Origin of the sequence: Massilia norwichensis (assembly GCF_024753245.1) — a bacterium.
GTDB classification, from domain to species: domain Bacteria; phylum Pseudomonadota; class Gammaproteobacteria; order Burkholderiales; family Burkholderiaceae_D; genus Telluria; species Telluria norwichensis.
This window is the reverse complement of record NZ_JANUGX010000015.1, coordinates 55572-111100: the sequence shown is the minus strand read 5'-3', so window position 1 is coordinate 111100 and position 55529 is coordinate 55572. Positions and strand designations below refer to the sequence as shown.

General features: G+C 68.0%; 52 protein-coding genes (2 of these 52 cut by a window edge). 24 read left to right on the top strand and 28 right to left on the bottom strand.

Translation table 11 applies throughout. From position 1 onward, the window contains the following. Positions 1 to 713: the 3' portion of an RNA helicase RhlE1 gene (gene rhlE1 / locus NX782_RS14105; RefSeq protein WP_258846105.1), read on the top strand. It extends 553 nt beyond the left edge of the window; only the last 713 of its 1266 coding nucleotides appear in the window; its start codon lies off the left edge, out of view; its stop codon occupies positions 711 to 713. Here rhlE1 and NX782_RS14100 read toward each other — a convergent pair whose 3' ends face one another. Next, a complete protein-coding gene (locus NX782_RS14100) occupies positions 714 to 2051 on the bottom strand; it encodes an MFS transporter (RefSeq protein WP_258846104.1) in 1338 nt (445 codons plus the stop codon). Between the two features lie 135 nt (positions 2052 to 2186). Here NX782_RS14100 and NX782_RS14095 point away from each other — a divergent pair, with 135 nt between their 5' ends. Both NX782_RS14095 and NX782_RS14090 read left to right on the top strand, forming a co-directional pair. Continuing rightward, positions 2187 to 4304: a sensor histidine kinase gene (locus NX782_RS14095; protein WP_258846103.1), complete on the top strand. Its 2118-nt coding sequence runs from the start codon at positions 2187 to 2189 to the stop codon at positions 4302 to 4304. A 5-nt stretch (positions 4305 to 4309) separates the two neighbouring features. Then, a complete protein-coding gene (locus tag NX782_RS14090; RefSeq protein ID WP_258846118.1) occupies positions 4310 to 4909 on the top strand; it encodes a response regulator transcription factor in 600 nt (199 codons plus the stop codon). A gap of 10 nt (positions 4910 to 4919) precedes the next feature. Here NX782_RS14090 and NX782_RS14085 read toward each other — a convergent pair whose 3' ends face one another. Beyond that, positions 4920 to 5720, bottom strand: a complete 801-nt coding sequence (locus NX782_RS14085) for an alpha/beta fold hydrolase (RefSeq protein WP_258846102.1) — start codon at positions 5718 to 5720, stop codon at positions 4920 to 4922. Positions 5721 to 5811: 91 nt separating this feature from the next. Between NX782_RS14085 and NX782_RS14080 the strand changes: the two genes are divergently transcribed. Both NX782_RS14080 and NX782_RS14075 read left to right on the top strand, forming a co-directional pair. Then, positions 5812 to 6663, top strand: a complete 852-nt coding sequence (locus NX782_RS14080) for a LysR family transcriptional regulator (protein WP_258846101.1) — start codon at positions 5812 to 5814, stop codon at positions 6661 to 6663. A 42-nt stretch (positions 6664 to 6705) separates the two neighbouring features. Further along, complete coding sequence (locus tag NX782_RS14075; protein ID WP_258846100.1) at positions 6706 to 7455, top strand: tetratricopeptide repeat protein; 750 nt, start codon at positions 6706 to 6708, stop codon at positions 7453 to 7455. Positions 7456 to 7474: 19 nt separating this feature from the next. Here the strand turns inward: NX782_RS14075 and NX782_RS14070 are convergent, their stop codons facing one another. After that, the gene (locus tag NX782_RS14070) at positions 7475 to 10153 is read right to left on the bottom strand and encodes a bifunctional acetate--CoA ligase family protein/GNAT family N-acetyltransferase (protein WP_258846099.1); all 2679 of its coding nucleotides are present in this window, start codon (positions 10151 to 10153) and stop codon (positions 7475 to 7477) included. Positions 10154 to 10248: 95 nt separating this feature from the next. Between NX782_RS14070 and NX782_RS14065 the strand changes: the two genes are divergently transcribed. The 5 genes from NX782_RS14065 (at position 10249) to NX782_RS14045 (ending at position 15156) form a co-directional block, all read left to right on the top strand. After that, complete coding sequence (locus tag NX782_RS14065) at positions 10249 to 11223, top strand: cation diffusion facilitator family transporter (protein ID WP_258846098.1); 975 nt, start codon at positions 10249 to 10251, stop codon at positions 11221 to 11223. Between the two features lie 141 nt (positions 11224 to 11364). Beyond that, complete coding sequence (locus NX782_RS14060) at positions 11365 to 11784, top strand: hypothetical protein (RefSeq protein ID WP_258846097.1); 420 nt, start codon at positions 11365 to 11367, stop codon at positions 11782 to 11784. Positions 11785 to 11849: 65 nt separating this feature from the next. Continuing rightward, positions 11850 to 12389, top strand: coding sequence for a hypothetical protein (locus tag NX782_RS14055; RefSeq protein WP_258846096.1), 540 nt, complete (start codon positions 11850 to 11852; stop codon positions 12387 to 12389). Further along, positions 12386 to 13786: a TolC family protein gene (locus NX782_RS14050; RefSeq protein WP_258846095.1), complete on the top strand. Its 1401-nt coding sequence runs from the start codon at positions 12386 to 12388 to the stop codon at positions 13784 to 13786. The genes NX782_RS14055 and NX782_RS14050 overlap by 4 nt, the downstream gene beginning before the upstream one ends. After that, positions 13783 to 15156 (top strand): multicopper oxidase family protein, encoded by a 1374-nt coding sequence (locus NX782_RS14045; protein WP_258846094.1) that lies wholly within the window; start codon positions 13783 to 13785, stop codon positions 15154 to 15156. Before NX782_RS14050 ends, NX782_RS14045 begins: the two co-directional genes overlap by 4 nt. A 169-nt stretch (positions 15157 to 15325) precedes the next feature. Here NX782_RS14045 and NX782_RS14040 read toward each other — a convergent pair whose 3' ends face one another. Together NX782_RS14040 and NX782_RS14035 are read right to left on the bottom strand one after the other, a co-directional pair. Continuing rightward, complete coding sequence (locus NX782_RS14040) at positions 15326 to 16009, bottom strand: DNA-binding protein (RefSeq protein ID WP_258846093.1); 684 nt, start codon at positions 16007 to 16009, stop codon at positions 15326 to 15328. Between the two features lie 65 nt (positions 16010 to 16074). Then, complete coding sequence (locus tag NX782_RS14035; RefSeq protein ID WP_258846092.1) at positions 16075 to 16425, bottom strand: H-NS histone family protein; 351 nt, start codon at positions 16423 to 16425, stop codon at positions 16075 to 16077. Between the two features lie 140 nt (positions 16426 to 16565). Here NX782_RS14035 and NX782_RS14030 point away from each other — a divergent pair, with 140 nt between their 5' ends. Next, a complete protein-coding gene (locus NX782_RS14030; RefSeq protein WP_258846091.1) occupies positions 16566 to 17333 on the top strand; it encodes an NYN domain-containing protein in 768 nt (255 codons plus the stop codon). Between the two features lie 89 nt (positions 17334 to 17422). On the opposite strand, the gene NX782_RS14025 is transcribed toward NX782_RS14030, so the two are convergent. The 4 genes from NX782_RS14025 to NX782_RS14010 all read right to left on the bottom strand — a co-directional run bounded on the left by NX782_RS14025 (position 17423) and on the right by NX782_RS14010 (position 23617). Continuing rightward, a complete protein-coding gene (locus tag NX782_RS14025) occupies positions 17423 to 19849 on the bottom strand; it encodes a heavy metal translocating P-type ATPase (RefSeq protein ID WP_258846090.1) in 2427 nt (808 codons plus the stop codon). Positions 19850 to 19900: 51 nt separating this feature from the next. Continuing rightward, positions 19901 to 20989, bottom strand: coding sequence for a type VI secretion system baseplate subunit TssG (tssG, locus tag NX782_RS14020; RefSeq protein ID WP_258846089.1), 1089 nt, complete (start codon positions 20987 to 20989; stop codon positions 19901 to 19903). Beyond that, positions 20953 to 22809 (bottom strand): type VI secretion system baseplate subunit TssF, encoded by a 1857-nt coding sequence (gene tssF / locus NX782_RS14015; protein ID WP_258846088.1) that lies wholly within the window; start codon positions 22807 to 22809, stop codon positions 20953 to 20955. The genes tssG and tssF overlap by 37 nt, the downstream gene beginning before the upstream one ends. A 76-nt stretch (positions 22810 to 22885) precedes the next feature. Continuing rightward, entirely contained in the window at positions 22886 to 23617 is a 732-nt protein-coding gene (locus NX782_RS14010) for an SDR family oxidoreductase (protein ID WP_258846087.1), read from the bottom strand. A 164-nt stretch (positions 23618 to 23781) separates the two neighbouring features. Here NX782_RS14010 and NX782_RS14005 point away from each other — a divergent pair, with 164 nt between their 5' ends. Then, positions 23782 to 25659 (top strand): putative bifunctional diguanylate cyclase/phosphodiesterase, encoded by a 1878-nt coding sequence (locus tag NX782_RS14005; RefSeq protein ID WP_258846086.1) that lies wholly within the window; start codon positions 23782 to 23784, stop codon positions 25657 to 25659. A 78-nt stretch (positions 25660 to 25737) separates the two neighbouring features. Then, on the top strand, positions 25738 to 26295 hold the full coding sequence (locus tag NX782_RS14000) for a TetR/AcrR family transcriptional regulator (RefSeq protein WP_258846085.1): 558 nt from the start codon (positions 25738 to 25740) through the stop codon (positions 26293 to 26295). 1 nt (position 26296) lies between these two features. Here the strand turns inward: NX782_RS14000 and NX782_RS13995 are convergent, their stop codons facing one another. From NX782_RS13995 to NX782_RS13975, 5 genes are all read right to left on the bottom strand, one after another. After that, a complete protein-coding gene (locus NX782_RS13995) occupies positions 26297 to 27244 on the bottom strand; it encodes a pirin family protein (protein ID WP_258846084.1) in 948 nt (315 codons plus the stop codon). Position 27245: 1 nt separating this feature from the next. Next, entirely contained in the window at positions 27246 to 27629 is a 384-nt protein-coding gene (locus tag NX782_RS13990) for an OsmC family protein (RefSeq protein WP_258846083.1), read from the bottom strand. 114 nt (positions 27630 to 27743) lie between these two features. Then, positions 27744 to 28262: a DUF6644 family protein gene (locus NX782_RS13985; protein WP_258846082.1), complete on the bottom strand. Its 519-nt coding sequence runs from the start codon at positions 28260 to 28262 to the stop codon at positions 27744 to 27746. Then, the gene (locus NX782_RS13980; protein ID WP_258846081.1) at positions 28262 to 28630 is read right to left on the bottom strand and encodes a DUF6152 family protein; all 369 of its coding nucleotides are present in this window, start codon (positions 28628 to 28630) and stop codon (positions 28262 to 28264) included. The genes NX782_RS13985 and NX782_RS13980 overlap by 1 nt, the downstream gene beginning before the upstream one ends. A 97-nt stretch (positions 28631 to 28727) precedes the next feature. Further along, complete coding sequence (locus tag NX782_RS13975; RefSeq protein ID WP_258846080.1) at positions 28728 to 29339, bottom strand: histidine phosphatase family protein; 612 nt, start codon at positions 29337 to 29339, stop codon at positions 28728 to 28730. Positions 29340 to 29457: 118 nt separating this feature from the next. Here NX782_RS13975 and NX782_RS13970 point away from each other — a divergent pair, with 118 nt between their 5' ends. Continuing rightward, positions 29458 to 30606, top strand: coding sequence for an acyltransferase family protein (locus NX782_RS13970; protein WP_258846079.1), 1149 nt, complete (start codon positions 29458 to 29460; stop codon positions 30604 to 30606). A gap of 131 nt (positions 30607 to 30737) precedes the next feature. Here NX782_RS13970 and NX782_RS13965 read toward each other — a convergent pair whose 3' ends face one another. Together NX782_RS13965 and NX782_RS13960 are read right to left on the bottom strand one after the other, a co-directional pair. Then, the gene (locus NX782_RS13965) at positions 30738 to 32570 is read right to left on the bottom strand and encodes a DUF885 domain-containing protein (RefSeq protein ID WP_258846078.1); all 1833 of its coding nucleotides are present in this window, start codon (positions 32568 to 32570) and stop codon (positions 30738 to 30740) included. Between the two features lie 21 nt (positions 32571 to 32591). Next, positions 32592 to 33272, bottom strand: a complete 681-nt coding sequence (locus tag NX782_RS13960; protein ID WP_258846077.1) for a DUF4336 domain-containing protein — start codon at positions 33270 to 33272, stop codon at positions 32592 to 32594. A gap of 22 nt (positions 33273 to 33294) precedes the next feature. Between NX782_RS13960 and NX782_RS13955 the strand changes: the two genes are divergently transcribed. The 3 genes from NX782_RS13955 to NX782_RS13945 are packed head-to-tail and all read left to right on the top strand — an operon-like array spanning position 33295 to position 36930. Next, a complete protein-coding gene (locus NX782_RS13955) occupies positions 33295 to 34284 on the top strand; it encodes a LysR substrate-binding domain-containing protein (RefSeq protein ID WP_258846076.1) in 990 nt (329 codons plus the stop codon). A gap of 44 nt (positions 34285 to 34328) precedes the next feature. Next, positions 34329 to 36491, top strand: a complete 2163-nt coding sequence (ppk1, locus tag NX782_RS13950) for a polyphosphate kinase 1 (protein ID WP_258846075.1) — start codon at positions 34329 to 34331, stop codon at positions 36489 to 36491. Then, on the top strand, positions 36457 to 36930 hold the full coding sequence (locus tag NX782_RS13945; protein ID WP_258846074.1) for a SixA phosphatase family protein: 474 nt from the start codon (positions 36457 to 36459) through the stop codon (positions 36928 to 36930). The genes ppk1 and NX782_RS13945 overlap by 35 nt, the downstream gene beginning before the upstream one ends. Before the next feature lie 116 nt (positions 36931 to 37046). Here NX782_RS13945 and NX782_RS13940 read toward each other — a convergent pair whose 3' ends face one another. From NX782_RS13940 to NX782_RS13930, 3 genes are all read right to left on the bottom strand, one after another. Further along, positions 37047 to 38522, bottom strand: coding sequence for a TIGR01777 family oxidoreductase (locus NX782_RS13940; protein WP_258846073.1), 1476 nt, complete (start codon positions 38520 to 38522; stop codon positions 37047 to 37049). Next, positions 38519 to 38965 carry a cell division protein gene (locus NX782_RS13935; protein WP_258846072.1) on the bottom strand — a complete coding sequence of 149 codons (447 nt, stop codon included), beginning with the start codon at positions 38963 to 38965 and terminating at the stop codon, positions 38519 to 38521. The genes NX782_RS13940 and NX782_RS13935 overlap by 4 nt, the downstream gene beginning before the upstream one ends. Before the next feature lie 63 nt (positions 38966 to 39028). Continuing rightward, positions 39029 to 39571, bottom strand: coding sequence for a GbsR/MarR family transcriptional regulator (locus NX782_RS13930; RefSeq protein ID WP_258846071.1), 543 nt, complete (start codon positions 39569 to 39571; stop codon positions 39029 to 39031). 300 nt (positions 39572 to 39871) lie between these two features. On the opposite strand from NX782_RS13930, the gene NX782_RS13925 reads away from it, so the two are divergent. The 3 genes from NX782_RS13925 (at position 39872) to NX782_RS13915 (ending at position 42043) form a co-directional block, all read left to right on the top strand. Beyond that, a complete protein-coding gene (locus NX782_RS13925; protein ID WP_258846070.1) occupies positions 39872 to 40636 on the top strand; it encodes a hypothetical protein in 765 nt (254 codons plus the stop codon). Then, the gene (locus NX782_RS13920) at positions 40617 to 40883 is read left to right on the top strand and encodes a hypothetical protein (protein ID WP_258846069.1); all 267 of its coding nucleotides are present in this window, start codon (positions 40617 to 40619) and stop codon (positions 40881 to 40883) included. Before NX782_RS13925 ends, NX782_RS13920 begins: the two co-directional genes overlap by 20 nt. A gap of 155 nt (positions 40884 to 41038) precedes the next feature. Continuing rightward, positions 41039 to 42043 (top strand): D-alanine--D-alanine ligase family protein, encoded by a 1005-nt coding sequence (locus NX782_RS13915; RefSeq protein ID WP_258846068.1) that lies wholly within the window; start codon positions 41039 to 41041, stop codon positions 42041 to 42043. 24 nt (positions 42044 to 42067) lie between these two features. Here NX782_RS13915 and NX782_RS13910 read toward each other — a convergent pair whose 3' ends face one another. The 3 genes from NX782_RS13910 to NX782_RS13900 form a co-directional block, all read right to left on the bottom strand. Beyond that, positions 42068 to 43522 (bottom strand): Ppx/GppA phosphatase family protein, encoded by a 1455-nt coding sequence (locus NX782_RS13910; RefSeq protein WP_258846067.1) that lies wholly within the window; start codon positions 43520 to 43522, stop codon positions 42068 to 42070. Between the two features lie 93 nt (positions 43523 to 43615). Continuing rightward, positions 43616 to 44641: a LacI family DNA-binding transcriptional regulator gene (locus NX782_RS13905; RefSeq protein ID WP_258846066.1), complete on the bottom strand. Its 1026-nt coding sequence runs from the start codon at positions 44639 to 44641 to the stop codon at positions 43616 to 43618. Between the two features lie 65 nt (positions 44642 to 44706). Beyond that, positions 44707 to 46296: a tryptophan halogenase family protein gene (locus NX782_RS13900; protein ID WP_258846065.1), complete on the bottom strand. Its 1590-nt coding sequence runs from the start codon at positions 46294 to 46296 to the stop codon at positions 44707 to 44709. 177 nt (positions 46297 to 46473) lie between these two features. On the opposite strand from NX782_RS13900, the gene NX782_RS13895 reads away from it, so the two are divergent. Together NX782_RS13895 and NX782_RS13890 are read left to right on the top strand one after the other, a co-directional pair. After that, positions 46474 to 48909, top strand: coding sequence for a TonB-dependent receptor (locus tag NX782_RS13895; protein ID WP_258846064.1), 2436 nt, complete (start codon positions 46474 to 46476; stop codon positions 48907 to 48909). Between the two features lie 32 nt (positions 48910 to 48941). Then, complete coding sequence (locus tag NX782_RS13890; RefSeq protein WP_258846063.1) at positions 48942 to 50015, top strand: glucokinase; 1074 nt, start codon at positions 48942 to 48944, stop codon at positions 50013 to 50015. On the opposite strand, the gene NX782_RS13885 is transcribed toward NX782_RS13890, so the two are convergent. Both NX782_RS13885 and NX782_RS13880 read right to left on the bottom strand, forming a co-directional pair. Further along, complete coding sequence (locus tag NX782_RS13885) at positions 49961 to 50638, bottom strand: hypothetical protein (RefSeq protein WP_258846062.1); 678 nt, start codon at positions 50636 to 50638, stop codon at positions 49961 to 49963. The genes NX782_RS13890 and NX782_RS13885 overlap by 55 nt on opposite strands. 91 nt (positions 50639 to 50729) lie before the next feature. Further along, the gene (locus tag NX782_RS13880) at positions 50730 to 51287 is read right to left on the bottom strand and encodes a M23 family metallopeptidase (RefSeq protein ID WP_258846061.1); all 558 of its coding nucleotides are present in this window, start codon (positions 51285 to 51287) and stop codon (positions 50730 to 50732) included. Between the two features lie 37 nt (positions 51288 to 51324). On the opposite strand from NX782_RS13880, the gene NX782_RS13875 reads away from it, so the two are divergent. After that, positions 51325 to 51882, top strand: coding sequence for a DUF488 domain-containing protein (locus tag NX782_RS13875; RefSeq protein WP_258846060.1), 558 nt, complete (start codon positions 51325 to 51327; stop codon positions 51880 to 51882). A gap of 3 nt (positions 51883 to 51885) precedes the next feature. Here NX782_RS13875 and NX782_RS13870 read toward each other — a convergent pair whose 3' ends face one another. After that, positions 51886 to 52281, bottom strand: coding sequence for a MarR family winged helix-turn-helix transcriptional regulator (locus NX782_RS13870; protein ID WP_258846059.1), 396 nt, complete (start codon positions 52279 to 52281; stop codon positions 51886 to 51888). 103 nt (positions 52282 to 52384) lie between these two features. Between NX782_RS13870 and NX782_RS13865 the strand changes: the two genes are divergently transcribed. Then, the gene (locus NX782_RS13865; RefSeq protein ID WP_258846058.1) at positions 52385 to 53134 is read left to right on the top strand and encodes a siderophore-interacting protein; all 750 of its coding nucleotides are present in this window, start codon (positions 52385 to 52387) and stop codon (positions 53132 to 53134) included. Positions 53135 to 53164: 30 nt separating this feature from the next. On the opposite strand, the gene NX782_RS13860 is transcribed toward NX782_RS13865, so the two are convergent. From NX782_RS13860 to NX782_RS13850, 3 genes are all read right to left on the bottom strand, one after another. Next, entirely contained in the window at positions 53165 to 53305 is a 141-nt protein-coding gene (locus tag NX782_RS13860) for a hypothetical protein (RefSeq protein WP_258846057.1), read from the bottom strand. 36 nt (positions 53306 to 53341) lie between these two features. Further along, the gene (locus NX782_RS13855) at positions 53342 to 55024 is read right to left on the bottom strand and encodes a Hint domain-containing protein (protein WP_258846056.1); all 1683 of its coding nucleotides are present in this window, start codon (positions 55022 to 55024) and stop codon (positions 53342 to 53344) included. A 107-nt stretch (positions 55025 to 55131) separates the two neighbouring features. After that, positions 55132 to 55529: the 3' portion of an nSTAND1 domain-containing NTPase gene (locus tag NX782_RS13850; protein ID WP_258846055.1), read on the bottom strand. Its footprint extends 2899 nt past the window's final position; 398 of the gene's 3297 nt are visible here — the last part of the coding sequence; its start codon lies beyond the right edge, outside the window; it ends in the stop codon at positions 55132 to 55134.

Genomic DNA, 55529 nt, shown 5'->3' with positions numbered 1-55529 from the left:
TCTCGGCCACCTTCTCGGACCCGATCCGCACCTTGGCCACCAAGCTGCTGCGCGACCCGGTCAGCATCGAAGCCACGCCGCGCAACACGACGGTCAAGGCGATCCGCCAGTGGATCGTCCCGGTCGACAAGAAGCGCAAGCCCGAACTGTTCCTGCACCTGCTGAAGCGCCACGCCTGGCCGCAGGCGCTGGCCTTCGTCAAGACCCGCAAGGGCGTCGACCAGCTGGTCGAGCTGCTCGAAGCGAAAGGTATCTCAGCCGACTCGATCCACGGCGATAAACCGCAGCCGGCACGCCTGCGTGCGCTGGAGCGTTTCAAGGCCGGCGAAGTGAAAATCCTGGTCGCCACCGACGTCGCCGCGCGCGGCCTCGACATCGACGAGCTGCCGGTGGTGGTCAACGTCGACCTGCCGATCGTCGCCGAGGACTATGTGCACCGCAGCGGCCGCACCGGCCGCGCCGGCGCCTCGGGCGAAGCCGTGTCGCTGGTCTGCGCCGACGAAGTGCAGCAACTGGCGGCGATCGAGATGCTGACGAAGCAGACGCTGGAGCGCCGCGAGGAACCCGGCTTCGCGCCCGATCACCGGGTGCCGGAGACGAATGCCAGCGGCCAGATCGTCAAAAAGCCCAAGAAGCCGAAGAAAGGCAAACCAGGCGCGCCGACGAAGGGCGACGCGCCGGTGGTGCAGGAGGATGTGCGCTTCCGGCGTTGATCAAGCCTTCATCTCGGCATCGATCTGCGACTGCTTGCTGGTGTCGCGCATGAACCAGCAGACGATCAGGGTGCAGGCGATCACCGCGGTCGCGTACCAGTAGAAACCGCTCTCCATCTGCTCCGACTTGAACCACAGCGCCAGGTACTCGGCGGTGCCGCCGAACACCGACACCGCGAAGGCGTAGGGCACGCCGACGCCGGTGGCGCGGATCGAGGCCGGGAACAGCTCGGCCTTCACCAGCGCATTGATCGAGGTGTAGCCGCTGACGATGATCCAGGCGCAGGCGATCAGGAGGAAGGCTTCCCACGGGCCGGTGGCATTGCGGATCGCGGTCAACAGCGGCACCGTGAACAGGGTGCCGAGCAGCGCGAAGCCCACCAGCAGCGGACGGCGGCCGATGCGGTCGGACAGCGCGCCGTACAGCGGCTGCAGACACATCGCGAACAGCAGCGAGGCGGCCGAGACGGCGGTGGTCTGGGCATCGGTCAGGCCGACCGACAGGCGCAGGAACTTCTGCATGTAGGTGGTGTAGACGTAGAAGGCCAGCGTGCCGCCCATGGTCAGGCCGACCACCAGCAGGACTTCCTTCGGGTGCTGGGCCAGCTGCTTCAGGCCGCCCATCGGCTTGGCCTTCTTGCGCGCGGCTTCGAAGGACTGGGTCTCCGGCATGTCGTGGCGCATGCGCAGGGCCAGCAATGCCAGGCAGGCGCCGACCACGAAGGGAATGCGCCAGCCCCAGGCCTTCAGCTGTTCGGCATCGAGCAGGTAGCGCTGCAGGACCAGCAGCAGGAGCAGCGCCATCAGCTGGCCGCCGATCAGGGTCACGTACTGGAAGCTGGTGTAGAAGCCGCGGTGCTTCGAATCCGCCATCTCCGACAGGTAGGTCGCGCTGGCGCCGTACTCGCCGCCCAGGCTCAGGCCCTGCAGCAGGCGCGCCAGCAGCAGGATGCAGGGCGAGAGGATGCCGGCCGTCGCATAGGTCGGCGCGCAGGCGATCAGCAGGGAGCCGAAGCACATCAGCAGCACGGAGGTCATCAGCGCCTTCTTGCGGCCCAGGCGGTCGCCGATGTGGCCGAACAGGATGCCGCCGATCGGGCGCACGAAGAAGCCGAGGGCGAAGATGCCGGCCGTGGACATCATCTGCGCGGTCGGGTCCTGCTTCGGGAAGAAGGAACTGGCGAAGTACAGCGCGAAGGCCGAATAGCAGTAGAAGTCGAACCACTCGACCAGGTTGCCGGCGGAGCCGACGAAGATCGCGCGCAGGCGCTTGCCGGAAATGCGTTCGCCGGCCTCGACACGGTCGTCGAGGGCCGTTTTTGTCGTGACAGTGTTCATTGTTGTCTCCTCTTTTTGAAGGCCTCCACTATCGCGGCAGGCAGGCCGGCGCGCATCCGCAATCTCGTCGCCGCGGCCTCCGTAAAACTACGGAGGGGTGTTTTCAAGCGCCGGTGCAGCTGTTATCGTCTGCCGATGTTCATCACTCACCATTGGCGCAAGCTGCTGGCCGCCGTCGCCGCGCTGGTCCTGATCGCGGCCTCGGGAAGCTGGGCCGAGCAGCGCGAACTGCAATCCCGGACCGAAGCCCTGCGCCAGGCCGCCGCCGCCAACGCGCTGGGCCTGCGCGGTATCGTCGAGAAGCACAATTTCCTGCCGCACGCCGCCGCCCGCCACCCGGACGTGCAGCAGCTGCTGCGCACGCCAAGCGACGCGGCCCTGCAGGCGCGCGTCAACGCCTACTTCGCCGACCTGCAGTCGACCACCGGCGCCGCCGCGCTGTATCTGGTCGACCGCGCCGGACTCACCCTCGCCGCCAGCAACTGGAACCTGCCGTCCAGCTTCGTCGGCCAGTCCTACCGCCAGCGCCCGTATTTCGAAGACGCGCTGCAGGGCCGGCGCGGCCTGTTCTATGGCCTCGGCCTCACCACTGGCCAGTCCGGCCTGTTCATCGCGGAACCCGTGCGAGCACAGGGCGCGATCGTCGGCGTCATGGTGGTCAAGATCAGCCTGGAGCCGCTGCAGGCGGCCTGGATGCGCGGCCCCGAGCCGGTGCTGCTGCGGGATAGCCGCGGCATCGTGTTTCTGAGCGCCGTGCCGGCCTGGCTGTTCCACGCGATCCGTCCGGTCCCGCCGGCGGAGGCGCGCTGGGTGGCCGAGCACGGCCAGTACGGCAGCCGCGGGCGCTTCGAGATCCTGCCCTGGCAGATCCAGCCGCGCAGCGACACGCCCGGCTACGTCCTGCGCACCGACGTCGACGGCCGCCGCATGAAGCTGCTGGCCCTGGACACGCCGCTGCCGGAGCTGGGCTGGACCCTGACCGTCACCACCGACATGAAGGAAGTGCTGCAGGCGCGCCAGGCCGCGCTCGCGCTCGGCGCACTGGCGGCGGCGCTGCTGCTGCTCGGCGTGCTGTACTTGCGCCTGCGCGAAAAACGCTTCGTCGAGCAGCGCGCCGCGCGGCTCGAGCTGGAACGCCGGGTCGAAGAGCGCACCCGCGACCTCGAGGAAGCCCACGCCTTCCGCAAGGCGATGGAAGACTCGCTGCTGGTGGGCATGCGGGCGCGCGACCCGGACGGCAAGATCATCTACGTCAATCCGGCCCTGTGCGCGATGGTCGGCTACAGCGCGGAAGAACTGCTCGGGCGCCGCCCGCCCTACCCCTACTGGCACCCGGACGACCTGGAGAAGCAGGCGCGCGAAAGCGACGACGCCCTGCAGGGACGGGCCGCGCCGCACGGCTTCGAATCGCGTATCCGCCACAAGGACGGGCACGACGTGATCACCATGGTCTACGCGGCGCCGCTGGTCGACGCCCAGGGCGTGCACCGCGGCTGGATGAGCTCCGTGGTCGACATCACCGCCCAGAAGCAGGCCGAGGCCCGGCAGCGCGACCAGGAATTGCGCCTGCAGCGCAGCGCGCGCCTGGCGAGCGTCGGCGAGATGGCTTCCACGCTGGCACACGAACTGAACCAGCCGCTGATGGCGCTGTCGAATTTCGCGGTCGCGGCGCGCGCCCTTGCCGCGCGCGGGGCCGCCGACATGCTGCCCGGGGCGCTGGACGAGATCGTGGAGCAGTCGAAGCGCGCCAGCGAAATCGTCAAGCGGGTGCGCGCCTTCATCAACCCGCAGCGGGCGCATTATGAAAACCTGACCATGGCGAGCGTCGTCACCCACGTCGAGACGCTGCTCAAGCCCGAGCTGCAAGGCCAGGACATCGCCTTGCGCCTGACGCTGGACGGCGCCGACGCCCCGCTGCGCGGCGACCGGGTGCTGCTCGAACAGGTGCTGGTCAACCTGATCCACAATGCGATGCACGCGATACAGGACCGGCCCAAGCCCCGCATCATCGAGCTCGGGACCCGCCGCGTCGATGAAGGACTGCGGGTCAGCGTCGCCGACCGCGGGCCCGGCATTCCGCCCGAGCAGATGGAACAGGTGTTCGCCCCCTTCTTCACCACCCGGGCCGACGGCCTGGGCCTGGGATTGAACATCTGCCGCACCATCGTCGAAGCCCACGGCGGTTTCATGACCGTCGAAAACCGCCCGGACGGCGGCGCCGCCTTTTCCTTCACGCTGCCTGCGCTATCATGAGCACCATGAAAGACCTGCCGCTGACCCTGTACGTCGTCGACGACGACGAAGCCTTGCGCCGTTCACTGCTGCTGCTGCTGTTTTCCCAGGGCCTGGCGGTGCAGGCCTTCGAGTCCGGCGAAGCCTTCCTCGAGGCCGTCGACATGCGCCAGCCGGGCTGCGTGATCCTCGACCTGCGCATGGGCGGCATGAGCGGCCTGGCCGTGTTCGAACGCCTGCTGGCCGAGCACAGCCCGCTGGTGACCCTGTTCCTGTCCGCGCACGGCGACATCCCGACCGCGCTGGAGGCAGTGCGGCGCGGCGCCTACGACTGGGTCGAAAAACCGGACACCCAGCAGCTGCTGGACAAGCTGCCGGCTGCCATCGCCCAGGCGCGCGCGCGTGCGCAGGCGCTGCGCCTATGGGCCGAGCTGACGCCGCGCGAACGCGAAGTGGCGCGCCTGGTGGGCCTGGGCCAGCCGAACAAGGAGATCGCCCGCATCCTGGTGCCGCCCTGCGGCCCGCGCTCGGTGGAAACCCACCGCGCCAACATCTTCAGCAAGCTGCAGTGCGCCAACGACAATGAGCTGGGCCGCTGGCTGACGGCCCATCCGTGGCTGGACTAGGCAGATAAGGTTATGCGCTGGCGAAGGCGCCGATCAGGCGGTTGAACGAGGCCGGATGCGTGACGTTCATGCCGTGCGAGGCGCCGCTGATGGTCTGCCGCTCCGCCTGCGGGATCCATTCGGCCAGCTTGTCGACGTTGTTGCGGTACATGCGCGGGCTGCGTTCGCCGGCGATCAACAGCGTCCGGCACCGCACCCCGGCCGCATCGGCGCGGGTGTAGGCCGGCAAGGGATCGCGAAACTGCTTCGGCAGCGTGGCCGCGTTGTCGGCCGCCATCGCGCGGAACTGGGAAGAGCTGCGTTTCCAGATGCCGGGCATGCTGACCGAGTCGACGAACATCTCCAGGCCAGCCTCGACCGCCCCTTGGGCGATCAGGTCCGCGACCTCCGCGCGCAGGCGTTCGGTGGCGGACGGCAGCGCCGCCGGCGGCGTGCCCTCGATCTGCAGCGGGCCGCCCGGATCGGCCAGGGTCAGGCTCCTGACCAGCTGCGGATACTGGCGCGCCAGGTGGAAGGCGACGCAGCCGCCGCGCGAATGCCCCACCAGGTGCACCGGGCCGAGCCCCATCGCCGCGATGAAGCCGGCCAGTTCGTCGACGTGCGCCTGCCAGCCGAACTCGCCCTGCGCGGACGCATCGGCCACCGGCCAGTAGTGGCTGAGGCTCACCGAAACGCACTGGAACTGCTGCGACAGGACGGCGGTCTGGCTGTTCCAGTAGCGGTAGTCGCACAGCGAACCGTGCACGAACAGCAGCGGCTCGCCGGCGCCGGTCGTCACGTAAGGCATGTGGATATTTACTCGTGCGTTCATGGTAGTGCTCCTTTGACGCCACTATGCCCGACACACGGGATCAAGAAAATCGCATAATATTGATCGCATCCATTAGATTATCTGATAGCAAATGAAAGCCCTGGACCTGGACGTGCTGGCCATGATCGTGGCGGTGGCCGACACCGGCAATATCAGCCGCGCGGCGGAAGTCGTGCATCGCTCGCAATCGGCGGTGAGCATGCAGATCAAGACGCTCGAGAACGCGCTCGGCAAGCCGCTGTTCGTGCGCAATCCGCGCAGCGTCACCCCGACCCAGGACGGCGAAGTCCTGCTGAGCTTCGCGCGGCGCATGCTGGCCCTGCGTGAGGAAGCCTGGGCCGCGGTGGTGCGCCCCGACATCACCGGCCGTGTGGTGATCGGCGTGCCCGACGACTATGCCTCGTCCCTGCTGCCGGGCATCCTGAAGAAGTTTTCGGCGTCCTACCCGAAGGTGGAGATCCAGGTGGTGGGCCTGCCGAGCGTGGCGCTGGCGCCGATGGTGAAGGACGGCTCGGTGGACCTGGTCTGCGCCACGCGCGTGAAAGGACTGAGCGGCGAATTCGTGCGCTTCGAGCCGATGGTGTGGGCATCGAACCCCAGCGCCCAGGCCCTGTGGAAAGAGCGGCCGCTGCCGATCGCGGTCTTCCTGCCGGGCAGCGTGGCGCGCGAAAACGCGATCCGCAGCCTGGAGCGCGCGAAGATCCCCTACCGGACCTCCTACGAGAGCCCCAGCCTGATGGGGCTGCTCAGCATGGTCGAGGCGGGACTGGCGGTGGCGCCGCTGGCGCGCTGCGCGGTGCCGGGCCATCTGAGCCTGCTGGGTCAGGCCCAGGGCTTGCCGGACATCGATCCGCTGGAAGTGGTCCTGGCGCGCAGCAGCAAGTCCAAGCGCCCGCCGTGCGATTTTCTGGCCGAGAAAATCATGTCGGAACTCCGGCGCTGAATCGGCTATCCTATCGGCCTTGTCATCCAGCAAGTAATCGTCATGCAAATCTTTGGAATCGGCCTCCACGTCATCATCGCCCTGTTCTTCGCGATCCACGCGATACGTACGCACCAGGGCATGTACTGGCTGTTCGTGCTGTTCTTTTTCCCGCTGCTGGGCAGCATTGTGTATTTCGTCGCCGTGTTCCTTCCCTCTTCGCGGCTGGAGCATTCGGCGGCCAGGGCCGGCCGCGCGCTCCAGGCCAGCCTGGACCCGGGCCGCGACGTGCGCGACCCCCAGCGCGCCTTCGAGCTGACCCCGACCGCGCACAATCAGATGCGCCTGGCGAACGCCCTGCTGGAAAGCGGCCAGCCCGCCAAGGCCGCCGAGCAGTACGAAGCCTGCCTGCAGGGCCCGTTCGCGCGCGACGCCGAACTGCGCCTGGGCGCGGCCCGTGCCCGCCTGGCCAGCGGCAATGCCGCCGGCACCATCGCCCTGCTCGAGACGCTGGCGGGCGAACAGCCGAACTTCCGTCCCGAGCAGGTCGGCATCCTGCTCGGCCAGGCCTATGCCGCGGCCGGCCGCCAGGACGAAGCAGGCTCGCAGTTCGCTGCCGCCGCACACCGCTTCGGCAGCCTGGAAGCACGCGCCGAACTGGCGATCTGGGCGCTCGCCAACGGCAAGCCGCAGGTCGCCGAGCCGGAGCTGCAGGAGATCGAACGCACCCGCAAGCACATGCCCGGCCATTCGCGCAAGCTGAACGCGGAGCTGTTCCGACGCGTGGATGCGGCGCGGGCGCAGGCGCGCTGAGACGCGTCAAGCGCTTCGTTCAGCGCAGCGTCAGCCAGAACTTGCGCACGCCCTCGTCCTCGTCCACCGGCCCTACCGTGAAGCCGAGCTTTTTCACCAACCCGATCACGGGCGCATTCTGCGGCAGCGCCTCGCCGACGATTTCGCGGGTGCCGCGCGCGCGGCAGTAGGCGATCAGTTTGTCCATCAGCATGCGGCCCAGGCCCTTGCCCTTCAGGTCGGAGCGCACCGTCACCGCGAACTCGGCGCTGATGTTGTCCGGATCGGCCACCACCCTGCCCACGCCCAGCGTTTCGTCATGCCCGTCGGGCCCGGGCCGGGTGGCGATGAAGGCCATCTCGCGGTCGTAGTCGATCTGGGTAAAGCGCGCCAGCTGCGCCGGCTGCAGCTCGCGCACGCGCACGAACATGCGGTAACGGACGTCGTCCGGCGTCAGGCGGTTGAAGAACTCGACGTGGGCGGCGCCGTCCTCCGGGCGGATCGGGCGCAGCAGCAGGGTGCCGCCTTCCCACGGCACGCTCTCTTCCAGCTCGGCGGGATAAGGGCGGATCGCCAGGCGGTCGAGCGTGGAGCCGGAACGGTCGGCCATGCCGATGCGCATGCGCGCGTCCAGCACCAGCGCGCCGCGGCTGTCGGCCAACAGCGGATTGATGTCGAGTTCGACGATCTCGGGCACATCGGCCACCAGGCGCGAGACCTGCACCAGCACCGCCAGGATCGCGTCCATGTCGGCCTTCGGGTGGTTGCGGTAGCCCTCCAGCAGGCGCGCCACGCGCGTGCGCGACACCAGCTCATGGGCCAGCACCGTGTTCAGCGGCGGCAGCGCCACCGCGTGGTCGTCCGCCTGCTCCACCGCCAGGCCACCCTGGCCGAACAGGATCACCGGGCCGAACACGGGATCGGTGGCGGCGCCCGCGATCAGCTCGTGGGCTTCGGGATTGCGCGCCATCGCCTGCACGATATAGCCCTCCAGGCGCGCGCCCGGCTGCAGCTCGGTCAGGCGGCGCCGCATGCGCTCGGCCGCGGCCAGCACCGCCGCGTCGCTGTCGAGGTCGAGGGTGACGCCGCCGACGTCGCTCTTTTGCGCCACGTCCGGCGACAGGATCTTCACCGCCACCGGGTAGCCGATCTCGCGCGCGGCGCGCACCGCGTCTTCGGGCGTGGCGGCGGCGCGGGTCGGCACCACCGGAATGCCGTAGGCGGCGAGGATGGCCTTGGTGTCGGGGTCGGCCAGCAGGTAGCGGCCCTTGTCGATCGATTCGCGCACCAGGCGCCGCGCCAGCTCGCGGTCCGGTTCGCCGTCGCCGACCGAGGCCGGCACCTGCATCAGGAGGTTCTGGTTTTCGCGGTAGTGCACGATCTGCATGAAGCCGTTGACCGCATCCTCGGGCGTGCGGTAGGCCGGCATGCCGGCTTCGGCGGCGATGGTACGCGCTTCCAGCACCGACTGCACGCCCAGCCAGCAGCCCAGCACATTGCGCGAGGAGCCCCTGGCCAGCGGCGCCACCGCGCGCGCCACGTCGCTGGGCGCGACCACCGCGTTCGGCGCGTGGATCATCAGCACCGCATTCGCGCCGGGGTCGTGCAGCAGCACCTCGACCACGTCGTGGTAGCGCTCGGGCGGGGCGTCGCCGCGGATGTTGAGCGGGCCGTCGCCGCGCCATTCCGGCACCATGTGGCGCAGCTTGCGCACGGTGTCTTCCTGCAGGATGGCCGGCGCGCCGCCGGCATACTGCAGCGCGTCCAGCGCCAGCACCACCGGGCCGGCGCCGTTGCCGAGAATGGCCAGGCGTTCGCCGTACAGCGGCTTGGCGCGCGCCAGCGTCTCGACCGCCGCGAACAGCTGCTCGGTGGTGTACACGCGCAGCATGCCGGCACGCCGGATCGCGGCATCGTAGACGTCGTCCGGCGTGGCCAGCACGCCCGACAGGCAGGCGCCGGCCGTCGCCGCTTCCAGCGAGCGGCCGGCCTTCAGCACCACGGTCGGCTTGCTGCGCGCCGCCGCCCGCGCCGCCGACATGAACTTGCGCGCATAGCGCAGGCTTTCGACGTGCAGCAGGATGGCGCTGGTGCCGCCGTCGCTGGCCAGGTAGTCGAGCACGTCGCCGAAGTCGACGTCGGCGGACTCGCCCAGCGAGACGAAGCTGGAAAAGCCGATCCCGCGCGAACGCGCCCAGTCCAGCACCCCGGTCATCAAGGCCCCCGACTCGGACACGAAGGCGATCCGGCCCGCCGCCGCGCCGCCGGCGGCGATGCTGGCGTTCAGGCCGATGCCCGGCGCCAGCAGGCCCGCGCTGTTGGCGCCGAGGATGCGCAGCAGGTAGGGATTGGCCGCATCCAGCATCGCCTGCTTCAGGCTGCGTCCGCGCGCATCGCGCCCAAGGGCGACGCCGGCGCTCATCACGATCGCGGCGCGCGTGCCCAGTTCGCCGAGCGCGCGCACGATGCCGGGCACGGTCTGCGGCGGGGTGCAGACGATGGCGAGGTCGGGCACCGCCGGCAGGCTGGCGACGTCGGGCCAGGCCTGCTGGCCGCCGATGCTGTCGTACTTCGGATTGACCGGGTAGACCGGGCCCTTGAAGCCGCCTTCGCGCAAATTGCGCAGCATGGTGGCGCCGACGCTGCCCGGACGGTCGGTGGCGCCGATCACGGCCACCGACTTCGGCGCGAACAGCTGGCGCAGGTTGCGTACGCTCATGCCGCCGTCCCGGCCGCGCGCTCCCAGCCGTGCAGGGCAGTCGTGACGGATTGGCTACACTGGAGCCGGGCCAGCACGGCATGGGAGAGCAGAACGTGAGCAGCAATCAATCCGGACAGACGGGCGGCAAGGCGCCGGCAAAGGCGGGCGGCGCCGATGCCGGGCGCAAGGTGATCTATGCGGCAATCGGCGCGAACGTCGGCATCGCCGTGTGCAAATTCATCGTGGCCGCCATCACCGGCAGCGCCGCCATGATGGCGGAGGGCATCCACTCGACGGTCGACAGCGGCAACGAACTCTTGTTGCTGCTCGGCGAACACAACAGCGCCAAGCCGGCCGACGCCCGGCATCCGTTCGGCTACGGCAAGGAGCTGTACTTCTGGGCGCTGATCGTGGCCATGTCCGTGTTCTCGCTGGGTGGCGGGTTGTCGATCTACCATGGCTACGAGGCGATGCGCCATCCCGAGCCCCTGCAGGACCCGTTCTGGAATTACGTCGTGCTGGGCGTTTCCGCGCTGTTCGAAGGCTATAGCTGGAACGTCTCGCGCAAGGAGCTCAACCAGCGGCGAAAGCCGGGCGATTCGCTGTGGAAGACCATGCGCGCAAGCAAGGACGCCACCGTGTTCACGGTGTTCATCGAAGACTCGGCGGCTCTTGCGGGCCTGCTCATCGCCGCTGTCGGCATCGCGCTCGGGCAGGCGTTCGCCAATCCCTACATCGACCCCGCCGCATCGATCCTGATCGGACTGTTGCTGGTAGGTGCCGCAGTGACCCTGGCGCGCGAGACCGGCGCCCTGCTGGTCGGCGAAAGCATCGGCGCCGAAGCCACCCGCAAAGTCCGCGAGGTGTTCGAAACCGACCCGGCGATCCTGAGCGTGACGGGGGTGCAGAGCATGCAGCTGGGACCGGACGAGGTGCTGCTGACGGCCTCGGTGCAGTTCCGCCGCGGCATGCGCATCGACGAGGTGGAGCGCGCGATCGAGCGCCTGGAAAAGGCGGTCGCGGCGCTCTACCCCTCGATCAAGCATATCTATTTCGAATCGGGTGCGCTGCGTTCGGCAATGGCCTGACCGGGCCGCTGGAATCATGGTAAATGCCTCCGTCGTCGATGGCGATGTTGGCACGATGCTACCACTTATCCGGCCTCGCCACGGCCGCGTCATGCCAGCCGTGCATGGCCGGGGCGAGCCGGGCCATGCTAGAATGAAGCCGTGAAATCCATCGTCCGATCGCTGCTGTTGTGCTTCCTGATGCTGGCGTTGCCCTTCCAGGCATTCGCCGCGGCAGGCATGCTGCCGCGCGTCGGGCACGCTGCGGCAGCCGTCGCAAGCGTGACCGTCCAGGCCGCGCCGCTTGCCGGGCAGCCGCCCTGCCACCAGCAGATGGCGGAGGACCACAAGGTGTCCCCGCCCCAGGCGCCCCCCGCCGACGATGTACCTGCTGGCCAGCATGACAAGGCCAAATGCGGCACCTGCGGCGCCTGCTGTGTGGGCGCGGCGATGGCCCTGGGCCTGCCCGCCGTCCCGGCGCTGGCGCCGCCTTCCACCGTGTCGATTCCTTTCCGCGCCGGCCACCTGCCCAGCGTCGACCCCGTCCTTCTCGAACGACCTCCCAGCAGCTTCCTCGCCTGACCCGATCACGCGCCGTCGCCCATCGGGCCGACGGCTGTCATCACGCATCGTCAACGAGGAACACCATGCAACACCGATTCCCCTTCGTGCGCGCCGGCGCCTGCCTGCTGCTGGCCGCATCCGCGTTTCACGCCCAGGCGCAAACCCGGCACGCCGCCGACCCGCAGGCCGCGGTGCCGGCCACCCGCTACCAGTCCGCGCTCGGTGCGCGCCTTGCTGCCGCACCCTCGACCACGCCGGACCAGAACTGGGTCGCGGGTAACCAGACCGTGGCCGCCATCAATTCGATGGCGCTGACCATGAAACCGATGGCCGGGCATGGCGGGCACATGGCTGCCCAGGCACCGGCGCCGCAGGCGGCCGATCCGCATGCGGGTCACGCCATGGCGGCGGCGCAGTCCGCCGATCCGCATGCAGGCCACGCTGGCCACGCCGGCATGCACGGCATGGCCATGGGCAAGCAGGACAGCCCGGACATGTGCACGCCCGGCGCCAGCGACGGCGCGGCCGGCGGCGGCAAGATGTCCTGCTGCCAGCCCGGCTGCTGCTGCAAGGACAAGATGGATAAGATGGACCATACCCACAAGCCCAAGGAGACTCCATGAACCTGAAGATGCTCGGCGCCCCGCTGGCGCTGGCCGTGCTGGCCGGCTGCAGCACGGTGGCACCTGGCGGCGGCTTCGACTCGGTGGCCGCCGGCGCCCGCGACCGCATCGGCGTCGAACCGCGCCTGGCGCGCGACGATGCGGCCGCGCGCGAACTGGCGCAGGTGGTCGAAACCACATTGGCCAAGCCGCTCGGCATGGACGATGCGGTCAAGGTGGCGGTGCTGGCCCATCCCGGCCTGCAGGCGAGTTACTGGAAAGTCGGCATCGCCCAGGCCGACCTGGTGCAGGCCGGGCGGCTGCCGAATCCGGTGCTCGACTACAAGCATGTGGGGAACGGCGGCGGTGTCGCGATCGAGCGCACCTTCACCGTCAACCTGGTCCGGCTGCTGACGCTGCCGCTGGCTTCACGCCTGGAGGCGCAGCGCTTCGAGCAGGCCAGGCTGGAAGTCGCGCGCGAGATCGAGCAGCATGCGCGCGACACCCGCATCGCCTGGGTCGAGGCGGTGGCCGCCAACCAGGCGCTCGAGTACGCGCGCCAGGTCGATGCCGCCGCCGAAGCGAGCGCCGAGCTGGCCGGGCGCATGGCGAAGGTCGGCAACATGAGCCAGCTCGACCTCTCGCGCGAACAGCTCTACCACGCCGAAACCCAGGCGGCGCTGGCCCTCGCCGGCAAAGAGGCGGTGGCCAGCCGCGAGAAACTCACCCGCCTGCTGGGCCTGTGGGGCAAGGACGCCCAATACAGCCTGCCCGAGCACCTGCCGGAACTGCCGGCGGCGCCGGCGCAGCTGCGCGACATCGAGCGCATCGCCATCGAACAGCGCCTCGACGTGCAGGCGGCCAAGCTCGATGCGCAGGCCACCGCCGCCAACCTGGGCCTGACCAAAGCGACCCGCTTCGTCAACGTGCTCGACCTGGGTTACGTGAACGAGAGCGACAGCCACGCGCCCACCGCGCGCGGCTACGAGCTGAGCCTGGAACTGCCGCTGTTCGACTGGGGAGGAGCCCGCACCGCGCGGGCCGAGGGCGTCTACATGCAGGCGCTGCAGCGCGTGGCCCAGGCCGCGGTCACGGCGCGCAGCGAGGCGCGCGAGAGCTATCTCGGCTACCGCACCGCCTTCGACGTCGCCGCGCACTACCGCGACACCATCATCCCGCTGCGCAAGAAGATTTCGAAGGAAGTCCTGCTGCGCTACAACGGCATGCTGCTGTCGACCCAGGACCTGCTCGCCGATTCGCGCGACCAGGCCGACGCGGTCTCGAACTACATCGACGCATTGAAAGAATTCTGGACGGCGCATGCCAGCCTGGAGGCGGCGCTCGGCGTGCGCCTCGGAGGTGACGGAAAGGCGCAGCACGTCCAGCATGAGCAGAATCACGAGGAACACGCAGAATGACATCGCGCAGAAATTTTCTCATCAACGGCGCCGGCGCCGGTGCCGCCATGGTCGGCGCATCGCTGGTCAGCAAGGCGGCAGCCGCCGCCATCCCCGAGGCCCCGGTCCAGAGCTCGAGCGGTACCGCGCCGCCGCTGGTCCCGCCCAACGGCCGGCCCTACAATCCGGTCGTCACCCTGAACGGCTGGACCCTGCCCTGGCGCATGAAGGACGGCGTCAAGGAATTCCACCTGGTGGCCGAACCGGTGGTGCGCGAGATCGCGCCCGGCATGAAGGCCAACCTGTGGGGCTACAACGGCCAGAGCCCGGGCCCGACCATCGAGGTGGTCGAGGGCGACCGCGTGCGCATCTTCGTGACCAATAAACTGCCGGAGGCGACCAGCATCCACTGGCACGGCCAGTTCCTGCCGAACGGCATGGATGGCGTGGCGGGCCTGAACCAGCCGGCGATTGCACCGGGCAAGACCTTCGTCTACGAATTCGTGGCGCGCTATGCCGGCACCTTCATGTACCATCCGCACGCCGACGAGATGGCGCAGATCGGCATGGGCATGATGGGTTCCTGGGTGACCCACCCGAAGGATCCGCGCCAGCATGCGGTCGACCGCGACTTCGTGTTCCTGCTGAACGCCTACGACATCGAGCCGGGCAGCTACACGCCCAACATCAACGAGATGCTCGACTTTAATATCTGGACCATCAACAGCCGCGCCTTCCCCGGCACCGACCCGATGGTGGTACGCAAGGACGACCGCGTGCGCATCCGCATGGGCAACCTGTCGATGACCAACCACCCCTTCCACATCCACGGCCACCGCTTCGAGATCACCGGCACCGACGGCGGCTGGGTGCCCCCGGCGGCGCGCTGGCCGGAAGTCACGGTCGATATCGGCGTGGGCCAGATGCGCGCGATCGAATTCATCGCCGATGCGCCCGGCGACTGGGCCTTCCACTGCCATAAATCGCACCACACGATGAACGCGATGGGCCACCAGGTGCCGAACCTGATCGGCGTCGACCACAGCGGCGTGGCGCGCAAGATCAACGACCTGGTGCCGGGCTACATGGTCATGGGCGACAAGGGCGGCTCGATGGGCAGCATGCGCATGCCGCTGCCGGAAAACACCCTGCCGATGATGGATGGCAAAGGCCCCTTCGGCGAGATCGAGATGGGCGGCATGTTCACGATGATCAAGGTGCGCGAAGGCCTGGCGCGCGGCGACTTCCGCGATCCGGGCTGGTACCGCCAGCCGCCGGGAACGGTGGCGCGGGAGTGGAGCGGGCCGGCGCCCGAGCCTGTGCGGGCGCCTGGGGCGGTGGCTTCAGCTGGGGAGCCGGTGGCGAAGGTGAGGAAGGGGCGCGGGCACTAGAGCGTCGTTCGCGCGGATTCTCGTCGTTCCCGCGCTTCCGCGTCGTTCCCGCGTCTCCTCGTCGTTCCCGCGAAGGCGGGAACCCAAGTTCTGCGTGCGTCAAGTTAGTGCGCGCAAAGCTTGGATCCCCGCCTTCGCGGGGATGACGACGTCAAGGCGAGCTATGACGTCAAGCCGGTTTCTTGCGCAGCGCCGCGATCTGCTTGCGCAGCTCCGCATTTTCCGCTTCGAGGCTGTCGCGGGCGGTCTTGGCGCCCACCAGTTCCATCTCGGCTGCCAGGCGGGCGTCGGACAGGCTGGCGTTCTGGGTCACGCCCTTTTCGAGCTGGCTGCGCAGGTCGGCCAGTTGGGCGTCCTTGCCTTCGATCGCCAGCTGGTCCTTGGCCTTGCCGACCAGCGCGTCCATCGCCACCTGCTTGGCGTTGCGCAGCTCGGCGTTCAGGCGCTCGATTTCCTCGTCGCGCTCGGCCAGGGCGGCCAGCGCTTCGTCGCGCGCCGCGCTGGTCTCGTCGAGGCGGGCCTGCACGGCATCGCGCTCGCTTTCCAGCGTGTCGCCGGCTTCGCGCAGGGCTTCGAGTTCTTCTTCATGGCGCGCCAGCGCGGCACGCGTGCCGCTGCCCGCGTCTTCGGCGAATTGCTGGGCCCAGCGCGCCAGGCCGTCCAGCAGCTCGGGCGGCAGTTCGGCGCGGGGCGGTTCGGGCGCCGGCTCGGCGGCCGCGCGCCAGTCCGCCAGATGGCGCGAGATGGCGCTGGCCGAGCCGCCGCCAAGCGCATCGCGCACGGTGTCGATGGTGACCGGTGTGCCGCCTTCCTGCAGCCGGCTGGCCGCCGCTGCTACGTCTTCAAAATTCATAAATCGGATTCAGGTGTGTCGAAGGCCGTATGATACGCCACACCTCTTATCGGTGACGAACGCGACTAGATCCGGAAATCGTCGAGCGACTTGCCGCCGGCCAGGGCCTCGGCGATCCACTTCGGCTGGCGCCCGCGTCCGGTCCAGGTCTGCGCTTCGTCGGCCGGGTTGCGGTAGCGCGCCTGGCCCTGCGGCGCGGCGCCGTTCTTGGCGCCCGTCTTGGCGCCATTTGCCTTGGCGCCGTTCACCTTGATCAGGGCCGCCACCGGCACGCCGACATCCTGGGCAATCGCCAGGATCTGCTCGCGCGCCTTCTTGACCTCGTCCTGCTGGCGGGACTTGATCTCCTTTTCGATATCGAATTGCAGGCCCTTGAGTTCGGCGAGGTTGTAATTCGACAGGTCGGTCTTTGCCATGAAATGCCTTTCGTATGGAAGCGCTTGTTCATCTTGCATGCTTGCCGATTCTACATGAGTGACCGGTTTGCACGCCGCACTGGTAAAAACCAGTTTCTTGGATTACATTTATTTCTATCGAACAACTTCTATCGCCCATCATGACGAGCCTCCCTCCCCCGCGCGAAGCCCGCGTCGCTGTTCTGGTCGATTGCGACAACGTGTCGCCCGATGTGCTCGAACATGCACTGCGCATGGCCGCGCAGTTCGGACGCGTGGTCATGCGCCGCGGCTATGGCAACCGGGAGACGCTGGTGCAGAGGTGGCAGGAAGCGCTGGTGAAGTTCGCCTTCACGCCCTGCCTGCAGTTCCAGTACGCGGCCGGCAAGAACACCGCCGATATCGCACTGGCGCTCGATACGCTGGAAGCGCATTTCGACGACCGTGCCGATACCTTCTGCCTGGTGACGAGCGACTCGGACTTCGCTTACCTGTGCCGTAAGCTGCGCGAGCGCGGTGCCACCGTCTGCATCGTCGGCGAGCCGAAGACGCCGGAAGCGCTGCGCCATGCGAGCGACCGCTTCTTCGAATGGACCCCGGCGAGCGAAGCGCCGACGCCGTCGGTGGATCCTGTCCGCAAAGCCGGCAGCCCGCGCCAGGAAGCGCCCAAGCCGCTGCCCAAGCGGCGGCCGCGGATGGTGATCGACGCGGTGTCGCTGCTGGCGGCCAGTACGCCGGACGGCCGGGTCTCGCTTTCGCCGCTAGGGAATTACCTGAAGCATACGGACCCGGCGTTTTCGACCAAGACCTACGGCCATTCGGGCCTGCTCGACATGGTGAAGACTTACGATTTGCTGGACACCCGCATGGATGCGAACGGCCACTGGACGGTCGCGCTGGCGGCGCCAAGCCCGGAACCGGTGGTCTGAGCCATGCTCGAAGCCATCCTGGAAGTCATCGGCGAATTGCTGCTCCAGATCTTCATCGAAGGCCTGGCCGAACTCGGCGCGCACTGAGTTCAGGCGCGCGCACTGACCGGATAGCCGGCCTCATCGATCGCTTTCGCAATCCGGTCGAGGTCGGCCGAACTGTCGATCTTCACCTTCTTGGTCGGCAGGTCGATATCGACCTTGGCCCCCTGGTCGATCTCCTGCACCGCCTTGGTCACACGGCCCACACAGTGTTTGCAAGTCATGTCTTCCACGGTCAATTCATACATCGTCTTTTCTCCTTTGGTTGAAACAGTTGAAATCGTTGAAACGGTTGGCTTCCAGCGCCGCAGCAGCAGCGCATTGCTCACCACGCTGACCGAGCTGAGCGCCATCGCCGCCCCCGCCAGCACCGGATTGAGCAAGCCCAGCGCCGCGACCGGGATGCCGACCACGTTGTAGACGAAGGCCCAGGCCAGGTTCTGGCGGATCTTGCGATAGGTCGCCGAAGAGATCGCGATCGCGTCCGCCACCAGCAGCGGGTCGCCGCGCATCAGCGTGATGCCGGCCGTGTGCATGGCCACATCGGTGCCGCCGGCCATGGCGATGCCGACATCGGCCGCGGCCAGGGCCGGGGCGTCGTTGATGCCGTCGCCGACCATCGCCACCTTGCCGTTTTCACGCTTGGCCATCAGTTCGCGCACGCTGGCGGCCTTGTCGGCGGGCAGGACCTCGGCCACGTAACGCGCCAGGCCCAGTTCGCGCGCCACCAGGGCCGCGGCGCCGCGGTTGTCGCCGGTCAGCATCACGGCATCGACGCCCATCGTCTTCAGGCGCGCGATGGCGGCGGCGCTGCCCGGCTTGAGGCGGTCGCCGAAGGCCAGCACGCCCTCGATACGGACGGCGCCGCCCTCTTCCACGGCGAGCCAGGACACGGTGCGGCCATCGCTTTCGTGGCGCCGCGCGGCATCTTCCCAGGCGTCGAACGCGGCGCCGATCTCCTGCATCAGGCGCCGGTTACCAAGATACACGTTTGCCGCGCCCACCCGCGCCCGCACGCCGCGGCCCGGCAGCGCCGCCGCCTCGCCGGCCGCCGGCAAGGCCAGCCCGCGCTCCTGCGCCGCCTGCGCCACCGCCTTGGCCAGCGGGTGTTCGCTGTACTGCTGCACGGCCCAGGCCAGCGCCAGCAGGCGGCCGGCATCCGCGCCTTCGACTGCGACCACAAGCGGCTTGCCCTCGGTGAGCGTGCCGGTCTTGTCGAACACCACGGTGCGCACCGCGTGCGCCGTCTCCAGCGCTTCGGCGTCCTTGATCAGGATGCCGTGGCGGGCCGCGACCCCGGTGCCGACCATGATCCCGGTCGGCGTCGCCAGGCCCAGTGCGCACGGACAGGCGATCACCTGCACCGCCACCGCGTTCAGCAGCGCCTGCTGCCAGTCGCCGGTGGCCAGGCCCCAGCCCAGCAGCGTGACCAGCGAAATCAGCAGCACCGCCGGCACGAACACGGCGCTCACGCGGTCGACCAGGCGCTGGATCGGCGCCTTGACCGCCTGCGCATCCTCGACCATGCGGATGATATGCGCCAGCATGGTGTCGGCGCCGACCTTGGTCGCTTCGACCAGCAACATGCCCTCGCCGTTGACGGCGCCGCTCAGCACCGGTTCGCCCGGACCGCGCGCCACCGGCAGGCTTTCGCCGGTCAGCAGGGATTCGTCGAGGTGGCTGCTGCCTTCGAGCACACGGCCGTCGGCCGGCACGCGCGCGCCGGGCCGCACCACCATCACATCGCCGGCGCGCAGCTGTTCGAGCGGCAGCGCGATATCCTGGCCGCCGCGCCGCACCAGGGCGGTATCGGGCCGCAGCGATTCCAGCGCGCGGATCGCTTCCACGGTCTGGTGCTTGGCGCGGCCTTCCAGCCACTTCCCGAGCAGCACCAGCGTGATCACCACCGCCGAGGACTCGAAATACAGCTGCGGCATGCCGTGCCCTAGCGGATCGGCCGCCAGTTCATAGACGGACAGCGCATACGCCGCCGAGGTGCCGATCGCCACCAGCAAGTCCATGTTGCCGGCCCCGGCCCGCAGTGCCTTCCAGCCGGCCCGGTAAAAGCGCGCGCCCAGCCAGAACTGCACCGGCGTCGCCAGCAGCAGTTGCAGCCAGCCCGGCAGCATCCAGGCGTGCACCAGCATGGGCAGTACCAGCGGCAGGCTGAGGATGGCCGCGGCGGCCACCGGCCACCACGTCGGCAGGCCGGAACGCGGCGCCTCTGCGCGCGGCTGGCCGCGCTGCACCGGCGCCGCCTCGTAGCCGGCCTGGGCCACCGCGGCGACGATGGCGTCCGCATCCAGGTGCGCGCCGTGCACGGTCGCCTGTTCGGTTGCCAGGTTGACGCTGGCGTCGCTCACGCCGGGGACCTTCTTCAATGCCTTCTCGACCCGCGCCACGCAGGACGCGCAGGTCATGCCCTGCACCGCCAGCTGCAGCGCGGCCGGTGCGGTTTCGCTTGTGGTTTCCATGTTGTGCTCCTGTCAGTCAACGACAGGATAATCCTTCCCACGATGGGAAGGTCAAGCCCCGTCCGCGATGGGGTCCGCCAAATCGTCCCCTTCGAAGGGCGGCGGGCCCGGCGGCAGCGGCGGCATCGGCCGCACATCGTAGACCATGTCGGCGCGGTCATGCAGGGCCGGCGCCGTGATCAGGAAGCTGTCGCGGCCCAGGCGCTGCGGGCCGCCGGCCAGCCGCACCGGGCGCAGCTCGCTGTGCGCCAGCACCAGCACCACCTCGTAGCTGAGGGTGGGCGCCGCGAACAGACCGAGCAGCGTGCGCAGCGCCCGCGCCCCTTCGGCACGCGGCAGGAAGCGTTCGAACTGCGCGCGCAGCAAGGGGCCGATGCGCACGCGTACGCGCAGGTCCGGGCGCCAGCTGCGCTCGCCCAGCATGGCGTCCTGGCCGAGCGCGGCCCCGCCCAGACGGGTCTGCTCATCGGGCGCCAGCAGGTCCCAGAAGCCGATCCCTTCTTCCAGCGCCACCGGCACCCCGAAATGGTGAGACAACACGCGCCCCAGCACCACCGCCGAAGCCGGGCGCTGCCTGAGCACCCCGGCGTAGCGCGCCAATGTGGCGTCGCCGACCGCCTCGTGCGGCGCGCCGGGAGTAAAGCCGGCCAGCGCCAGCAGCAGAGGGAGGAAGCCGTCGCCGCCCTCGCGCACCGCGTGCTCGACGCGGTATTTGCGCCAGGCGCCGTAGAACAGCGCCAGCATGCGGGTCGTGAAGATGTCGAGGAAGGCGCGCGGCGCTTCGGCCAGCCCGGCATCGCCCTGGGCCGATTCCCAGGCCGCGATGCGCTCGGTCACGTGCGCCGGCATGACGCCGTGTGCGCCCAGCAGGCCCATGAAGGTCGGGGTCAGGTGGAACTGCGGCGCCGTCCCGTCCTCGGCGGCGCTGGCCGCGATCGCCTCGACCTGGGCGGCCGGGAAGCCGAGCGACAGACTGTTCCGGAAGCGCAGGTGCTGCTCCAGCGCGCGCCGCGGCGGCACGCCCTGCTCGTCCAGCCACAGCAGGAGCAGTCGCACCGCCTGGAAGAACTCGAAGCGCTGCGGCTCGGCCAGCAGCCGCCCGATCAGCCCAGCGCCCGGCTGCTGTGGCGGGGTTCGCATGCGAGGAGCTCCTGGCCGGTCTGGCGCGACACGAGCTGCAGCCGCGTGAAGCAGTTCAGCTGTCCGTTCAGCGCAAAGTAATGGTCGAGCACACTGGCGAACACGAACAGGCTGCTGCCGGCGAAGGCCTCTTCATCCACGGTCATGCGGATGCCGATGCCCGGCATCAGGGTCGACACCGGCGCCGTCCTGACCCAGGCCCGCACCGCGCCGTGCTCGAGACCGTGGATGCCGGCGATCAGGCGCTGCGCGGCCGCCGAATGCGGCAGGTCGTACAGCGCCAGCATCTTGCGGAAATCGTCCAGGCCGGCCATGGTCAGACTGGCATGGCTGAGCGAGAGGTGGGAGATCAGGCGCCAGTGGGCGCCGCGCGCGCTGGGGAAGCGGTAAGTGGGGCTGGGTTTGCGCAGCATGCGGATCGGCGCCGCGCCCGCCAGCTCGTCGGTGCGCAGGTCGCCCTGCGGATCGCCGTAGCGCAGCTGGGCCGGCAGGTCGCGGTTGGTGCAGGTCAGCAGCGTGGACAAGGTGGTCCGGCAGTCCGCGGCGCCGGCGGCGTCGGTGGTGCGGAAGTCGGCGTCGATCAGGGCGATGCGCATTTCGTGGCCAGGGCTGACGGCGGCCACGGCATGGTCGCGCCGCGTGATCCAGTAATGCCTGGCGTCCGGCGCCGCGCCCTCGCTGGCCACGTACAGCGGGGCGAACGAGGTGATGCCGCCTGCGCCGCCGGCGCCTTCGCGCACCAGGCGCACCGCGTCGACGCTGTGGATCTCGTAGTCGGCGGCATGCGCGCCGTCGGCCAGCAGCGGGTAGTCGGCGCTGGTATGGGACAGCTGAAGCGGCGCCCCGGCCTTGGCGAACAGATTGATCGCCGGGGTGCAGCCCAACAGCAGATTGCGCGCCGTGAGCCCGGCCAGCAGGCGCGCCGCGTCGGACTCGCCGCTCACGCCGCGCAGTACGACGTGCAGCGTGAAGCTGGTGCAGCGCGGCGGCAGCAGCGCGCGCAAGGCAGTGGTGTCGAGGTCGATGAAATGGAATTTGTCGGGATAGCAGAAGTACTCGCTCAGCAGGCGCAGCGCCGGATGGGCGCGCGCCGGGAACGGGATCATCGCATCGTCCTCGCTCAAGCCCGCCAGGGCCAGCGGCACATTCGGCAGCGGCAGCCAGGCGGCCTCGCCGCCGGCCTGGACGAAGGCGCAGGCGCCGCGCAGGAACAAGGCGTCGATCAGGCCCGCGCGGGTAGAGGCTTCGCCGTCGACGAACAGGCGCAGGCGCGACGGCAGGCTGTCGGCCAGCGGGCGCGGGCCCGGCGTATCGATGGTGATGGCGATCGCGCTGCCCGCCCCGCGCGGCAGGCGCAGCGAGCGCGGCGCCTTCGCCAGCGGGTTGAGGGCCAGCTGCGCCACCCGCAGCGGCGCCAGCAGGACGTCGTAGACGGTGCGGAACAGGATCAGGCTGTCGTGGCGGGCGCTGGTGCGCAGCATGGTCCCGCGCGGCAGCAGCACCGGCGCGTCGGGCAGTTCGGCATCGCCCTGGCCGCCGACCTGCACGATGGTGTGCGAAGGCATGGGCCGCAGGTAGTGCGGGTACAGGCTTTCGAGCAGCGATTCGGTGAATTTGGGGTAGTCGTCGTCGAGGCGCTTGCGGATCCTGGCGCTCATCAGGGCCACCGACTGGATCAGCCGGGCGACGCTCGGATCCTCATAGGTTTCGCCCGCCAGGTGCAGCTCGCCGGCCGGCTTCGGATACCGGGCGCGGAATTCGCGTGCGAACTGTCCGAACAGTCCCAACTCTTCTTCGTAGTAGCGCAGGAGCTCATCCATCTTTGAATAGTCCCACCCGCGCTGCGGATGTATCTTGCGTACAATCAATACCGCCCGTGCCGCCCGGGCATCCCTCCTATGCGCCGAGCGTACGGAGATCCGCCACGACCTCATCGCCGAAGGACTTGCCGAGCAGGTAGTCGACCAGCTGCTCGGCGCATTCGTCGGGGTCGACCAGGGTGCCGGTTTCCTTGAGGTCGATGAAGCGCTGGCGCATCGGGAAGTTCTCTTCGGAGCTGGCGCGGATCTCGGCCTGCATGCCGGTGTCGATCACGCCCGGCGCCAGGCTGCAGATCTGCACATCCTGTTCGGCGTCCATCACCACCGCGCGCGCATGGTGGTCGAGCGCCGCCTTGGTGGCGCAGTAGACGCTCCAGCCCGGATAGGCGTGACGTCCGGCGCCGCTCGAGATGTGCATGATCCGCGTCGAGCCGCCGTCGCTGGCGCGCACCACGGCCGCCGCCAGCGCCATCGGCGCCGCCACGTTCAGGGTCACGGCGCGCAGCACCGCGCGCGGGTCCTGCTCCTCGAGCGGTCCGACCGGGTTCACCATCCCCGCATTGTTCAGCAGGAGCACGGCGCCGGTGCCGTCCAGGTAGTCGGACAGCGCGCTGCCGCCCAGCCAATCCATCAGGGCCGGTCCATCGGCCAGGTCCAGCTCCACCTCTTCGAACAGGTCGGGCCAGGATTGCGCCAGCCCGTCGGAGCGGGTGCGGGCCAGGCCCAGCACCGGCACGCCGCGCGCCAGCAGGTTGCGCGCCAGGGCGGCGCCGAGGCCTTTGGTGTGGCCGGTTACGATCGCTTTCATTTGAGTCTCCATCCGCCGCCGCGCGGGGCACCGTTGCAAATGTTATCGCAAGCGGGGGCGGTCGATAAAGTCAAATGTGCCGCGCGCGCACCGATGCCTGCGCTCCAGTTCGGCCGCACATGGCAGAATGGAACCAAGAGCATCAGATCCGGCAAGACAAAACCATGCAGATTCCAGACCTCCCCGTCGACGAAGCGCGCCGCCTCACTGCCCTGCACGCCACCCGCCTGCTCGGCAGCGCGCCCGAAGAAGCCTTCGACCGCATCACCCGCATGGCCGCGCGCCTGCTGCACGCGCCCACCGCCCTCGTGTCCCTGGTGGACAAGGACGTCCAGTGGTTCAAGTCGCGCTGCGGCTTCGAGGCCACCGAAACCGCGCGCGACATCTCGTTCTGCGGCCACGCGATCCTCGACCACGAACCGCTGGTGGTGGGCGACGCCACCCAGGACCCGCGCTTTCGCGACAATCCGCTGGTGCTAGGGGAACCGCATGTCCGCTTCTATGCCGGCGTGCCGCTGTACTCGGTGGACCGGATGCCGATCGGAACCCTGTGCGTGCTCGACAAAGTGCCGCGCCAGCTTGGCGGCGAGGACCTCGACATCCTGCGCGACCTGGCGCGCATGGTCGAACAGCTGATCCACCACCGCCAGCTGGCCACCGCGGCCCAGGCCCTGTATTCGCACGTGCTGCTGGACGCCGCCAATCCCGAGCTGAGCGCGGCCGCCGGCCAGGTCGAATTCCTGCTCAACCACGACCAGCTGACCGGGCTGTCGAACCGCCAGGCGCTGGCGCGCACCATCGACAAGGGCCTGGCCGAATGGCGCAGCCAGGGCACGCCGACCCTGGTCGCCGCGATCAACCTCGACAAGTTCAAGCGCCTGAACGAGCTGCTGGGCCACCACGCCGGCGACCAGGCCCTGGTCTCGATCACCTGGAGCCTGCAGAGCGTGCTGCGGCCGGAAGACCTGCTGGCGCGGGTCGGCAACGACGAGTTCGTGGTGCTGCTGCCCGGCCTCGGCGACGACAGCGTGGCGCGCGACCGCCTGCGCCAGATCATGCAGGCCGTGCACCGCGAGTTCAAGACCCCGGGCGGCGGCGCCATCCCCCTCACCTGCAGCATCGGCTACGCGATCTACCCGCACGACGGCGACAGCGCCGACGTCCTGCTGAACAACGCGACCCTGGCGACCCGCCGCGCCAAGCTGATGGGCGGCGGCCAGATCCAGCATTTCTCGGAAGAGCTGAAGCAGGCCTTCAACCGCAAGCTGACGATGGAAGGCCAGCTGCGCGCCGCCCTCGACCACAAGGAACTGTTCCTGATGTACCAGCCGAAGATCGCGCTGAAGGACGGCTCCGTGGCCGGCCTGGAAGTGCTGCTGCGCTGGCGCCATCCGCAGCACGGCCTGATCTCGCCGGTCGAATTCATCCCGGTGGCCGAAGAGGCCGGGCTGATCGTCGAGATCGGCGAATGGGTGCTGAAGAGCGCCGTCGACCAGTGCCGTGCCTGGCGCGCCGCCGGCGTGCCCACGGTGCCGGTGGCGGTCAACCTGTCGGCGCGCCAGTTCCACCGGACCGACATCGTCGGCTGCGTCGCCACCGTGGTGCGCGATGCCGGACTGGCGCCGGGCGATCTCGAACTGGAACTCACCGAGAGCATGTCGGTACAGTGCCCCGAGCGCAGCGCCGACCTGATGGCGCGCCTGCGCGAACTCGGCTGCACCCTCAGCATCGACGATTTCGGCACCGGCTATTCCAGCCTCAGCTACCTGAAGCGCCTGCCCGTCGACAAGCTCAAGATCGACCGCTCCTTCGTGCAGGACATGCACCAGAGCGCCGACTCGCTGGCGATGGTCCAGGCCATCATCGCGATGGCGCACAGCCTGCGCCTGGAGGTGATTGCCGAGGGTGTCGAACTGCAGGAGCAGCTCGACGGACTGCGCGCCGCCGGCTGCGACCAGATCCAGGGCTTTTATTTCAGCAAGCCGCTGAGTCCGGAAGACTGCGCGGCCTACCTGCGGGAGCATGCTGCGCGCCCTGCGTGAAATCGATGCCGACAAATGTTGCCTGACACAGCCGAAAGATTTACAATTTCGCTAAGGCAACATATCAAATCGGAGCACATGCGGTACTCGCAGAATCACAAGGCGGAAACGCGCCAACGCATCATCGCCGAAGCCTCGCGCCGTTTCCGCCGCGACGGCATCGAGGGCACCGGGCTGGTGCCGCTGATGAAGGCGCTCGGCATGACCCACGGCGGCTTCTATGCCCACTTCCCGTCCAAGGAAGCGCTGGTCGAGGCTTCGCTGGACGCGGCGGTCGCGCAGGCCGACGAACAGTGGCAGGCGTCGCCCGCGCCGGAACAACTGCAGGCCTTGCTGGCCAGCTACCTGTCGACGCGCCACCGCGACCATCCCGAAGCCGGCTGCCCGCTCCCCACCCTGTGCGCGGAACTCGGCCTGCGCGGCCAGCCCAACCCCAGCGCCGATGCACTGGCGCGGCGCATGGCGGCCCGGGTGCAGGAGTGCACGCCTGCCGCCGGCGGCGCGGACGGCGGCCTGGTCGCGCTGGCCGCCATGGTCGGCGCGCTGACCTTGTCGCGCGCGGTCGCCGATCCGGCGCTGTCCGAACAGATCCTCGGCGCCGTGCACGCGGCGCTGCAGCCGCCGGCCCAGGCCTGACTCAGGGATAGCGCACCGGCCGGCCCAGGGTATCCGGCAGCGGGATGAACTCGGTCTCGCCCGGTACGCTCGGGAAGCGCATCGCGCGCCAGTCTTCCTTGGCCTGCTCGATACGGTCTGCCGAGCTGGAGACGAAGTTCCAGGTCAGGTAGCGCGGCCCATCCATCGGTTCGCCACCCAGCAGCATCACGCGCGCGCCCTGGCCGTTGGCCGCGGCCAGCGTGACGGCGGCGCCGGGTTTCAGTACCAGCAGCTGGCCGGGGCCGAAGCGGCCGTCGCGGCCCAGGTCCAGCGTCCCCTCCACCACGTAGATCGCCTGCTCGCCGTACTCGGCCGGCATGGGCAGGCGCGCGCCCGGCTGCAGCGCCAGGTCGACGTAGAACATCGGCGACTCGACCGGCACCGGGGCGCGCTTGCCGAAGAACTCGCCGGCGACGATGCGGGCGGTGGCGCCCTCGCCTTCCAGCACCGGCAGTCGCTCGGCTTCGATGTGGGTGAAGCTCGGGTCCTTTTCTTCCTTCGCCTTGGGCAGCGCGACCCAGCATTGCAGGCCGTGCAGGGTCGAGCCATTGGCGCGCACCAGCGGGCCGGTGCGTTCGGAGTGGACGATGCCCTTCCCGGCCGTCATCCAGTTGACGGCGCCGGGACGGATGTCCTGCACGGTGCCGAGGCTGTCGCGGTGCGAGATCTCGCCTTCCAGCAGATAGGTCACGGTGGACAGGCCGATGTGCGGGTGCGGGCGCACGTCGATGCCGGTGCCGGCATTGAACACGTGCGGCCCCATCTGGTCGAGGAAGACGAAGGGGCCGACCATGCGGCGATTCACGTGCGGCAGCGCGCGGCGTACTTCGAAGCCGCCGCCCAGGTCATGGGTGCGCGGCACCACGATGGTTTCCAGCATGCTTTGCTCGTCGTGGGCGTCGTAGCCACTTTGTTGATCGCGTTCCATTTTATGCTGCCTCCGTGGTGATCTGGATCTGCCCGGACAGGGTCTTGTGGACCGGGCACTTGTTGGCGATGTCCGTCAGGCGCTGCTTTTCTTCTTCGGATAACTGTCCGACATAGCGGATGCTGCGGTGCAGGGCGTAGGCCGCGCCTTCCTGGCCATGCCGGATCGTGACCTGCACGTCGTCGAGCTGCCAGCCTTTCCGCTTGGCGTACAGGTTGACCGTCAGCGTGGTGCAGGCCGCCAGCGCCGCCGCCAGCAGGTCGTGCGGTTCGGGGCCGCTGTCCTCGCCGCCGAAGGCCGGGGCGACGTCGGTCAGCAAGCGGTGCGGGCCGATCTCGATGACTTGCTGCATCGGCCCCTGGCCGCGGTGCGTCGTGATGTCCATGATACGTGATCTCCTGGCGTGTCGATGGATGCCATTATGGCCAGCCGGGGGCTGGAAGGAAAACGAGTTATTTTCCTGTCTACGATCGATTTTTTCGATGCTCATGCACAGCGGTCAGACATAGGCCAGCAGCCGCCCGCAGGCGATCACCGTCAGCCATAGCAGCAGCGACAGCACGGCATGCAGGCGCGCCCGCGGCGGTGCGCGGCTGTCCCAGCGCTCGGCGGACCGGTAAGGCCCAGCGTGGAAAGCCAGCGCATTCAGCCCGGCCACGGCGATCAGCACCAGCTTCAGCAGGAACACGCGGTTGGCTGCCAGGTCCGGCGCCTCGGCCGCGAACAGCAGCAGGCCGCTCGGCAGCACCAGCAGCATGCTCCCCACCGACCACGGCAGCAGGTAATGCGCCAGCAGCCGCACCGGCAGTGCGCGCCCTAACCCGAGCACGCGCAAATCGAACATCGCCACCGCGCCGACCAGCACGGCAAAGCCGGCAATGTGAACGATCTCGACGGCCGGATACAGCCAGGCGTTGGCGCGCATCGCCAGCGCCGGCGAGGTGGCCGCAAGCCAGTGCGTCCAGTCGAGCGCCGCACCGGCCGGCCCGGGCCCAGCGGCCGGGTGGGCAGGCAGCATCAGCGCAGTTCGGTGGTCTTGCCGTTGACCGTGATGCGCTCGGCGCGCATCTCGTCCGCCTTGCTGCGGTGCGGGTAGCCATAGACGCTGGCCGTGCCGCCCACGCTCAGCATGTCCTTGGTCAGGCCGCGGCTTTCCATGCGGCCCGGCGGCGCCAGCACCACGATCCAGGTCTTGTCGCCGCTCTTGAGGCGTACCCAGCCGTGCGGCTGGACATAGCCCGCTTCCTGGATGGTGCCGGACAGCTGCAAGGGTTTATCTGCGTTGTACTCGCTCCAGCCGTGGTGGGCCGAAGCCGTGAAGGCCATGGTGGCCGTGGTGGCCGCGATGGCTGCCGCCAGGGCGGCGCGCAGGAAGCTGCGTCTCATTGCGTACTCCTTCGAAAAGTCGGGCATACGATGAATGCATGCGGGCGATTCTACGCTGCCGGTCCGGGGCGCACGCCAGCCGGACCTTTTGCGCCGATCAAGACGACGGGGCCGAATCCAGCGGCAGTTGGCCCAGCACGGCAAGCGCGCCGCCGCGCATGCGCGCGACCACGATCCCGCCGGGCGCGACCGATTCGTCCGCCAGCGCCCGGATGTTGACGTCGTGGGTCACCAGCGCCAGGTTGCCTGCCTTGCCGTCCAGCGGGTGGGCGGCCAGGCGCGCGAGTGTCCGCGCCACCCTGGCGCGCCGGGCGGCGCCGTCTTCCTCGAACATGGAATCGAGCACCGGCGCCGGCTCGACGCGGCCGAAGGCGAGCCGCGCGGTGTCCAGGCAGCGGCACCAGCGGCTCGACCACACCGCGCCGACCGCCACGCCACCATCGCGCAGGGCGGCCCCGAGTGCCTGCGCCTCGCGCCGGCCGCGTTCGGACAGGTTGCGCTGGGTGCCGCACTGGCCGAGCCGGAAGCCGGGCGGATCGCCGACACCCGGATCGGTGGCGGCATGGCGCACCAGCAGGATGTGGCCGCCGCCGCGCAAGCGCGTCCAGAGTTCGCTTGCGGCCGCTGCCTGATCGGGCATTGCCCCGGCTGCAAGCGGCCCGCCGCCGAGGGCCGTGGCCAGCGCCGCCAGGAATCCGCGTCGATGCATCCTCATCTCCATCGCTCCAAGGCCGCGATTATCCGGCGCCCTTCGACAAGCAGGCGCACGGATAAAACGCGTGGAATTGTTTGAGTTTTCGCGCTGCCGGCGCTGTTACCATCGCTGGATGACTTCGCCTATTGCTCCTTCGCCTCCATCAGCCCGCAACTTCGGCATCGACTGCCTGCGCGGCCTCGCCATCCTGCTGGTGATCGTGCACCATCTGGCCCTGCCCTTCCGCCTGCCGCTGGGACCGAGCCTGCTGCGCGACTACCTGCCCAAGCGCCTGCTGGACGCGGTCAGCTTCAACGGCTACGAGGCGGTCTTCATCTTCTTCGTCATCTCCGGCTTCCTGATCGCCACCCGCATCCTCGAGCGCGACGGCAGCCTCGAACGCGTGGACCTGCGCCGCTTCTACCGCGCCCGCGCGTTGCGCATCCTGCCGCTGCTGCTCCTGATCCTGGGCGTGCTGTCGGTGATGGCGCTGTCCGGCATCGAAGGCTTCGCTCCCGGCGACGAACAAAGCCTGGCTGGCCTGTTGGGATCCGCCTTGACCTTCACTTTCAACTGGTACGAAGGCCGCACCGGCTGGGCGCCGGCGGGCTGGGACGTGCTGTGGTCGCTGTCGATCGAGGAGGTCTTCTATCTCGGCTTTCCGCTGCTGTGCCTGTGGCTGCCGCGGCGGCTGCTGATCGGCCTCCTGCTGGTCTGGGCGCTGGCCTTGAACCCGCTGCGCGGCCTGGTGCCGGCGGCGGATGAAGTCTGGCGCGAGAAGGCCTACCTGCCGGGCATGGCGGCGATCGCCTGGGGCGTGCTGGCGTCCCTGCTGGCGCAACGCTGGCGTCCATCCCGGCGCGACGCCCGCGCGCTGGCGCTGTTCGGCGCCTTCTGCATCCTGCTGGTGCTGGGCTGGGGCGAGCTGGTGCACCGCCACCTGTTCAAGTCGAGCATGGTCGGGCTGGTGCTGGGTTCGGCCCTCATGCTGCTGGCCTTCCATGCGCACCCACCTGCCCCGCGCGCGGGCCTGCGCTGGCTGGCGCGCATGGGCAGCCTGAGCTACGAACTGTATCTGTCGCACATGTTCATGGTGCTGGGCGCCGTCGCGCTGTACCGCGCGCTGCTGGGCAGGGAGCAGGCCTGGACCTTCGGGGTCTACCTGCCGGTGCTGCTCCTGTGCTTCGGGCTGGCGCTGGTGCTGGAAAAATTCACGCTGCGCTTCAGCCGCCGGGGGTCTTGCGCCGCGGCGGAAGGCAAGCGAGAACTATTGGTTCAATAAGCCACGTGCACCGCAACCCGCAGCTGTGCGCGCATCCGATGGACAGCGGCACCTACCGGGCCGTGCAGCGCAGGTCGGGCCGCGTCGCCGCTTAGTGCAGTCTCAGTACAGCGACTCCTTCGTACGGCGATTCAGCGGCTGGCCTCGATCCAGCGATTCACCTGGCTCTCCAGGATGGGCAGCGGCAGCGTGCCGTCGCCCAGCACCACCGCGTGGAACCTGGCGTAGCTGAACTTCGGCCCCAGTGCCTGCTGCGCCCTGGCGCGCAGCTCCAGGATCTTCATCGCGCCGGTCTTGTACGCCAGGGCCTGGCCCGGCCACACCATGTAGCGCTCGATCTGGTTGGCAGCGCCGGCCTCGTTGTAGCCCAGGTTTTCCATCGCATAGGCAATCGCCTTCTCGCGCGACCAGCCTTGGGCGTGCATGCCGGTGTCGACCACCAGGCGCACCGCGCGCAGCAGCTCGTCGTTCAGGTGGCCGTAGTAATAGGCCGGGTCCTCGTAGAAGCCGAACTCCCGGCCCAGGGTCTCGCAGTACAGCGCCCAGCCCTCGGTGTAGGCGGCCGCGCTCGGGTGCTCGGTGAAGAACTTGCGGAAGTCCGGCAGCGGCAGTTCCTTCAGCAGCGCCGCGTGGAAGTGGTGGCCCGGCACGCCCTCGTGCAGCAGCAGCGTGGCCATGCCGACCGTGTCGTACTCGTTCGGATCGTTGACCACGGCCCAGAACACGCCCGGATGCGAACCGTCGGCCGCCACCGGCGTGTAATGGTCGGAGGCGGTGGCGCGGGTCAGCTCGGGTTCGAGCTGGATGTCGAGCCTGGCATTGGGCAGCAGGCTGAAATACTGCGGCAGTTTGGCGTCCACCTGCGCGTAGATCTGGCGGTAGCGTTCGAGCACCTGCTGCTCGCTGGTGAAGGGCTTGAATTTCTTCTGGGCGGCGACCCACTGCGGGAAATCCTTCAGCGGACCGTCGTAGCCCAGCTTGGGGGCCAGCTTCGCCATCTCGGCCTGGATGCGCGCGACTTCCTTCAGGCCCGTTGCGTGGATCTGCTCGGGCGGGGTGTCGAGGTTGGTGTTGTTCCTGATGCGGGCGCGGTACCAGGCGGCGCCGTCCGGCAGCGCGCCATAGCCGGCGGTATCGCGGCCGGCGGGCAGGTAATCCTTTTCGAGGAAGGCGCACAGGCGGTCCAGGGCCTGGCCGATCTCGACGGCGGCCTGGCGATAGCCGGCTTCGAGCTCGCGCTTGTCCTTGTCGCTGAAGGCGGCCGGCAGACGCCTGGCCGGCGAGTAGAACACGCTGCCCTGGGGATCGCTGCTGCGCAACTGCTGGAACTGCGGCAGCATGCGGGTCGTGACGATCTTCGGCTGCACCACGCCAGTCCGCATGCCCTCCTTCATGTTGACGATGGCCTGGGCTATCCAGGCCGGCAGCTGCTGCAGCCGGTGCAGGTAGGCACGGTGCTGGGCCGGCGTCTCCAGCGGCTGCGAGCCGGTGCCGCTGGCGTAATTCGCCAGGTTGCTCGGGATATTGTCGAAGTGGTTCAGCGGCAGCAGGTGTTCCGGGAAGCGCTCGAGGTCGAGCTGAGCCTGGATTTCGGCGGCCAGGATGTCGTAGTTCAGCCGCGCTTTATCGGACAGGCGGGTGCGATCGATGGCCTGCAGCTGCTTCAGGAAACCGTGGTTGGCGGCCAGGTAGCGCTTGCGCACCTTGGGATCGATCGCCATGCCGATCTGGTCGTCGTAGCGGCTGTCGCCGTTGGCGGTGGCGTACAGCAGCGGGTCGTATTTCGCGCGGGCGTCGTAAAAGCGGGCGGCGATCCGGTCGATCTGCTGCTGCGCAGCCTGGGCGGTGGCGGATGCCGGCGCGGCGGCGGCTTGGGCCACGGTCAAGGGGGCGCCGGCAGCGATGACGGTCGTCAGGGCGGCAGCCAGGCTGGCTGCGCGCATGGAACGGGCATACTGGAACATGGGTCTCCTTTTGGATTTGAATCAGGCGCCGAAGCGGCTGAAAGCCCGCTCGACCAGCCTGTGCGCATCGTGCTCGACGATCGCGTTATGCGCCGTGATCACGCGCGTGAACGGCCATTGCAGGACGGTCCGGGCGCTGCCGGCCGCCAGCATCCTGCTGCGCGTGACCAGGCGCACCGTGCGCGGCACGTCCAGGCGCGAGCGCACGTCGGTCAGGCGCGCGTACAGCGAGGCATTCCACGGCAGCTTGCCGCTCCAGCACTGCAGCACGTCGGTCATGATCAGGGTGTTCGATGCCTTGTGGAAGAACACCACCTCGTTCACGAAGGGCATGCCGCGCATGACGACCTGGTCGAGTTCGTGCTGCCATTCGGGCAGGACGCTGTCGCCAAGCTCGACCAGGCCTTCGAGGTCCGGGCGCTTGGCGGCCAGGCCGGGCGCGCCGTACAGCCGGGCCTCCGGGAACATGCGCAGCGCGTGCTTCGCGAACATGTGGTGCGCGCGGTTGGGCGCGACGATCCACGCGACCCGGCCGAGGCTGCGCAGCTGTTCGGCCACGGTGTCGTTGAAGCGCACCGGCGAGTGGAGCCACAGACGGCCGTCCTGGAAGCGGACCACGGTCATCCGTGAGGTAATGGGCAGGCCGGCGGCCTTGAAGCCGCGTTCCATGTGCCAGAGATCGGGGGCGATTTGTATGAGCATGCCGCTATTGTAAAATAGTTACATGCTAAGAATCAGCCTCGACGCCCTGCTCACCGTCGACACCATCGCCCGCCGCGGCAGTTTTTCGGCCGCCGCCAAGGAACTGTTCCGGGTGCCGTCGACGATTTCCTATACCGTTTCCAAGCTCGAGGAAGACCTCGGCGTCGCTTTGTTCGAGCGCTTCGGTCCGCGCGTGGTGCTGACCGCGGCCGGCGAGGAGCTGCTGAAGGAAGGCCGATACCTGCTGAAGGCGGCCGGCGACCTCGAAAGCCGGGTGCGCCGCGTCGCCTCCGGCTGGGAGACCGAATTCACCATCGGCGTCGATTCGGCGCTGTCGCCGCTCGGCCTGCAGGACGACATCCGCGCCTTTTATGAAGTGGCCGACCAGACCCGCCTGCGCATCGTCAAGGAAGCCCTGTCCGGCACCTGGGAGAGCCTGCTCGACCGCCGCGTCGACTTCCTGGCCGGCGCCGCCGGCGAAGGACCGTCCGGCGGCGGCTACACCGCCGAGCCGCTGGGCAAGATGTCCTTCGTATTCGTGGTCGCGCCCTCGCATCCGCTGGCCGCCATCAGGCACCGCCTCGGCAAGGTCGAACTGAGCGAGCACCGCGCCGTCTCGGTGGCGGACTCGGTGCGCCTGCTGCAGGCGCGCACCGTGGGCCTGCTGTTTGGTCAGGACACGCTCACGGTGCCCGACATGCAGACCAAGTACGATTTCCAGGTGGCCGGCCTCGGCTTCGGCTTCCTGCCCGAAGCCTGGGCCCGTCCCGCGATCCAGGCCGGACGTCTGGTCGAGAAAGCGGTCGAGGAACCGAAGCCGGACGAGACCCTGTTCATGGCCTGGCGCACCGGCGAGGATGGCGCGGCGCTGCGCTGGTGGCGCGAGCGGCTGCGCGCGGCGCCGCCTCTGGAGCGGATGCTGGCGATGAATTGTCCGGTGGAGCGGCCGCTGCCCGGCTTGAGCCCGCCACTCAGCAGACCGGGCGCCGTCCACGTCACGACGCTGTCATAATCGGGCTCTACACTCCGTTGCCACGAGTGAAACATTCGAGCCCAATGGATATGAAGTCAAAACCGGACGAGGCAGTGGCCGCGTCCCCCTCCGACAGCCCGGCACCCTTCCTCAACCGGGAGATATCGCTGCTGGAATTTAACCGGCGGGTCCTGGCGCAGGCCGAGGATCCGTCCGTCCCGCTGCTCGAACGCCTGCGCTTCCTGTGCATCGTCAGCAGCAACCTCGACGAATTCTTCGAAGTGCGCGTCGCCAGCCTGCTGGCCCAGCACCGCCACCAGAGCGGCGCCGACGACCTCGCCACCATCAACCTCGACGGCGCCAGCGAGGAATGCCGCCAGATCATCGCGCGCCAGTACGCGCTGCTGAACAACGAGATCCTGCCGCGCCTGTCGGAGAACGGCATTCACCTGCTGCGCCGCTCGGACCGCAACGCGGCGCAGAAGGCCTGGGTCAAGCAGTACTTCGACAAGGAAGTGCGGCCGCTGCTGACGCCGGTCGGGCTGGACCCGGCCCACCCCTTCCCGCGCGTGATCAACAAGAGCCTGAACTTCATCGTCGAGCTGGCCGGCAAGGACGCCTTCGGGCGCGGCACCGGCATCGCGATCATGAAGGCGCCGCGCGTGCTGCCGCGCGTGATCCGCCTGCCGGACGAGCTGTCCGACAAGCCGGGCGCTTCCTACTGCCTGCTGTCCTCGGTAATCCAGGCCCACATGGCCGACCTGTTCACCGGGCGCGAAGTGGTCTCGTATTCGCAGTTCCGCGTGACCCGCAACAGCGACCTCTGGGTCGACGAGGAAGAGGTCAAGAACCTGCGCCAGGCGTTGCAGAGCGAACTCCACAGCCGCAACTACGGCTTCGCGGTGCGCCTCGAAGTCGGGCGCGGCTGCCCGCGCCACCTGGCCGACTTCCTGCTCGACCAGTTCGCGATCGACCGCTCGCGCCTGTTCGCCGTCGACGGCCCGGTCAACATGGGCCGCCTGCTGGAGATCGTGAATACCAATGCCCGGCCCGAGCTGAAGTTCGGCCCCTTCGTACCGGGCTTCCCGGCCAAGCTGGTCAACCACCACGACATCTTCGCGGTGCTCAGCCGGCAGGACGTGCTGCTGCACCATCCCTTCCAGTCCTTCGAGCCGGTCATCGACTTCATCCGCTGCTGCGCCGCCGACCCGGGCGTGGTGGCGATCAAGCAGACCATCTACCGCGCCGGCGCCAACTCCGAGCTGATGGAAGCGCTGATCAACGCCGCCCTGCGCGGCAAGGAAGTCACGGTCATCGTCGAGCTGATGGCGCGCTTCGACGAGGAAGCCAACATCAACTGGGCCGAGCGCCTGGAAGAAGCCGGGGCCCAGGTCGTGTACGGCGTGGTCGGCCTGAAGACCCACGCCAAGCTGGCCCTGGTACTGCGCCGCGAGCAGGACGGCCTGCGCCGCTACGCCCACCTCGGCACCGGCAACTACAATCCGACCACCGCCAAGCATTACACCGACTTCGGCCTGCTGACCGCCGACGAAGAAATCACGCTAGATGTCAACGAGGTCTTCATCCACCTGACCAGCATGACGCGTCCGACCCAGCTGTCGAGCATCTGGCTGGCGCCCTTCTCGCTGCAGAAGGAGATCGTGAAGGCGATCCGCCAGGAAGCGGCGATCGCGCGCGAGGGCAAGCCGGCGCGCATCATCGCCAAGATGAATTCGCTGACCGACGAATCCGTGATCCGCGCGCTGTACGACGCCTCGAAGGACGGCGTGCGCATCGACCTGATCGTGCGCGGCGCCTGCGCTTTGCGGCCGGGCGTGCCGGGACTGTCGGAGAACATCCGCGTGCGCTCGATCGTCGGCCGCTTCCTCGAGCACAGCCGCATCTTCTACTTCCGCAATAATCTCCAGCACGACATCTGGCTCAGCAGCGCCGACTGGATGAACCGCAACCTGTTTCGCCGCGTGGAGGTCGCTTTTCCGGTGCGCTCGCCGGCGCTGAAGAAGCGCGTGATCCGCGAAGGCCTGCAGGTCTACCTGAAGGACAACGTCAACGCCTGGGAACTGGGCAGCGACGGCCATTACCGGCGCCGCAAGCCGCGCGGCAGCCAGGCGCCCTACAGCGCCCAGCTGCACCTGATGGAGATGCTGGGCCTGGAGGCGTCGGTGGAGTCGCATAACAAGGACAATGAGCATGGAACTGATTCTGTGGCGCCACGCCGAGGCTGAACCGCACAAGCCCGACCAACTCGCCGACCAGCTGCGCGTGCTGACGGCCAAGGGCGCGCGCCACGCCTCGCGCGTCGGCGCCTGGCTCGACCGTCAGCTGCCGGCGCAATGCCGCATCCTGGCCAGCCCCGCCACCCGCTGCGTGCAGACCGCCGAAGCGCTGGGGCGCAAGTTCCAAACCGTCGACGCGCTGAACACCGACTCGACGCCGCAGGCCATCCTGGAGGCTTGCGGGTGGCCGGACGCGCGGCTGCCGGTGGTCGTCGTCGGCCATAATCCGCTGCTGGGCCAGGTGGCTTCGCTGATCTTCTGCGGCGCGCCGCATGAGTGGAAGATCCGCAAGGCCAGCGTGTTCTGGATTGCGCACAAGGGCGAGCAGGATCCGGCGCCTTTTGTGCGGCTGGCGGTGGGGCCGGATATGGTGGGGAAGCTGCGCTGATCGTTGGTTGCCGGTTTGCGGGGCCGGTCAGGCCCCGGTTCCTTGGCTTCCTGCTTGCTCAAGTCGGTTAGTTGCAGATCACGGAGTCGGAAGCGCCCCGCAAAGGGCGCCGTCCCTTACTTCAGGCTCTGCAGGGCCTGCATTAATCCCGGATAGCGGAACACGAAACCCTCCCGCTCCAGCCGCGCCGGCACCACGCGCTGACCTTCCAGTAGCAGGTCGGCCTGCTCGCCCAGCGCCAGCCGCATCGGCCAGCCCGGCGTCGGCAGGATCGCCGGACGGTGCCAGACGCGCGCCGCGGTCCGGCTGAAATCGGCCTGGCTCACGCACTCCGGCGCCGTGAAGTTGGTGGCGCCGACCTTGCCGACATTGGCCTGCCCTGCCCCCAGCGCCTGCTGCCAGCGGTGCGCCATCGCCCGCACGACGTCGTCCACGTGGATCCATGACAGCCACTGGCGGCCGCTGCCCAGCCGCCCGCCCAGCCCCAGCAGGATCGGCAGCAGCATCATCGGCAGCGCCCCGCCCATGCCCAGCACCAGGCCGAAGCGCATGCACTCGACCTGCACGCCATACTGGGCCGCCGCGCCCGCCGCCTCTTCCCATTCGCGGCACAGGTCCGACATGAAGACCGGCTGCGGCGGCGCGGTTTCACTCAGCGCACTCGCATCTCCGATTTTCTGGATGCCGTAGTAGCCGATCGCCGACGCCGACAGCAACAGGAAGGGTTTGTGCTCGGCGCGCGCGATCCACGCGACCACGCGCTGCGTCTGCGCCACGCGGCTGCGGCGCAGCGCCGCCTTGCGTTTCTCGCTCCAGCGCGGCCCGAGGATGCGTGCGCCGGCCAGGTTGACGACCACATCGACCTGCGCCGCCGTCCCCAGTTCGTCCATCGATTCAATGCAGCGCACCCTGCCCTCGAACTGCCACGCCGCCTGCCGCGCCTGGCGCGTCAGGACGATGACTTCGTGGCCGTCGCGCAGCAGCGCCCGCACCAGGTTCTGGCCGACGAAGCCGGTGGCGCCGGTCACCAGCACCATGCGTTTGATGCGATCGAACTCGACGGGCGGCGTGTTCGCGACGCTGTCGGCCGCGCGGCCCAGCCGCAGCGCAGCCAGCCCGTCGCGCAGGCCCGACAGACCGACGCCGATGCCGCACAGCGCCAGGAACACGCTCAGCCAGCCCTGCGGACGCCAGGCCAGGCCGGTCGGCTGCGCGGCCCAGTCGCCCGCGTTCAGCGCCAGCAATGTGATGAAGGCGCCGCCATTGATCGCCAGGACCGTGTGCGTGACGCGCTCGCTGGCCGGCAGCAGCCGGGTACGGTCTTCGACCACGAAGTCCCACAGCGTCAGCACGATCTCGACGCCGAACACGCCGAGCAGCAGCCAGGCCAGCAGGCCGTGCCATTCCCAGTACGCCAGGCCGACGAACAGCAGCGCGTAGAGCAGCGCCCGCACGGCGTGGATCGCGAGTTCCTTGCGCGCCGTGGTCCGCTGCGCCAGGGTTTCGGTCAGCTCGTGGTGATAGAGGGTATCGAAGGCGCCCAGGCAGCCTTGTGCGGCCATTAGCTGCAATGCCAACGTTTGGGTGTTCATGCCTCGGCCCTCCGGTCATGGAACCACAGCCACGCCAATGGCGGCAACATCACCGCCAGCGCAAACGCATCCACCGCCACGTGCGCCCAGCAATCCGCACGCATCGATACCAGGATGTCCTGCGGCGCCCAGATGGCCAGGCCGGCGATCAGCCACAGCCAGATCGCCGGCTGGCGCAAGCGGTCCGCCAGGCGTACCAGCGCGAACATGAACAGTGCCATCACCTGCACGGTCGGGCCGAACAGCGCGATCCACCAGGTCTGCAAACCCCGTGCCTCGGCGGGCGCGCCGGCCGGCCAGAAGGCGGCTTCGACGCCGCGGTGATAGCCGTCGAACAGCGCGGCCCCGCCCAGCCAGGGCAGCAGCGCGCCGACCGCCACGTGCACGGCGCAGACCAGCAGCAGCCAGTGCACCGCCCATTTCCTCATCGCAGAATGTTCCATGTTCTTCCTCTCATTGGACGCAAAACGGGCACAGGCCGTCGCGGTACAGCGTCGGCGCGGTGTTCATGACGGCTTTTTGTCGTTCGGTCCGAGGAAGCCGGCCAGCTTGCCGCCCATCTTCAGCATGCGCTGCATGGTCTGCGGCGAGAGGTGCTTGTAGTCCTCGAAGGTGGCGCTGAGCATCTCGAGGAAGTCCAGCGTGGTCTGCATGCGCGCCAGCGCGGCGACGTCGAGTTCGGGGTCCTGCGTGCCCTCGATCGCGCATTCGCGCAGCACGGTCAGGGTCGGGTCGATCTCGCGGCGTTTGCGCTCCTCGACGATGACGCGGAAGATCTCCCACACATCCTGCAGGGCCGTGAAATGGTCGCGCCGGTCGCCCAGCACGTGGGTGACGCGCACCAGCTTCCAGCTCTGCAGTTCCTTCAGGCTGTTGCTGACGTTCGAACGCGCCACGCCCAGCGTCTCGACGATCTCGTCGGCGGCCAGCGGCCGGTCGGCCAGGAACAGCAGCGCGTGGATCTGCGCGACGGTGCGGTTGACGCCCCAGCGGGTGCCCATCTCTCCCCAGTGCAGGATAAATTTCTGCGCGGTTGGGCTGTTCAGCATGATTTTCTCTTATTTCTGTTAATGCAGAAATTAAAGAACATACTGAAAAGGATGTCAATGAAAATCCTGCAGGCGTCACCTTGTGACAATCGTGAAAGATGAAAAAAGTTTCGCTGACTGAAGAAAGGGTTGCTAGATACGCCCTGTCGTCACTTGCGATGGCGGCAAGGCCCTCTTACACTGTCCGCTGGTTAACGTCCGCTAGTGGCCACGGGCGACGTTCAGTGTTCCTTTACAACGCCGCTGAGCGGACGTTTGTGCAGGAAGAAAACTTGGTACTCAGCCGAAAGACTCTTGTATATGAATAAGTTTGCTGTACAGATCACGCTGAAGACTTTGTTGTGTCTGGCTGGGACCGCGCACGCCGACTCCAGCGTGGCAGCATTTACGGCCGACCAAAAAATTTACCAGGTCGTTCTCGACCAAGTCATAAAACATGAGGCTCCAGAAAGATTTGTTGTGTGGGACACAGCAATTCCTTCCGAAACGATTTTGCTACCCCGGGTGCCGCGCCACCTACCCGAAAAACAATTCACCTCGCGACTTCGCGGCCTGCCGCCAATACTCCAGAAGGGCTTGCTTGAACCTCGTGAACATGGTGCCGCATCCCTTGCCGGCTTAAATGTTTCAACTGACTCTGCAGCATTAATGGGGTTCGTCGAGCAAACCAGGTTCCTGAAACTCGTTGAGCATGGCAAGAGCCCTAACGGGCTTCTTGCCGTCGGCCTATCAAAAGTAGTCTTCGATCAGACCGCGAGCAATGCACTGGTCTATGTAGAGTCTTGCAGGACTTTCTCGGAGACAATCTGTGGTGGCGAAGGCTTCTGGTTCGTTCGGATTGGGCCACGCTGGAAGGTAAAAAAACAAGCATACCTATGGCAAGGGATAGCCCAGCCTTTCTGGGAATTTAAGGTACCCCTCGTTGAATCAGCGTCCGATCCGGGTCGGAGGCGGACGCTACAATACGACGGCTATCGGCCCAGAGGCGGTCGTTCAGCAGTTAGCCTTTCTACACTCGTCAACTCAATCATCCATCGAGGGCACAATGGCATCTTTGCTACATGAGGTATGGGAAGATGAAGACGGCGTGTCGGTCTTCGTGTCTGATGGAAGGCCGCCGCAATTTTTAAAGGACGATGCCAGCTTAGTCGCAACGTTTGAAGCATCGTCCTGGACAGAAGCCATGTCAAAGTATTACGAAATGTATGATCTTGGCGTGTACAAGCCCTTTGCTTCATCCTCAGAACCCTACTCTGAGGAGTTAAGAGCGCACCAAATCGAGCAGTTAAACGCGAGCAAAAAGGTCGTCTAAAGTTAAGCTTAGACAGGTCCGCTATGTCTGCTTCGGATCGGTTGCCGACGTGACACTTCGTGACTTTTTCTCGGCCTCGACCTGCTATTCTCAGCTGAACAACCGGCTTCGGCCAACTGCAACGCTCACCTTAAAACCCTCGGCATCACGGGAGCATGATGAAAATTGCCGTATTGTTCGGCGGGCTCAGCGAAGAACGCCAAGTATCGATCGCGAGTGCCGCACAAATCATTCCTGCGCTGCGCCAGAGCGGGCACGACGTATTTTCCGTCGACACGGCCACCGGTCGCCTGTCTTTGACAGATGAACAGCGCTTGCTCGAAGCCGGCGTCGCGCCGGAACCGCCGACGTCGACCGAACTTGCCACCGTCGGTGCGCAAGGAGTCGGTACGCGGGTCGATACACGCGACATCCGCGATGCCGACGTCGTGCTGATCGCGCTGCACGGCGGCGCCGGCGAGGATGGCCGCATCCAGGCCCTGCTCGACCTGGCTGGCGTGCCTTACACGGGAAGCAACCACATCGCCAGTGCCGTCGCCATGGACAAAGACCTCAGCAAGCGTCTGTTCCGGGCCGCGGGTGTGCCCACCGCGGACTGGATGATGTCGCCGGCAAGCGCCGCCGACGTCGAGCGGCAGCTCGGTTGGCCTGTGGTCGTGAAGCCGAACAAGCAGGGCTCGACCATCGACCTGAGCGTGGTGCGCGCCGCCGGCGAACTCGATGAGGCCTTGCGCAAGGCGCATCGTTACGACGACGAAGTGATCATCGAGGCTTTCGTCGCCGGCCGCGAATTCACGGTCGGCATCCTGGACGGGACAGCGCTGCCGGTCGGCGAGATTATCGTGTCGGCGGACGTGTTCGACTACAAGGCCAAATACCAGGTGAACGGCGCGCGCGAACTGTTTCCCGCGCCGATCCCGCCCGCGCAGGCGGCGCAGTTGCAGGCGCATGCGCTGCGCGCGCATGCCGCGCTCAAACTGGGATCGTACAGCCGGGTCGACTTCCGGCTCGACGACGCAGGTAACATCTACTGCCTGGAAGCGAATTCGCTGCCGGGCATGACGGCAACCAGCCTGTTACCGCAAGCGGCACTGGCGGCCGGGATGCCGTTCGCCGCCTTACTGGACCGTATTTGCCGAGGGGCGGTCGGACTGCGTTGAAGCGCCACGGCGTTCCGGGAAATGCTAGACCTGCGTCACCTGAAACCCAACCCCGACCTCACCCCAGGCCGCAACCTCCTTGTCGAACCAGGCCGCCACCGTCGGGTGCTGCCTGAGCCAGCCGCGCGGCGTGTCGATCTCGATGCGCTGCTTCATGCGCAGCTTGAGGCCGTCGAGGTCGCCGTCCACGCGCGCGTGCATGAACACGGCCGCCAGGCGCATCGCCAGCACGGCACGCGCGAGGTCGGGCGCGCCCAGCTCTTCCCGCACCTTGCGCAGGTTGCCCTTCTGGGCCAGCACGATGGTGCGCATCAGGCGCTGTTCGCGGTTGGTGAAGCCCGGCAGGTCGGCATGCTCGACGATGTAGGCGGCGTGCTTGTGGGCGCCGGTGTGCGAGACCGCCTGCCCCACCTCGTGCAGCATGCAGCTCCACAGCAGGTGGCGGCGCAGACCTTCGTCGCTGCCGGCCAGGCGGTCGTAGAGGCGGCCGGCGATGGCAGCAGTACGCAGCGCACGCCCCTCGTCGACGCCAAAGCGGCGCATGCAGGCCTGGATCGCGCTGTCGCGGCGGTCGCTGCGGCGTGCGCGCAGCTCGAGGTCGGACAGCACGCCCAGGCGCAGGCCGGCGTTGATCGCGGTGATCGCGCGCACGCCGAATTCCAGCATCGCGCCCAGCAGCACGCTCAGGCCGCCGGCCATCACGATCACGCGTTCGCGCTTGATGCCCGGCAGGTCGAAGGCGTCGACGTGGCCGGCCGCGATCAGGCGGTCGCGCAGCGCCTGCAGGCTGGCGATCGACATGGTGCCGTCGCCGAGGCGGTTGCGGGTGATGACTTCGTTGATCGCGCGGATCGTGCCGGATGAGCCGTAGGCGGCCTGCCAGCCGTGCGCGCGGTACTGGGCGGCGGCGTCTTCGAACAGGGCGCGCGCGGCGTTGACGGCGGCGTCGAAGGCGGCCGCGTCGACGCGCCCGCCCGGAAAGTACATCGCGCTCTGCGGATGGGTGCCGGTGCTGAAGGACTCGACCAGGGCGATCTCGTCGCCGCGGCCGGCGATCACTTCGGTCGAGCCGCCGCCGACGTCGATCACCAGGCGCTGCTCGCCGGGCTTGGCCAGGGCACAGGCCACGCCCATGTAGATCAGGCGCCCCTCTTCCTCGCCGGAGATGATTTCGACCGGATGGCCGATCGCCGCTTCCAGGCGCGGCAGCAGCTGCTCGGCATTGGTGGCCACGCGCATGGTGTTGGTCGCGACCACGCGCACGGCATCCAGGCGGTGCTGGCGCAGGATGGCACCGAGATCGCGCAGACTGCGCACCGCGGTGTCCATCGCGTCAGGCGTCAATGCGCCGTCCGGCCCCAGGCCGGCCGCAAGGCGGATCGGGTCGCGCGCGGTGCGCACGATGTGCATCTGGCCGGCGATCGGTTCGCCGATGTGGAGGCGGAAGCTGTTGGAGCCTAGGTCGACTGCTGCGTACATGAAATCCATCCGTTTGGCACTGCGTGCAGTATAGCCGCCCCGGATTGTACGGTGCGCGTATGTCCGTGCGATGACAGGTCCGGCGTGCCGGGTTCAGGCGACGCGCCGCACCGACTCCCGCACCACCAGGCTGAGCTGCGGCACCTCCAGGTCCAGCGGCTCCTGGGCGATCATCTTGACGATCGCCGTACCGAGGCAGCGGCCGACTTCGAACAGCGGCTGGCGCACCGTGGTCAGCGGCGGCGTCGTGTACATGGAGCTGTGCAGGTCGTCGAAGCCGATCACCGAGATGTCTTCCGGCACGCGGATGCCGCGCCGGTACAGCGCCAGCCTGGCGCCATAGGCGGTCAGGTCGTTGGCGGCGAAGATCGCGGAGAAGCGCTTGCCCGATTCCAGCAGGCGTTCGAGGGCCAGCAGGCCGCCCGATTCCGAAAAGTCGCCCGGCGCCACCAGCTGCGGGCTTTCCTTGATCTTGTGCTTGGCCAGCGTATCGCGGTAGCCGGCCAGGCGCGCCTGCGCGTCCAGGTGGTCGGCCGGGCCGGTGATGAAGGCGATCTGGCGGTGGCCCTGCAGGATCAGGTGCTCGACCGCTTCGCAGGCGCCCCAGTAGTTGTCGAGGCTGAAGCCGTAGGCCTGCGGCCCCTCCAGCTGGCGGCCGAAGGCGACGATGGGCACGCGGTTCGCCAGCTTCAGGATCTGCGCGTCCTTCAGTTTGCCGCTCAGGATCACCAGGCCGTCGACGCGGCGCGCGATCAGCAGTTCGATGCGCTCGGCTTCCTCGTCCGCGTGCCAGTGGCCGGACACGATCAGCGGCGCGTAGCCGGTGCCCTGCAGCACGTCGTCGATGCCGGCCATGGCGTCGGCAAAATAGCCGGACACCAGCGACTGGGTCAGCACGCCGATGGTGCGCGAGCTGCCGGTCTTGAGATTGCGCGCCAGGACGTTCGGCCGGTAGTTCAGCTTTTCGATCACGCTTTCGATCGCCTGCCGCTTCTCGTCCGACACCTTGGCGGTGCCGTTCAGGAAGCGCGAGACGGTCGCCGCCGAGACGCCGGCGATGCGCGCGACCTCGTGGACAGTGGCGCCGCCGTTCGCGGCCGTGGTGGAGTCTTTTCTCATCCGTTCAGTATAACAGGGAAAGCATGGCATGAAACCGGTTTCAGAAACCGTTTCAGAAACGATGTTTACGCGACCTGCCGGCTGCTCCGTCCGCCGGCGGCCTTGCGGCACATCTGCTCGACCATCGCGCGGTGCAGCGGCAGGTCGGCCTGCGCCCGCCCCGCCATTTGCGCGATCATACCGAATTCGCGGCGCGCCTCCTCGATCCGGGCCGGGTCGACGGCGCCCGGACGCAGCCCGGTCGCGAACTCCATCCCGTACAGCACATATTGCCAGCTCGACGGCGGATACATCTCGAGGTCGGTGACGAAGTCGAGCCGGTGCGGCGGACGGCTTCGCCACATCGCCAGCTTGTCGCGCAGCGTGGCCGGGATCGTGGCCGGGTCGGCGTTGTCGATCCAGAAGCGCGAATCGGTGCGCCGGGTCAGGCAGTAATGCAGCTTGATGAAGTCGACGATGCGCGCATAGCGCTCGCGCATCAAGTCATTGAACAGGCGCGCGGTCGGCGCCATCGCGCCGTCGTAGGGGAACAGGAAGCCGATCAGGTAGGCGGCGGTTTCGATCAGGCCGATGCCGGAGGATTCCAGCGGCTCCAGAAAGCCACCGGACAGCCCGACCGCCACGCAGTTCTTCACCCATTGGGTCTCGCGGTAGCCGACCTGCAGTTCAAGACGGCGCGGGCGCAAACCCTGCGCCTGCGGGCCAATGTACTCGCGCAGCACCTGCTCGGCGCGCGCATCGTCGGTGTGCCGGCTCGAATACACATAGCCGATGCCGCGCCGGTCTTGCAGGCCGATGTCCCAGGTCCAGCCGGCTTCGTGCGCGGTCGAGATGGTGTACGAAGGGATCGGCGTGTCCGGCGCCGGATACGGCACCTGCAGCGCCAGCGCGCGGTCGACGAACAGCACGTCCTGCACGCTCTTGAAGGGCGCGCCGAGCGCGTCGCCGATCAGGCGTGCGTGGAAGCCCGTGCAATCGACGTACAACCCGGCACGCAGCGCGCCCTGCTCCTGGGTGTGCACGGCAGCGATCGCCCCTGCCCCATCCAGCTCCACGCGCTCGACCTTCGCCTGCACGTGCCGCACCCCCAGCGCGCGGCCATGCTCGGCCAGCAGCGCGGCAAAGCGCCCGGCGTCGAAGTGGTAGGCGTAGTTCATCGGCCCCAGATAGTCCGCGTCATGGGCGCGCTTCGGCGCGTGCGACGCGTCGGCGATCCGCTTCTGCATCGTCACCGCCTGCGCGAAGGGCACGCCGGGGCCGGCATCGCCGTTCAGCCAGTAAGGCAGCAGCTCGAAGCCGCCGGGGCGCTGGCTGGGCTGGCTGAAGGGGTGGAAGTAGTGGTCCGCACCAGGCTCGCCGGGCGCGCGCACCCAGTGGCGGAAATGCACGCCCTGCTTGAAGGTCGCGCTGCACTCCTTGATGAAGCGCGCCTCGTCGATGCCGATGTTCGACAGCGTGCCGCGGATCGAAGGAAAGGTGCCCTCGCCCACGCCGATGATGCCGACCTCCGGCGACTCGACCAGCGTCACGCGCACGCCCTGCGCGTCGCGCGCCGCCAGGGTCCTGGCCAGGAAGCAGGCGGTCAGCCAGCCAGCGGTGCCGCCGCCGCCGATCAGGACTTCGGTGACGGGGACGACAGGGTCGGGTGCGGACATCGCAGGTCTCCTTGGGGGATTGTGGCTTTTTTGTTGATAAAGAGTTTGACATTCAATTAATCATGAATGTACTATGAAATCGATTTCAGGATGAATGAAATCGATTTCAGCAACGCACTGAACTCGACACTCGACCGCAGCAAGAAGCCTTCGACAGATAATCAATCAGGAGACAGTATGAACAAGACCGTCCTCGCCGGCCGGCGCGCCGTCACGCCCATTCAGTTTGCCATCCTCACCCTGTGCGCCGGCGTGGCGCATGCCCAGAGCACCGACCCGGCCGTCCCCGCCGGTTCCGGCGCACCGGCCGGCCTGAGCGCACCGACCGCGCAAGCCAACGACAGCGGCAAGATCGCCGAAGTCGTGGTCACCGCGACCAAGCGTTCGACCTCGCTGCAGAAGACCCCGATCGCGATCACCGCGCTGAACGCGCAGACGCTGGAAGACAACCACGTGCAGACCCTGCTCGACGTCGTCAACCTGGTGCCGGGCTTCCAGGCCACCGGCCAGGGCGACCACGGCGTGACCACCATGACCCTGCGCGGCATCGGCAACGACAGCGCCAAGACCGAATACGCCGATCCGGAAGTCGCGACTTTCGTCGACGGCATCTACTCGCCGCGTCCGGAAGGCGCCACCGCCCTGCTGTTCGACCTCGACGCCATCGAAGTGCTGCGCGGTCCGCAGGGCACGCTGTGGGGCCGCAACTCCACGGTCGGCGCGGTGAATATGCAGACCGCCAAGCCTGTCCTCGGCAGCAAGAGCGGCAGCGTCGAAGCCGGCCTGGGCGACTACCGCCGCTATGGCGCGCGCGGCGCCTTCAACATCCCGCTGGGCGAAACCGCCGCGCTGCGCATCGCCGCGGTGCACGAGCAGCACGACGGCTACGTCGACTACCAGGCCTACACCGCGCCCTCGCTGGAAAGCCAGCGCGCCGCCTGGGCCGCATCCGGCGGCGCGGCCAGCGCCTTCCAGCCGATCAATCCGAACCAGTTCGTGCGCACCGGCCCGAAATACAGCGCCCAGGACCAGACTGCCGCCCGCATCTCCTTCCTGTGGGAGCCGAGCAGCGCGCTGCGCTGGAACATCGCCTACGAGCGCTTTTCCGACCGCGGCACGCCGTCGATGAACCTGATGCAGAACCCGCGTCCGGGCCAGGATTTCTGGTCGGCCCTGATCGACACCGCGCCGACGCTGAAGCGCGATTCGGATTCGGTGCGTTCGCGCCTGGAATACCAGCTGAACCCGGACATGCAGCTGACTTACATTGCCGGCTGGTCCAAGTTCGACGGCTCCTCGACCTTCGACCAGGACGCCGGCGCCGACCTGCCGACCAGCTTCTCGACCGGCGGCAACCACCAGGAAAACAATACCGTCTATTCGCACTACACCAACTACAGCCACGAAGTCGAGCTGCAGTCGCTGGGCAGCCGCACCGTCGACTGGCAGCTGGGCCTGTACTACGGCGCCGAGGACAACGGCATCCGCTTCGACATCCCGATCTTCAACGGCACCCAGCAGGGTACCGTGAACTGGCAGGGTTCCTTCATCCAGCCGAAAGAGACGGTGAAGTCGGCGGCGGCCTTCGGCCAGGCCACCTGGAACCTCTCGAGCAGTCTCCATCTCACCGGCGGCGCACGCTACACCCACGACAAGCGCACCAACGAAGGCGGCAACGGCTACACCTGGAACGGCGATCCGAACGTGCCGCAGGTGCCGCTGTCGCCGAACATCGACCCGACCCGGCCGGGCCAGGGCTACACGCCGAACAACCCGTCCAACACCGGCGAATACAATGGCCACAAGTGGACCGGTCTGCTGCGCCTGAACTACGACATCGACCGCTACAACATGGTCTACGCCAGCGTCGCCACCGGCTACAAATCGGGCGGCCTGCAGGACGGCGGCAAACCCTATGGCGACGAGACCCTGACCAACTACGAAGTCGGCAGCAAGAGCACCTTCCTGGGCGGGAAGCTGCTGGTGAATAACGCCATCTTCTACGAGAAATTCCGCGGCTTCCAGTTCAGCGCCCCGGTCACCAACCCGGACGGCACCCGTGGCCTGGCCACCAACAATGCCGACGGCGCCAAAATCTACGGCCTGGAATCGGAGATCACCGCCAAGATCACGCCTGATGACCGTATCATGTTAGCGCTAACCTACACCCCGCACGCCAAGTTGGGCAAGCTGATCGGCGGCTCGAACGACTACACGCTGCCGGTCTGCAGCGTGCCCGGCATCAGCACCTGCCTGGACGTGACCGGCCACACCATGCCGCACACGCCGAAGTTCTCGGCCCACGTCCAGTACCAGCACGTGTTCCGCCTCGGCGAAGGCTCGACCCTGGCGCCGCGCATCTCGGCCCACTACGAGACCAAGTCGACGCTGTCGGTGTTCGACCTCGGCGAGGAAGACCGCCAGAAGGCCTACGGCCGCGCCGACCTCGGCCTGCGCTACACCCGGGACAAATGGTGGATCGACCTGTTCGTGCGTAACGTCAGCGACGAGAAGATCAAGACCAGCGCCTTCAATCCGGGCCCGCACGCGATCTGGCTGGCGCAATACCAGCCGCCGCGCACCGTGGGCTTCAACACCGGCGTCGACTTCTGAGCGCAGCCGGCGCCCGAACCTGTGAGCTCCGTATGAATCACGACGACTACCTGGACGGCCCGCGCCTGCTGGCCGACATCGGCGGCACCAATGCCCGCTTCGCGCTCGAACGCGGCCCCGGCCGCATCGGCGACGTGGCCACCCTCGCCTGCGACAGCCACCCACGCTTCGTCGATGCGGTGCGTGCCTATCTGCGCCGGCGTCCAGAGGCGCGGGTGCGGCATGCGGTGGTGGCGATCGCCAATCCGGTCGAGGGCGACCTGATCCGGATGACCAACCACCACTGGCAGTTCTCGATCGAGGAGGCGCGCACCGACCTCGGCCTGGACACGCTGCTGCTGGTGAACGACTTCGCGGCGCTGGCGATGTCGGTGCCGACGCTGGCGGCGGCCGAGCTGGTGCAGGTGGGCGGCACGGTCAACGAAAATGCGGCCCGCGCGGGCGGCACGATCGGCGTGCTGGGGGCCGGCACCGGCCTGGGCGTGGCCGGGCTGCTGCCCGCGGGCGATACGGGCGGCTGGAGCGTGCTGGCCAGCGAAGGCGGTCACGTCGCCTTTTCGCCGGCCGACGAGCGCGAACAGCAGATACTGTCTTTTTGCTGGCGCCGCTTTCCGCATGTGTCGGCCGAGCGCCTGATCTCGGGGCCCGGCCTGAGCCTGATCCACGAAGCCTTGTCGGCGCTGCGCGGCGACGCGCTGGAGACGCTGACGCCGGCGCTGGTGGTCGAGCGCGGCCTGGCCGGCGAGGCGCTGTGCCGCGAGACGCTGGAAATCTTCTGCGGCATGCTCGGTACCATGGCCGCCAACCTGGCGGTGACCCTGAACGCGCGCGGCGGCATTTATATCGGCGGCGGTGTGGTGCCGAGGTTGGGCAGCTGGTTCGCCGGCTCACCCTTCCGCGCCCGCTTCGAGCACAAGGGACGCTTTTCCAGCTTCACCGCGCGGATCCCCTGCTTCGTGATCCATGCGCCCACGCCGGCGCTGGCGGGCGCGGCGACGATGCTGTCGCAGCATCTGGGCCGCCGCAGTCGGACCGAGGCTCAGATCGCGCCTCAGATCGGATCCGTCGCCAGCTTGGAGCGCCGCACCGCCGCCTTGACGCCGTAGCGCAGCGCCGACTGCCGCACCAGTTTCTCGAACCAGGGCGGCGCGTCGGGCGCGATCACGATGCTGCGCAGCAGGCGCGTGGCATCGATCGACACCATGATTCCGTAGTGGTTTTCCTCCGAAATCGTGGAATACCCGGTGCGGTCGATGATGACGCGCACCTCCTTTTCGTATTCGTAAGCCTTGGTTTTGTAGGCGAAGATGCGGGCATAGTCGGGCGAGACGTCCAGCTTGGGGTCGCTCCAGTGCTTGACGTACTCGACCCGCTCGATCGAGATGTCGTGCTCGGTTTCCACGCCTTTCAGGGCGCCGGCCAGCTGGCCCACCGTGGTCGTCAGCGCCACCGCGCATTCCGACTTGCCGTACAACGCCCACATGGCGGCGCTGTCGTCCTGGCTGCGGTGCCAGCAATTGATGAAAACGGACTCGCGCATGCGCCGCTTGAACTGTTCGTAGGTGTAGTCGATTTCACCTCTGGCATAGGCGTCGCTGATCTGTTGTCTGAGTGAAGGGGTGAACGCGCCTTCGAACTTGTCGCTGAAGTGGTCGGCGCGGCAAAAGAACAGGGTCGAGTTCTCGAAAAAATCGAACAGCTTGGCTGCGTCGAGGTAGCGCCACAGCACGGTGTCCTGCCTTAAGTCGCCATTGATTCTTGGCTCAACGAAATTTCTAGCTTCGAGCGTATCCATTTGGACGATTGTAGTGCGATGTCTTTCAACCAGCGTGCTGGCCGGCGTCCACCCGTGCGCGTGTAGGAATCTGCCTCAGGAAGGGATACGGATTGATGGCGCCGCTCGTCGTATAGATGCCGTAGTGCAGGTGCGGCGGCGTGGTCGCGGCGTTGCCGGTGTTGCCGACATAGCCGACGATCTTGCCGGCATCGATGCGCATGCCGGCGTGCACATCGCCATAGCTGTCGAGGTGGGCGTAGTAGTGACGCTGGCCGCCCGGGCCCAGCACCCAGACCACCTGGCCGCCCAGCCGGTTGGTGCCGACCCGCATCACAATGCCCTCGGTGGCCGCCAGCACCGGCGTGCCGCGTTTGGCGAAGATGTCGATGCCTTCGTGCTTGCGGCCCTCGCTGCGCGCCCCGCCCCAGGTATCGACCAGGCGCGCCGGTTTGACGCCCGCGACCGGCACCGGCAGCGCAGTCGGTGCCGGCAGCGAGCCTAGGCGGATGGCGTAGGCCGCGCTTTCCAGCCATGGCCGCAGCACGCCTTCGAGGGCGATCAGGACGATGGCAAGCGCCAGGCTCCGCAGCAGTGTTCGCATGCGCCGCATATGGGGCCGGCTGTGCCAGAATCAAAGCATGGAAACCGTCTCCACCATCGGCCATTCGAACCGCACGATCGAGGAATTCATCGCCTTGCTGAAGCAGAACGGGATTGCCTGCCTGCTCGACATCCGCACGGTGCCGAAGTCGCGCCACAATCCGCAGTTCGGCCAGAACCAGTTGCCGGCGTCGCTGGCGGCGGCCGGCATCGAATACCGCTACCTCGCAGGCCTGGGCGGGCTGCGCCGTCCGCGCCCGGATTCGCCGAACGGCGGCTGGCGCAACACCTCGTTCCGCGGCTACGCCGACTACATGCAGACCGATGCCTTCGCGCACAACGTCGATACCGTGGTCGCCCTGGCCGAACACACGCGCTGCGCCCTAATGTGCGCCGAAGCCGTGCCCTGGCGCTGCCACCGTTCGCTGGTGGCCGACGCGCTGCTGGTGCGCGGAATCGCGGTCGAGGAAATCATCGGCCCGCAAAAGCCCAAGCCGCACAAGCTGACGGCCTTTGCCAGGGTCGAGGGCGAGCGCATCACTTACCCCTCCGACGCCCAGCTGCAGCAGGAAGCCCAGGACAGCCTGGGATTTTAAAACTCACTCGGGCAGGGTCTGCAGGTTGGCGCGCACCCTGCCCAGCAAATCCACCAGCGCGGTCTTCTCGTCCTCGCTGAAGTCCTGCAGGGCCTGTGCCTTGAGCCGGCCGTCGTTGCTGTGCAAGGCGGCATGCACGGCGCGCCCTGCTTCCGACAGGTGCAGGCGCGAACTGCGACGGTCCGTCTCGTCGGCCTGGACGTCGAGCAGGCCGCGCTCGCGCAGGGCGCGGATCTGGCGCGCCACCTGGGCCTTGTCGCGGCCGGAATGCGTCACCAGATCGCTCTGGGTGGCACCCGGATGGCGGGCGAAGAAGCCGAGCGCCTTGACCTCCATGTGGGCCAGGTCGTTGGGGCCGTCGCGCAGGCTGCGCTGCTGCGCCGAACGGTAGAGATGCATGATGGCATGCATGGTCTCGAGGACATCCTCAACCGGGATTTGGTTGACTTGATCAACTGTTTTCTGCATAATGGATGATATTATCAACTAATTTGGAGCAAAGATGACGCACGACGCCAACACTTCCACCGAACCTGCGACGCTGGTCCAGCGCGTGCGCCACGAGCTCAAATTGCGCGAGCTCGAGGTCGCGGCCATCGACGCTCTGTCTCCCGGCTTTCTCGCCATCACCTTCAGGGGTGAGGCGCTGGCCGATTTCACGTCCCTCGGTTTCGACGACCACGTCAAGCTCATGTTCGACGGCGCCCCGCCGGAAGGCCAGGTCCGGCGCGACTATACCCCACGGCGCTTCAGCCGGGAAGCGCGCGAGCTGACGATCGAGTTCGCGCTGCACGGCGATGGCGCGGCATCAAGCTGGGCGCGCGGGGCCAAGGTCGGCGACCGCCTGCTGATCGGCGGCCCGCGCGGGTCGATGATCGTGCCGCTGACGCTGGGCTGGCACCTGCTGGTCGGCGATGCGACCGCGCTGCCGGCGATTTCGCGGCGGCTGGAAGAACTGCCGGCGGGGAGCCGGGCGTTCGTGTTCGTGCTGGCGGATGCGGCGGACCGGCGCGCGTTCGGCGGCAACGCCGAGGCGCAGGTAGCGTGGCCAGCCTCCGGCGATGACCTGCTGGCGGCGCTGCGCGCGCTGGATCTGCCGGCGACGGAAACGGGCTTCGCCTGGGGTGGCGGCGAAGCCGCGCTGATGGCGCAGGTGCGCCAGGTGCTGCTCGAGAAGGGCGTGCCCAAGCAGCATATGCGGGTGTCGAGCTACTGGAAACAGGGCGTGTCCGACCACCACGAAGACCTGTAAGCCGTCGCGCCCTGCCCGATGCCCGAGCGATTACGCGGCTGCGGGGGCCGGCTGCCGGGTCTCGGCGGCGGCTGCGGTTTGCGTCTGCAGGGTGCCGGTCGTGTCCGTGCCCTCGGTCGGCGCCGTCGGTTCGGTGTCGGCCGGGAGCTGGGTGTTCTTATCTTGAGGCATGCTAGTTCCTTTCGTTGTTGAAGGGGTGGGGAAAAATTATTGGCGCACGTCCAGCGGCGCCGTGCTGGCCGCGGGATCGAGGGTCGAGCCGTCCACGGCGCGCACGCCCGCCACCTCGACGATGTAGGCGCCGGGCGCGAGATCGACGCAGAGCATGACGGCGGCCGGGCGCCGCGGATGGTGCTGGACCGCGCTCACGGCCACGCCATCGCCGATCCGGTAGTGCTTCGGATTGACCGCGCTGTGCTGCTGCACCGGTTCGCTGAACGAGACGGTCAAGCGCTTGCCGGCGCTGTCGTAGCTGGCCGAGACCACCTGCAGACCGCCCGGCGTCGGGCCGCCGGCGCAGCACGGCAGGTCGGCGCCGCCGACGGCGGCCTCCATCACTTCCAGCAGGCAGCCCAGCGATGCGCTGTCGCCGTCGGAGTCCGGCCCGGCGATCAGCATGCGGATCACCTCGCCCAGTTGGCGGGTGCCGATCAGCATCGTGTCGCGCCAGGCATTGCCGCCCTGGAGCGCGGTGCCGGCGACGATCGCAATGCCGTCGTAGAGGGCGCGTCCGGTTTCCGCCGCATAGCTTGGTGCGCGGCCGCTGCCCTGCTCGGCCAGGCAGGCGGCGCCGAAGGCCAGCACCACCGCCATCGCGCTGTCGTACAGCGCCGCCAGGCGCAGCAGGCCACCGCCGACGACCACGGTCTTCTGGCCGTACTCGGTGAAGGCGAACACGTTCGGACGGTGGCTGGTCCAGTCGATATAGAAGCGGATGCCGGGACAAAAGGTGGCGTAGAGACGCGAGTAGTAGCTCGCCATCCAGCGGTTGGTCGCGTCCGACAGCGGCCGGCGCGGCACCTCCGGCGCCAGCAGCCGGGCTTCCTGCGGCGCCGTGAACAGCGCCGCCGCGCCCGGCGGGATGACGGTGGCCGATTCGGTGTCGGCCACGAAGTCCGGATGCATCACCGGCCCGGCATCGCCATCGACAGCCGCGCCGAACGCCGAGTGATGGGCCAGCCTGTAGCGGGCCCGGTAGGCGGCGCTGCCGAGCACCGGATTGTCGGCCGCCGGCGCCGTGTGCGGCCGCATCTTCTCGGTCTCCTGGTAGCACTGCAGCGCGAAGTCGCCGGCGATGACGCCGTTGGTGATGATCAGGTGGTTGTCCAGGCAGCCCGAGAATTCCTCGTAGGCCGGCACCTCGGTGGCGATGTAGTGGACGGCGCCGAGATAGCTGCCGCTGTGCACGCGCGCGATCGGCAGCGCCTTCCCGTCCGGGCCGACCAGGCTGTCGGTGCCGGGCACCAGCTGGTCCGCCCGTTTCAGCAGGCCGCTGCCCGCCATCAGGAACAGCTGGTTGGGCGACGCGACCAGCGAGCGATGCCGCTCCCCCGGCCGGTTGGCCTCGTATTCGATGTAGAGCATCAGGTTGCCGAGGCCGCTGCCGTTCGGCGGCGAGCCGGCGCTGAACTGAACTTCCCTGGCCGACCATTCCCAGCCCGTGGCGCGCCGGCTGGCAACCAGCACCTGGTCGCCGATGGCGATGTCGCCCATCGGCCGGGTACCGTCCGGGACCGCGACCGGTGCCGTGGAAGCGAAGCACGGGTAGGTGCCATCGATGGTCCTGGGCCGGAAACCGGGCAGATTGCGGTGGCCCTGCTTGCCGTTCCAGCCCGTTATACCGGCCTGGCCTGGTAGCGTTGGCGCGGGTCGGTCGACGCTCGTTTTCATCTTGCTGTTCCCCTTCGTTGTGACGGCGCTCACTGTAGGGGAATTGCCTGAAGGATACCTTCCGATATCCTTCCGGTTTGCAAGTCATTGTTTTTGCTGGGAAATTATTATTTGCTTTGCTGGGCAAGGTATTGCAGGTAAGCGCGGTCGGCATAGCCGAAGCGCTGCAAACGGGCCACCGCATCGGCGGCAAACTCGGCCTTGCCGATGCAGCCATGCAGCCTGACCCACAGCTCGAGCATGCTGGCGTCGCGCGCAGCGCCGGCGTCCGGGCCCAGGACCTCGAGTGCGCTCAGGCAGGCGCTGCGCGCCGCGCCACCGTCGCCGGCCGCCCTGGCGGCGTCCGCCGAGATCGACAGGGCCCGTACGAAGCTCAGCAGCAAGCGCTTGTTGGACTTGTTGTCCTGGTAAAGCGGGCCAAGCCGCGCAAGCGCCGCGGCGGCCTCTTCACGTGCCGCCGCGGCCTGTTTCGGTTTCAGCAGCAGGTCCGCCAGCCGCACCTGGG

Excerpts from the sequence above, each read along its gene's own strand:
- NX782_RS14000 (WP_258846085.1), top strand. The coding sequence starts at position 25,738 with ATGCGGTACTCGCAGAATCACAAGGCGGAAACGCGCCAACGCATCATC.
- NX782_RS13980 (WP_258846081.1), bottom strand. The coding sequence starts at position 28,630 with ATGAGACGCAGCTTCCTGCGCGCCGCCCTGGCGGCAGCCATCGCGGCC.
- NX782_RS14010 (WP_258846087.1), bottom strand. The coding sequence starts at position 23,617 with ATGAAAGCGATCGTAACCGGCCACACCAAAGGCCTCGGCGCCGCCCTG.
- NX782_RS13865 (WP_258846058.1), top strand. The coding sequence starts at position 52,385 with ATGACGCACGACGCCAACACTTCCACCGAACCTGCGACGCTGGTCCAG.
- ppk1 (WP_258846075.1), top strand. The coding sequence starts at position 34,329 with ATGGATATGAAGTCAAAACCGGACGAGGCAGTGGCCGCGTCCCCCTCC.
- NX782_RS14055 (WP_258846096.1), top strand. The coding sequence starts at position 11,850 with ATGCAACACCGATTCCCCTTCGTGCGCGCCGGCGCCTGCCTGCTGCTG.
- NX782_RS13875 (WP_258846060.1), top strand. The coding sequence starts at position 51,325 with ATGGAAACCGTCTCCACCATCGGCCATTCGAACCGCACGATCGAGGAA.
- NX782_RS13930 (WP_258846071.1), bottom strand. The coding sequence starts at position 39,571 with ATGCTGAACAGCCCAACCGCGCAGAAATTTATCCTGCACTGGGGAGAG.
- NX782_RS13920 (WP_258846069.1), top strand. The coding sequence starts at position 40,617 with ATGGCATCTTTGCTACATGAGGTATGGGAAGATGAAGACGGCGTGTCG.
- NX782_RS13895 (WP_258846064.1), top strand. The coding sequence starts at position 46,474 with ATGAACAAGACCGTCCTCGCCGGCCGGCGCGCCGTCACGCCCATTCAG.
- NX782_RS13970 (WP_258846079.1), top strand. The coding sequence starts at position 29,458 with ATGACTTCGCCTATTGCTCCTTCGCCTCCATCAGCCCGCAACTTCGGC.
- NX782_RS14035 (WP_258846092.1), bottom strand. The coding sequence starts at position 16,425 with ATGGCAAAGACCGACCTGTCGAATTACAACCTCGCCGAACTCAAGGGC.
- NX782_RS13870 (WP_258846059.1), bottom strand. The coding sequence starts at position 52,281 with ATGCATCTCTACCGTTCGGCGCAGCAGCGCAGCCTGCGCGACGGCCCC.
- NX782_RS13990 (WP_258846083.1), bottom strand. The coding sequence starts at position 27,629 with ATGGACATCACGACGCACCGCGGCCAGGGGCCGATGCAGCAAGTCATC.
- NX782_RS14070 (WP_258846099.1), bottom strand. The coding sequence starts at position 10,153 with ATGAGCGTACGCAACCTGCGCCAGCTGTTCGCGCCGAAGTCGGTGGCC.
- NX782_RS14050 (WP_258846095.1), top strand. The coding sequence starts at position 12,386 with ATGAACCTGAAGATGCTCGGCGCCCCGCTGGCGCTGGCCGTGCTGGCC.
- NX782_RS14085 (WP_258846102.1), bottom strand. The coding sequence starts at position 5,720 with ATGAACGCACGAGTAAATATCCACATGCCTTACGTGACGACCGGCGCC.
- NX782_RS13880 (WP_258846061.1), bottom strand. The coding sequence starts at position 51,287 with ATGCGAACACTGCTGCGGAGCCTGGCGCTTGCCATCGTCCTGATCGCC.
- NX782_RS14040 (WP_258846093.1), bottom strand. The coding sequence starts at position 16,009 with ATGAATTTTGAAGACGTAGCAGCGGCGGCCAGCCGGCTGCAGGAAGGC.
- NX782_RS13860 (WP_258846057.1), bottom strand. The coding sequence starts at position 53,305 with ATGCCTCAAGATAAGAACACCCAGCTCCCGGCCGACACCGAACCGACG.
- NX782_RS14045 (WP_258846094.1), top strand. The coding sequence starts at position 13,783 with ATGACATCGCGCAGAAATTTTCTCATCAACGGCGCCGGCGCCGGTGCC.
- NX782_RS14080 (WP_258846101.1), top strand. The coding sequence starts at position 5,812 with ATGAAAGCCCTGGACCTGGACGTGCTGGCCATGATCGTGGCGGTGGCC.
- NX782_RS13985 (WP_258846082.1), bottom strand. The coding sequence starts at position 28,262 with ATGCTGCCTGCCCACCCGGCCGCTGGGCCCGGGCCGGCCGGTGCGGCG.
- NX782_RS14005 (WP_258846086.1), top strand. The coding sequence starts at position 23,782 with ATGCAGATTCCAGACCTCCCCGTCGACGAAGCGCGCCGCCTCACTGCC.
- NX782_RS14095 (WP_258846103.1), top strand. The coding sequence starts at position 2,187 with ATGTTCATCACTCACCATTGGCGCAAGCTGCTGGCCGCCGTCGCCGCG.
- NX782_RS13855 (WP_258846056.1), bottom strand. The coding sequence starts at position 55,024 with ATGAAAACGAGCGTCGACCGACCCGCGCCAACGCTACCAGGCCAGGCC.
- NX782_RS14030 (WP_258846091.1), top strand. The coding sequence starts at position 16,566 with ATGACGAGCCTCCCTCCCCCGCGCGAAGCCCGCGTCGCTGTTCTGGTC.
- NX782_RS13910 (WP_258846067.1), bottom strand. The coding sequence starts at position 43,522 with ATGTACGCAGCAGTCGACCTAGGCTCCAACAGCTTCCGCCTCCACATC.
- tssG (WP_258846089.1), bottom strand. The coding sequence starts at position 20,989 with ATGCGAACCCCGCCACAGCAGCCGGGCGCTGGGCTGATCGGGCGGCTG.
- NX782_RS13955 (WP_258846076.1), top strand. The coding sequence starts at position 33,295 with ATGCTAAGAATCAGCCTCGACGCCCTGCTCACCGTCGACACCATCGCC.
- NX782_RS13960 (WP_258846077.1), bottom strand. The coding sequence starts at position 33,272 with ATGCTCATACAAATCGCCCCCGATCTCTGGCACATGGAACGCGGCTTC.
- NX782_RS14100 (WP_258846104.1), bottom strand. The coding sequence starts at position 2,051 with ATGAACACTGTCACGACAAAAACGGCCCTCGACGACCGTGTCGAGGCC.
- tssF (WP_258846088.1), bottom strand. The coding sequence starts at position 22,809 with ATGGATGAGCTCCTGCGCTACTACGAAGAAGAGTTGGGACTGTTCGGA.
- NX782_RS13995 (WP_258846084.1), bottom strand. The coding sequence starts at position 27,244 with ATGGAACGCGATCAACAAAGTGGCTACGACGCCCACGACGAGCAAAGC.
- NX782_RS14025 (WP_258846090.1), bottom strand. The coding sequence starts at position 19,849 with ATGGAAACCACAAGCGAAACCGCACCGGCCGCGCTGCAGCTGGCGGTG.
- NX782_RS13900 (WP_258846065.1), bottom strand. The coding sequence starts at position 46,296 with ATGTCCGCACCCGACCCTGTCGTCCCCGTCACCGAAGTCCTGATCGGC.
- NX782_RS13915 (WP_258846068.1), top strand. The coding sequence starts at position 41,039 with ATGATGAAAATTGCCGTATTGTTCGGCGGGCTCAGCGAAGAACGCCAA.
- NX782_RS13945 (WP_258846074.1), top strand. The coding sequence starts at position 36,457 with ATGGAACTGATTCTGTGGCGCCACGCCGAGGCTGAACCGCACAAGCCC.
- NX782_RS13935 (WP_258846072.1), bottom strand. The coding sequence starts at position 38,965 with ATGGAACATTCTGCGATGAGGAAATGGGCGGTGCACTGGCTGCTGCTG.
- NX782_RS13925 (WP_258846070.1), top strand. The coding sequence starts at position 39,872 with ATGAATAAGTTTGCTGTACAGATCACGCTGAAGACTTTGTTGTGTCTG.
- NX782_RS13890 (WP_258846063.1), top strand. The coding sequence starts at position 48,942 with ATGAATCACGACGACTACCTGGACGGCCCGCGCCTGCTGGCCGACATC.
- NX782_RS13940 (WP_258846073.1), bottom strand. The coding sequence starts at position 38,522 with ATGAACACCCAAACGTTGGCATTGCAGCTAATGGCCGCACAAGGCTGC.
- NX782_RS13975 (WP_258846080.1), bottom strand. The coding sequence starts at position 29,339 with ATGCATCGACGCGGATTCCTGGCGGCGCTGGCCACGGCCCTCGGCGGC.
- NX782_RS13905 (WP_258846066.1), bottom strand. The coding sequence starts at position 44,641 with ATGAGAAAAGACTCCACCACGGCCGCGAACGGCGGCGCCACTGTCCAC.
- NX782_RS14090 (WP_258846118.1), top strand. The coding sequence starts at position 4,310 with ATGAAAGACCTGCCGCTGACCCTGTACGTCGTCGACGACGACGAAGCC.
- NX782_RS13965 (WP_258846078.1), bottom strand. The coding sequence starts at position 32,570 with ATGTTCCAGTATGCCCGTTCCATGCGCGCAGCCAGCCTGGCTGCCGCC.
- NX782_RS14075 (WP_258846100.1), top strand. The coding sequence starts at position 6,706 with ATGCAAATCTTTGGAATCGGCCTCCACGTCATCATCGCCCTGTTCTTC.